This is a genomic window from Blautia faecis, from assembly GCF_020554845.1.
Lineage (GTDB): Bacteria > Bacillota > Clostridia > Lachnospirales > Lachnospiraceae > Blautia_A > Blautia_A faecis.
The window spans coordinates 57,672-112,585 of sequence record NZ_JAJCIA010000009.1 but is presented as its reverse complement, the minus strand read 5'-3'; the positions used below and the strand labels follow the sequence as shown (position 1 = coordinate 112,585).

Here is a 54,914-nt window from a genome sequence, read left to right as displayed (position 1 = left end):
CCACAAATTGTGACGCACATCTTGCAGAAAGCCTTTTTCAAACACGCTCTGGAGCGTGTTTGAAAATGAGTAACAGCAAAGAAAAAAAGAATACGGAAGGCAGAATTAATAATAGGAATGACTGCTTCAAAAGAGCTGCGCTCCATGCCTGGAAGCTGACTTTTTGTCACCCATTTACAGATGAAATAATCACTCTGGAAGCTCCCCTTCCAGATGATTTCTGCTGCTTTTTGAATGCAAACGAGGAGGAAAAAACATGACAGAAACACAGCAAACCATAAATAATGTTATCGCAAAAATGATCGCATATTCCGATGGAAACAAGCATGATATTGCCCATTTTCTGAAGGTATATACATATGCCAGAATGATTGGCGAGATGGAAAATTTAACCGAAAGAAAGCAGGAAATTCTGGAAATCGCAGCCGTGATCCACGACATTGCCTGCCCTGTATGCCGCGTAAAATATGGTAATACAAATGGCTCCAACCAGGAAAAAGAAAGTCCTGAGCTGGTAGAAAATTTCCTCAAGGATGTGGAAATTGATGATGAAATGAAAGAGAGAATCAACTATCTGGTTAGCCATCACCACACCTATACAAACGTAGACGGAATGGATTACCGCATTCTTCTGGAAGCTGATTTTCTTGTAAATGCAGATGAAAGTGAAATGTCTGAGAATGCTGTTGAAACAGCCAGAGAGCGCGTATTTGAGACCAATACAGGCAAAAAATTACTCACAAGTATCTATAAATTGCCTGCCAGGTAAAGCAATAGAAGGCGTTGAAAAAGAAAAAAATTGGGCTTGTAGTGAAGGATAAAAAAGGCTTTCACCTGTGACGGAGAAATTTATCAGTTATTTGAAGTGAAAGAAAATATGTTGAAATATTGGCGTGGCATTGGCTGCGCCTTTTTTTGTGTAAATGATAGAAATATATAAATTTGTTTTTAAAAATGGTATTGACAAAATTATATTATATATCATATAGTATTGTTAATTAAATAATATTGATGAATTATATAATATGATTGGAGTGATCAGATGGTATTTAACACAGGAGCTGCACTTTTGGACGCTATTGTTCTGGCGGTTGTGTCCAAGGAGCCGGAAGGTACTTACGGATACAAGATCACCCAGGATGTACGCGGAGTTCTGGATATTTCAGAATCCACACTTTATCCAGTGCTGCGCCGCCTGCAGAAGGATGACTGCCTGGAAGTCTACGATCAGGCATATGCCGGACGAAATCGCAGATATTATAAACTGACGGAGAAAGGGCAGGCACAGCTGAATTTGTACAAGATCGAGTGGAAGAATTATTCCACCAAGATAGGCAGTATGTTTGAGGACGCTGGCGGAAATGCGGACAGCGGTCACATGAGGGAGGAAAATTAACAGGTATGGACAGAGCGCAGTTTATGAAACAGCTAGAGAGGCTGCTGTCTGATATTTCGGAAGCAGAAAAGCAGGAGGCGCTGGCTTACTACAACAGTTATTTTGACGAAGCCGGTCCTGAGAATGAGGCTTCCGTGATCAGAGAGCTTGGAAGCCCCGGAAAAGTGGCTGCCATAATAAAGGCAGACCTTGACGAAAGCAATGAGGAATATGCACAGTATACAGAGAACGGATATGAGGACTTGAGGGAAAACAAGGCTTCTTATATGCCGGAGATTCACCAAAGAGATGGGGAACATGCAGGAAAAACAGATCGTACCCACAGGGGATATCGCCCGAAAGAGAAGGGAAGCAACAGCAGATTTATCCTGCTCCTAATTGCCCTGGTATTTCTTTCCCCATTTATCATTACAGCAGCCAGTGGCGTGTTCAGTATTTTACTGGTGGTGATCTTGTTTCCGTTTTTGGCGATTTTTGTATCCGGAGTTGTGGCGTTCACATTTATCGTAGCAGCTTGCGCCTGCATTAGTGTGGGTATTGGAACTTTGATTACCAATACTGCTGTGGGACTTCTGGTAATGGGAATCGGCTGTCTTTTGTTTGCATCAGGAATTCTGTTCTGCATTTTAACAGGATGGCTGGGCTCCACGATTTTCCCATGGATTCTTCGTAAGGTGACAGACTTTTTCCAGAAAATCGTATATCGGAATAAGAAGGAGGAGCAGGCATGAAAAAAGGAACAAAGGGAATGCTGATTGCAGCAGGTGCTTTCGCAGTGGCAGGAATTGGTTTCTGTATCGGTGGAATTTCTGTAGCAGCAGTGGAAACAGGCGGAAATGTGTTTGATCAGGCTGGACAGCTGCTTCAGGATAATGATTATCCGCTGGCTGGTCTGATCCATTGGGGAAACGCCCAATATCATTCTTCTGACATAGATTGGGATGCTTTAGATGGAAATACTGTGGATATGGATTTTGCCAGTGATCTGGAAATCAGTTTGAAGTATGATGAGCTCCTTATCCAGGAATACGATGGTGACAAGATTCGGGTAAATGTGGCAAATGATGCGAAGAACGATGTAGTGGTTAAGGAAACTTCCGGGAAAATCACGATTACAGATACCCGCAGTGGAAATGTAAAAAAGAAGAAACAGATAAAAGTCATTGTTCCTTCCGGGAAAGACTTTGATACGATAAGCCTGGGTGTTGACATGGGTACTATTGATCTGGAGTGCGATTTAAAGGTACAGGAGCTTTCGGTGGAAGTTGGCGCTGGAGAATTTAGCGGTTATGGAAATATCACAGCAGCGTATTGTGATCTTCAGGTTGGCGCCGGAACCATCGACATTGATCAGCTTGATATTCAGAAACTGAATGCGGACTGCAGTGCTGGTGAAATTGACATGGTAGTAACTGGAAAAGAGAAGGACTATAATTACGATCTTTCCTGTGGTATGGGTGAGATTAATTTGGAGGATTCTGAGTACAGTGGAATTGGCATTGAGAAAAATATTTCCAATGAAGGTGCCAGAAAAGATATGGTGCTGGAATGCGGAATGGGCGAGATTGATGTGGAGTTTACTGGGGAAAGCTAAATCTTGCAGAAAGCTCTTTTCAGACACGCTCTGGTGTAAAGTTATGTAATGGATAAAAAATAAGACAGAAATGTCAGATCGGAGGAATTAATTATGAGTAATAAGCGTTTATACAAATCAACCGTAAACTGTATGCTGTGCGGTGTGTGCGGAGGAATTGCCGAGTATTTCGATATTGACCCAACCCTGGTCCGCCTGGCCTGGGTAATCCTGACCTGCTTCGGCGGCGCAGGAATCTGGGCATATATTATTGCAGCGATTATTATTCCGAAAGCATAAGAAGAATCGCACAAGATCCACTGCCTGCGAAAACTTAGCTGCGAGGGCTTTCCCGGGCTGCTTAGTTATAGTTGACAGTCAGCTTGGCAGAATATTGCGACAGTTCGCTTGAAATATGCCATGTCAAATTGCATCCACTTTGAATAAATGTATTGTATTTTGTCCATACTCCCTATATACATGATACCAGTGTCAAAAGGTCAAAAAGCTGTTCGTGCTTGCACGATAAGGCTTTTGAGCTTGGGACACGCCAAATATGAGAAAGTAGCGATTTACGCAGTAAATCAGCGGATTTCGAATATTTGGAGGATTGCGGGAGCAGCGTAGCTGCGTAGCAATCCGGGTATCAAATGAGTGTCAAAAGACCTTTTGACACTCATATCATATACATCCAAACACTGTAAAAAGGAGCATAGACATATGAACAAAGACAAAGAAGTAGAAGCTTACAAATCCGGAAATCTTACCCCTGAAGAACAGACAAAATATGAAATTGCTCAGGAACTTGGCATTCTGGATAAAGTCTTAGAAGGGGGCTGGAAAAGCCTCTCCGCCAAAGAAACGGGCCGGATCGGTGGCATAATGGCGCGAAAGAAACCGAAAAAATAATAGTATATTATTTGCCCCTGCAACTTGCCATCAGGCTAGAGCGTGTTTGAAAAAGGCTCTAGGAGGGGCGGGAAAATGGGGGACGCGTAAGCGTCTCCTTTTCAGAAAAAATGGAGGAAAATTATGCGTATCCTGATTGCAGAAGACGAGGTAGAAATTGCCCGGGCACTGAAGGTTTTGCTGGAAAAAAACAAGTCCTGCAGGACAGTTTGAGAGAAAATATTCAAACTGTCCTTTTAAAATATATAAAAACTGGATATTTATAACAGTACAGTATTCCTGTATGCTTTCAGACAAATAAAAGGCAGTTGAAGAAATGGAAATCTGTTAAAACAGTGCCCCACAATTTTTCTGCACAATACATACAGGAGGAAATCAAAATGAGCCAGGAAAGATATGCATTAAATAAACAGCTTGCACAGATGTTAAAAGGTGGAGTGATCATGGACGTTACCACTCCGGAACAGGCAAAAATCGCAGAGGAGGCAGGTGCCTGTGCGGTTATGGCGCTGGAGAGGATTCCGGCAGATATTCGTGCAGCAGGCGGTGTTTCCAGGATGAGCGACCCAAAAATGATCAAAGGAATCCAGGAGGCAGTCTCTATTCCGGTTATGGCGAAATGTCGTATCGGACATTTTGTAGAAGCGCAGATCCTGGAAGCAATTGAGATTGATTATATTGATGAGAGCGAGGTACTTTCCCCGGCAGATGATGTTTACCATATTGACAAGCGTCAGTTTAAAGTACCATTTGTATGCGGAGCCAAAGATTTAGGAGAAGCTTTAAGGCGAATCGCAGAAGGCGCTTCCATGATCCGTACAAAAGGCGAACCAGGAACCGGCGATGTGGTACAGGCGGTGCGCCACATGCGCATGATGAACAGCGAAATCGGGAAAGTGGTTTCCATGCGTGAGGATGAGCTTTTTGAAGAAGCAAAGAACCTGCGTGTGCCATATGAGTTGGTTAAGTATGTACACAAAAAAGGAAGACTTCCGGTGGTAAACTTTGCAGCAGGCGGTGTTGCGACTCCTGCAGATGCGGCCCTTATGATGCAGCTTGGCGCAGAAGGTGTGTTTGTGGGCTCTGGTATTTTCAAATCCGGTGATCCGAAGAAGCGTGCAGCAGCTATTGTAAAAGCGGTCACCAACTATCAGGATTCCAAAATGCTTGCAGAGCTTTCCGAAGACCTTGGTGAAGCTATGGTCGGAATCAATGAGCAGGAAATCCAGCTTCTGATGGCAGAGAGGGGCAAATGAGATGAAAATCGGAATCCTTGCTGTGCAGGGAGCTTTTGCAGAACATAAGAGCAAACTGGAAAAACTGGGTGCCCGGTGCGTGGAGCTGCGGAAAAAAGAAGACCTGGATGGAGACTTTGAAGGACTGGTTTTGCCAGGCGGTGAGAGTACGGTACAGGGAAAACTCCTTCGGGAGCTGGAAATGTTTGAGCCTTTGAAAGAGAAAATCCAGGCTGGAATGCCGGTGCTTGCCACTTGTGCGGGGGTGATCCTTCTGGCTGACCACCTCTCTAATGACGGGCATGTGTATTTCGGAACCATGCCTGTGACAGTAAAAAGAAATGCCTACGGCAGACAGCTTGGCAGTTTTCACACCATCAGGGAAATGAAAGGAATCGGTCAGGTTCCCATGACATTCATTCGTGCCCCTTATATTGAGAAATGCGGAGAAGGCGCAGAAGTACTGGCTGAGGTGGATGGAAATATTGTAGCTGTAAAGTATAAAGAGCAGTATGGACTGGCATTTCATCCGGAACTGGATGAGGATGACAGGATACATGAGGCGTTTCTGAATAGTGTAAAGAAATATGCAAAGAAAAATTCCCCAAATACCTGGTTATAGAATGAACCTATAACCAGATATTATTTTTACATATTATACAGATAATCCCCAGTATGTTACTATGCATTCATCAACAAAAACAAAGCAACAGCAAAGAAAAACATCAAAAACAATAACAAAACTAACATTAACAAAAAATGATGAAAAATAGTAAACATACGGAGGAAAGAAAAATGGCAGATATCAGAGATTCTAAAAACTGGGGATTTGAAACAAAACAGTTACACATTGGACAGGAGAAAGCAGATCCAGTAACAGATGCAAGAGCTGTTCCAATCTACGCTTCTACATCTTATGTATTCCATAACTCACAGCATGCAGCTGACCGTTTCGGACTTCGCGATGCCGGAAATATTTATGGAAGACTTACCAACCCTACAGAGGATGTTTTCGAGCAGAGAATTGCTGCTCTTGAAGGCGGAGTTGCAGCGCTTGCAGTTGCTTCCGGTGCAGCAGCTATCAATTATACATTCCAGGCACTTGCAAAAACAGGTGAGCACATTGTAGCTTCCAAGACCATCTACGGCGGAACATACAACCTTCTGGCACATACTCTTCCGCAGACCAGCGGCATCACCGCAACATTTGTAGATCCGGATGCAGAAGGCTCTTTCGAAGCTGCAATCCAGGAAAACACAAAAGCAATCTTTATTGAGACCCTTGGAAATCCGAACTCCAACCTGATTGATATTGAAGAAGTTGCAAAAATTGCGCACAAACATAACATTCCTCTTGTAGTTGATTCTACATTTGCAACTCCTTACCTGGTTCGCCCGATTGAGTATGGTGCAGATATCGTCGTTCATTCCGCAACCAAATTCATCGGAGGCCATGGAACTGCAATCGGTGGCGTGATCGTAGACAGCGGCAACTTCGACTGGAAAGCATCCGGCAAATTCCCGTGGATTTCTGAGCCGAACCCAAGCTATCATGGAATTTCCTTTGCAGAGGCAACCGCTCCGGCAGCATTTGTAACTTATATTCGTGCAATCATCCTTCGTGATACAGGAGCTACCCTTTCTCCATTCCATGCATTTTTGTTCTTACAGGGACTGGAAACTCTTTCCTTAAGAGTGGAGCGTCACGTAAGCAACGCCCTGAAAATCGTAGATTACCTGTCTAAACATCCACAGGTAGAAGCTGTTCATCATCCATCACTGGAGAGTGAGCCAAGTCATTATCTTTATAAGAAATACCTTCCAAACGGCGGCGGTTCCATCTTTACATTTGAGATCAAGGGTGATGCACAGACCGCTCAGAAATTTATTGATAACCTTGCAATCTTCTCACTGCTTGCAAATGTTGCAGATGTAAAATCCCTTGTGATCCATCCTGCAACAACCACACACAGTCAGTGCACAGAGGAAGAGCTTCTTGACCAGGGAATCAAACCAAACACAATCCGTCTTTCCATCGGTATTGAGAAAGTAGACGACCTGATCGCAGTTCTGGATGCAGCATTTGAAGCAGTAAAATGATTAAAAAAGAGCTTCATTTATGTAAAAGGTACCATATCTCCTGAAATGGGAGATATGGTACCTTTTTTGGGGGCTGTAACAGTCGAATTCGGGCAAAATATACCGCAAAGCGGGGCGTGCAGATTGGGGGAATGATTTTTCAGACAGGCTCTGGCATCCGCGTAATGGTTACAGATTATCATAAAAATGTTTGTATTATTTATTCTTCTTTTTATACTTTATTAACATTTTATGTGCAGAATTGTCAAAATTTGTAGACAGAATTGTGCAAAGTATGGTAAAATATTGATGTATTAGGGGAAAAGGGAAGGTAGTGGTTTTGTGTGATAGATATCTCTAATTTTGACAGCCATATATTTGATGCTCTGTCTCAGACTTCAGATAATATGTACATTTATATAGCCGACCTGGAACGCGATTTTTCCAGATGGTCTAAGCCAAGTGTGGATTACTTCAATCTGCCGGGAGAATTTATAGAGAATACGGCGAAGGAATGGGTACAGCATATCCATCCTGCGGATCAGCATATTTTTCTGGAGGATATCGGTCGCATTTTTGAGGGGAAAAGCAACCGGCATAATTGTGAATACCGGGCTTTAAATAAATATGGGAAATATGTATGGGTAAGGTGCCAGGGAATTGTGGAGCGGAATGCGGATGGAAGCCTTGGCCTTTTTGTTGGCACGATGATGAATCTTGGTGTAAATGCCAAGTTTGACCAGCCCACTGGTTTATATACGTTTCATGAGCTGAAGAAGCAGCTTCCGGCATTTATCAGTCATGGAATGGAAGGTGCTGTTCTTCTTTTTGATGTGGACAGACTTCAGAGAATCAATGATATTCTTGGGTATCTTGTAGGAGATGAGGTGCTGCAGCGTCTGGGACAGAAATGTCAGAGTCTGGAGGGCGTTATTTCTTATCGGGGACCAGGAGGTAAATTCTATTGTATTACCACTGAGAAATCCGAGAATGCACTTGACCGGATCTACAAGGAAATGCAGAAGTTTTCAGTGGAAGTCCCCAGGGAGATGAATCTGGAGATCCAGTTGACGATTTCATGCGGAGTGGCCTTTTTTCCGCAGGATGCAGAGGATTTCGAGACTTTGCATGCAAATGTGGAATACGCCCTTGAGCAGGCAAAGAAAGTGGGACGTGGCAGCATTGCGCAGTTTTCCGGACAAATGCACAGAAAAACGGTGGAGAAATTCCGACTGCAGGAAGTGCTCCGTGAGTCTGTTGCCAATAATTGCAGAGGGTTTGCACTGGTATATCAGCCTCTGGTGAACGGAGAGACTCAGGATGTTTATGGTGCTGAGACTCTGATGCGTTTTTATCTGCCAGATGGAACCCTGGTTTCCCCAATGGAATTTATTCCGATCCTGGAGGAAGACGGAACCATCCGACAGGTGGGAGAGTGGCTTTTGAATAAGGCACTTGCCCAGGCGGCACTGTGGCGCATGGAGAATCCTGATTTTGTAATTTCCGTGAATGTTTCTTATATCCAGATACTTCAGGAAGGCTTCAGAGAAATGGTGACACGGATCGTGGAAGAATCTGGCACACCGGAGAAGCAGCTGATCCTGGAGCTTACAGAGAGCTGTAAAGTATCGGATCCCAATGGCCTTCGGGATGATTTTGAATATTTTAAAAATATGGGGATCAATATGGCACTGGATGATTTCGGCACGGAGTACTCTTCCATTGCATTGCTTCGCAAGCTGAAACCACAGTGGATCAAGATCGATCATACTTTTGTCCGTTCCATTCAGGATGATGAGATGGATCAGGCGATTCTGGAATATATTATGAATCTGAGTAAGCAGACCAGAATAAAGGTTTGTGTGGAAGGGGTGGAGAATAAGGAAATCCTTTCCGTTGTCCAGACTTATAAGCCGGAATTGCTTCAGGGATACTATTATTCCAGACCCTGTCCGGCGGAGGAATTTTCAAAGAAATATTTCAATGGAAAAGATAAGACAGGCAGCTACGGTTGTCTGAAAAAATAATTCTGATAAGTGCTTTTTTATACGCTCTAAGGGAAATACTAGTACATCGTTTTCGAAATAACTATACCACTCACTTGTCTGTGAATCCGATTGCACAGGTATAAAAGCCTCGGCGTAGCCCGCTACGCCTGCGTTTTTATACCTGCACACTCGAATCCACATCCTACGTGATTGGTATAGTTATTTACGAAGCGATGTACTAGTCTTTCGTCTATTGCAAGTGACCCCGATACAGATCGGTATAGCTTTAAACTGGAATTTGATCATTACATTAAAGGGCAGACCTGCTATGGTTTAGATAAGCTAATCCTGAATAATAATTATGCAGACGCTACCAATATGAAAGAAGCTGTAGAGGACAGTTTTATGCTGCGCAATTATGGCACAGAAGATGGAAATGAAGCATTACAAAAAACAGAGTCAGGTGGTGTATAATAAGAAAAACGGAGTTGAAAAGCCATGGTTAATCCGTTATAATTTTCATATATAAATACATGAAAAAAGTGTTTTTTCAGAAAATTGTATGTTGCTGGTCATGGGGTGGACAGCAACGACTATATGAAGGGGGATTTTTCTATGACGAAAATGAAGAAGATTTGCATACCTGTTCTTGCAGCTGCAGCCCTTGCATTTTCAGTTCCCGGAACTACGCAGGAGGCAGAGGCTTCCTGTAATACTTACCGTGTGAATGTTGTTACTGGATATCTGGCACTTCGGACAGATACATCCTATAATAGCGGTAATGAGATCGGAGAACTTTACAGTGGTGACCTGGTGGAAGTGATGGATTACACTGGAGCTACTGGTTACTGGTATGTATACTCTCCTAAGTATGACGATTTCGGATACGTGAATAATGATTATCTGGATTCTGTGACATCTTCCGTATCTTCCTATGATACAATGTGGACCGTAAGCGTTTCCACCGGATATCTGGCTCTTCGCAATGCACCGGAATATGATGCATCTAATGAAATCGGTGAGCTCTATTCGGGAGATACCGTCTGGGTTTCCGACAGTAGCAATTCTCAGTACTGGTATGTGTATTCCCCGAAACTGGACGGCTATGGATATGTGAACCAGGAGTACCTGTACAGAGAAGAGGGACTGGATACAGATTCCAGCTATTTTGGCGAAGTAAGAACGGTCAGTGTTGCCAAGGGCTATCTGGCACTTCGCAATATGAAGGCATATGATGCTTCCAATGAAATCGGGGAATTATATTCCGGCGATACCGTACAGCTTCTGGACACAAGTGATTCCCAGTACTGGTATGTGTATTCCCCGAAATATGATACCAATGGATTTGTAAACAAAGATTATCTGGTGGGTGGAAATGCATATGCTACCTTGTATGTAAAAGTGCCTACCGGATATCTGGCTCTTCGATCCGCTATGGGATATGATGCGGCAAATGAGATTGGTGAACTGAATACCGGTGATACTGTGGTAGTAATTGATTCCAGTTCAGATAAATACTGGTATGTATATTCTCCACGCCTTATGAAATACGGATATGCAGATTGTAATTATATATTCTGCAATTGATGAGCAGGAAAGAAAAACAGCCTCTGACTTTTTTACTGGGAAAGTCAGAGGCTGTTTTTGAAATAACTATAATTTTTATAACTGCACACTTGAATTCATATCCTACGCGATTGGTATAGTTGTTACTGTTTACTCCGTGACCAGTAACGTATAGTTATCTTTATAGAAATTTCATACTTTCTCTGATTGAACAAAAAAACCTGCAATGCTATACTAAAATTAAAATATATTTGAAAAACAGGAGTGTGATAAATTGCAGGGTACCACAGAAAACTATATTCACCTTGAAAAGGTTTCTAAGATTTATGGAACGAAAGAAGTAAAAATAATCGCAGTAGATGAGATCAGCTTTAACATAGCTAAAGGCGAGTTTGCCGTGATCGTAGGGCCCAGTGGTGCTGGCAAGACTACGGTTCTGAATATTCTGGGCGGAATGGATACTGCCACCAGCGGTCAGATCTGGGTAGATGGAAGGAATATAGCGAAATACAATAACCGCCAGCTCACCAGCTACCGCAGGGACGATATTGGATTTGTTTTTCAGTTTTATAATCTGGTTCCCAATCTGACAGCCTTGGAAAACGTAGAACTGGCAGGACAGATCTGTAAGAACCCCATGGATCCGAAAACTGTTTTGGAAGAGGTGGGTCTGAAACACAGACTTGGAAATTTTCCTGCCCAGTTATCAGGCGGTGAACAGCAGAGAGTTTCCATTGCAAGAGCTCTTGCCAAGAATCCGAAGATGCTCCTTTGCGATGAGCCAACAGGCGCTCTGGATTACCAGACTGGTAAGGCGATTCTCAAGCTTTTACAGGATATGTGCCGCCAGAAGGGGATGACAGTAGTGGTTATCACTCATAACTCTGCATTGACGCCTATGGCAGATCGCGTGATTAAAATAAAAAACGGCAAGGTGGCACAGATGACTTTGAATGCCCATCCAACCCCGGTAGAAGAAATTGAGTGGTAGGTGAGAGATGAAAGCATTAAGAAAAGAATTCTGGATGGAGATCCGAAAAAGCAAATCCAGGTTTATCTCCATTCTTCTGATCGTGGCTCTTGGAGTGGCCTTCTTTTCCGGTATTCAGGCTTCCTCGCCGGATATGCGCTATTCCGGAGATGCCTATTATGACGAAAGCAGCCTGATGGATATCAAGGTTGTGGGCACAATGGGCCTGACATCTGATGATGTTTCTTCCATAGAAAGTATAGATGGCATCGAGTCCGCAGAAGGTGCCTGGTCTACCGATGTGATGTGCGGGGAAGGCCAGAAGCAGAAGGTTCTTCACATTGAATCCATAAATGACACAGTGAATAAACTGGATGTGCAGGAGGGACGCCTTCCGGAAAAAAGTGGAGAGATTTTTCTGGATAGCACATTTGCTTCTTCCAATGAATATAAGGTAGGAGATAAGGTGGCTTTGCTTGAAGAAGGAGATTCCCTCGTTCTTGTGACCACAGAATATACGGTAGTGGGAACTGGAAGAAGTCCTCTTTATATTTCCTTTAATAGAGGAAATACCACCCTTGGAACTGGTGAAGTCAATGGATTTGGATATGTGCTCCCGGAAGATTTTGACCAGGAAATTTATACGCAGATTTATGTGACCGTTCATGGTGCAAAGGGCCTTACAAGTTATACAGACGGTTATGAGAATCTGATCGCCAAGATCAAAGACCGTGTTGAAAACATAGCAGATGATTGCTGTCAGATCCGCCTTGCATCTGTGAAGGCAGATGCACAGGAGGAAATCGATGATGCCCAGAAGAAGCTGGACGATGGGAAAAAAGAGGCAGATGAAAAACTCGCTGACGCAAAAGAAGAATTAGATAAAGGTGAAAAGGATTTAGAAGACGGAAGGCAAGAGTATGAAGATGGAAAATCCCAGTTAGAAGACGCAAAAACAGAGCTTGCCGATGGAAAAAAACAGCTGGAAGATGCGAAGACAGAGCTTGCTGATGGGAAAAACCAGTTAGAAGATGCGAAAGCGCAGCTTGCTGATGGAAAAAGTCAGCTGGAATCTGCCAAGAATCAGCTTTCCTCCAGCAAAAGCCAGCTCGACACGGCCAGAAGCCAGCTGGATGATGGATGGAGTCAGGTAAGTGCTGCAAAAGCCCAGCTTGCTGACGGACAGGCTCAGCTTGATTCTGCGCAGAAGCAGGTAACCAGTGGTCTGGCAGAATTAGAGGAAAATCAGAAGACTTTAGATGAAAATAAAGCGAAACTTGCAGATGGAAAAGCCCAGCTTGAGGCAGGCGAACAGCAGTTAGAAGCCGCAAAGCAGACTTTGACAACAAAGCAAAGTGAACTGGATCAGTCAAAAGCGGAGATCACTGCCGGACAGCAGCAGATCGAAAGTACCAGAACCCAGTTAAATGCCCAGAAGCAGCAGATTACAGATGGACTTTCCCAGGTATCAGCAGGAGAAGCACAGCTTCAGGATGGAATAAGTGCTTTGGAAAGTGCAAAAGCTCAGCTGACGGAGCTGCAGAGTCAGCTTGAGATAGTACGCGCAAGTTACAACGCAGCACTGGAAAATCCGGATGTTTCCCAGGAGGAAATAGATATTCTGGCAGCTCAGGTGTCTGCACTGGAAGAACAGGAGGCGGCGGTAAGCCAGCAGATTCAGGCAAGTGAAGCGCAGATTGAGAGTCAGCGGCAGCAGCTTGCAGCGACCAGAAGTGAGTTGGAAAGCGGGCTTGCAGCAGTCGAGGATGGACTTTCCCAGCTTTCTCAGAAAGAAAGCGAGCTGAATGCTGGACGGGAACAGATAACAGCAGGTCAGGCAGAGATTGACGCCGGATGGATTCAGATTCAGGAACAGGAGAATACTCTTGCTGCTTCGAAAGCTGAGATAGAGGCAGGGGAACAGGAACTGGAAAAAGGTCAGAAGCAGTTAAAGGCAGCAAAGAAAAAACTGAATAAAGCCCAGAAAGAAATTGATTCCAATGCAGAGACCCTGGCTGCCGGACAGGCGGAATTGGATGCCAATGTGGCAAAGCTGAATGACAGTGAAGCGCAGTATGCTTCCGGTCTGGAACAGTATAATTCCGGTGCCCGGCAAATCGCGGAAAATGAGGCAAAGCTTACTTCCGGAGAGCAAGAAATTGCAGAAAATGAGGCGAAGCTTGCCGATGGTGAGAAAGAAATCGCAGACAATGAGAAGAAGCTTGCAGACGGTGAAAAAGAGATTACAGACAATGAGAAAAAGCTTCAGGATGCGGTTAAAGACTTGAAAAAAGGTGAGAAAGACCTTGCAGATGGAAAGAAAGAGTACGAAGACGCCAAAAAAGATGCGGAGGATGAGATTGCCGAGAATCAGCAGAAGCTGGATGATGCGAAAAAGGAACTGGAAGATCTGGAAATGCCGGAGTGGATGGTCACAGATAGGGAGGAGCTTCCGGAATATACGGATTACGGTGATAATGCAGACCGTCTTCGAAACATCGGTCAGGTTTTCCCGGTCATCTTTTTCCTGGTAGCGGCATTGATCAGTCTTACCACTATGACTCGTATGGTGGAGGAGCAGCGAACCCAGATCGGTACCTTGAAGGCATTGGGATATAAGAAGTCTGCTATTGCAGCAAAATATATCTGTTATGCATTTTTTGCAACTCTTCTTGGCAGTGTGCTGGGAATGCTGATCGGAGAGAAAATCATTCCATACATTATTATAACTGCTTATGGGATTATGTATCACAATGTGGCAAATACCATTTCCATTGATTATCAGCCTGGCTTCGCATTGATCGCTTCCACAGCCTCTGTTGTATGTACAGTTGGAGCGACTCTTTTTGCAAGTGGAAAGGAGCTGCAGGAGACACCGGCCTCTCTTATGCGCCCACCGGCTCCGAAAGAGGGCAAGCGGGTATTGCTGGAGCGGCTCACATTTATATGGAAGCATTTAAGCTTTTCCTGGAAGTCCACAATTCGAAATCTTTTCCGTTACAAGAAGCGCCTGATCATGACGGTCTTTGGAATTGCAGGAAGCATGGGACTGATGCTGGTTGGCTTTGGGATTCAGGATTCCATCAGTGATATTGCCGCTATTCAGTACCGGGAGCTTCAGCATTATGACGGAATGGTGATTGAGGACAGCGATGCTACAGAGGAAGAACATGCAGAGCTGTTTGAATACATGAAGGAAAATGAGCAAATCGCCCATTGCAATCGGGTACAGATGACGAAGATCAGTGCTCCGAAAGGCAGCTCCAACATCAGTATTTATCTGTTTGTGCCAGAGAGACTGAGTGAGTTTGCAAGGGATGTAACCTTAAAGAACCGTATTACCGGGGAAACATATGAGCTTACCGACGAAGGTGCTGCTATTTCCGAGAAAACAGCATCCCTGCTGGGATTAAAGGTGGGGGATATGATTCCCCTGAAAAAGGGAGATAAGGAATATAAGGTGAGGGTGGCTGTGATCACAGAGAATTATATGAGCCATTACCTTTATATGACGCCCAGGGTTTATGAGCAGACGTTCGGGGAAATGCCGGAGTATGAGAACATTGTGTTTACTATGCAGGAAGACTGTAAGGATGATCTGGAAATGGCAGGAACCCGGATCCTTGCTAATCCTGGTGCTCTCAGCATCAGTTATACCAGTAGTCTGGCATCACAGGTTGACCGTATGCTGAGCACTCTGGATGCGGTGATCCTGGTGCTGATCGTTTCCGCAGGAATGCTGGCTTTTGTGGTATTGTATAATCTGAATAATATCAATATTACAGAAAGACAGAGGGAACTGGCAACTTTGAAGGTGCTTGGCTTCTATGACGGAGAGGTCTCCCAGTATGTGCTTCGGGAAAACGTGATCCTGACAGTGCTTGGAATTATGTTTGGAGCAGTGTTTGGAATTCTCATTCACAGGTATGTGATTACTACGGTTGAGGTAGATGCAGTTATGTTTGGACGAAATATTAAGCCGCTGAGCTTTTTATACAGTGGAATTCTGACAAGCATATTTTCCATTGTGGTGAATGGGGTGATGCATTTTAAGCTGAAAACCATTGATATGGTGGAATCCTTAAAGAGTGTGGAATAAAAAATATTGAGAAAACACTGTCTGAGCGGTGTAATTGTGAAATTTTGAAATTAGCTTGACAAGCCGGAAGAATGCAATTATAGTTATATCCATAAAAGTGGCGGCTTTTTCCGGCTATTTACAAGGAGATCAGACCGCTGCAGCGAAAAGCGTTGAAGAAGAGGAGTAAGTAAATGCCCTCCCAGAGAGAAATGTCCAGGGATAACTGTGGTGGAAGACATTTCGAGATCCGCATTCACTGAAGGTAGCTTCTGAGCCGGGAAACTGAACAGGCAGTGATATCTGCAGTAAGTTTTCACGCAATTCCAGCGTTACAGGAAAGAGATATGTGTACAACAGAGCGAAGACTGTAAATGAATTCAGGGAAACAGTACTTTGCATTTTGCACATAATGAAGGTGGTACCGCGTTAATTTCGCCCTTCACACAATTGTGTGAGGGGCTCTTTTTTTAGGAGGAAAATTATGAGCAAAGAACTTGCAAAGACCTACGATCCAAAAGGAATCGAGGAACGTCTTTACCAGAAATGGATGGACAACGGATATTTTCATGCAAAAGTAAACCCGGATAAGAAACCATTTACCATTGTTATGCCGCCGCCAAACGTAACCGGACAGCTGCATATGGGACATGCACTTGATGAAACTATGCAGGACATTCTCATCCGTTTCAAGAGAATGCAGGGCTACGAAGCACTGTGGCAGCCGGGAACTGACCATGCAGCTATTGCTACAGAGGTTAAGGTTACTGAGAAACTGAAAAAAGAAGGCATCGACAAGGCAGAAATCGGTCGTGAGAAATTCCTGGAATATGCCTGGGAGTGGAAAGAAGAGTACGGCGGAAAAATTATCAACCAGCTGAAGAAGCTTGGTGCTTCTGCAGACTGGGAGCGAGAACGCTTCACCATGGATGAGGGATGCTCCAAGGCTGTACAGGAAGTCTTCATCAAGTTATATGAAAAAGGCTACATCTACAAAGGTTCCCGTATCATCAACTGGTGTCCGGTATGCCAGACTTCCATTTCCGATGCAGAGGTTGAGCATGAGGATCAGGACGGATTTTTCTGGCACATCAATTACCCGGTTGTTGGAGAAGAAGGAAAATTCGTGGAAATTGCAACAACACGTCCGGAAACACTTCTTGGAGATACTGCAGTTGCAGTAAACCCGGATGATGACCGTTACAAAGACATTGTTGGCAAAATGCTGAAGCTTCCTCTCACAGACAGAGAGATCCCGGTTATTGCCGATGAGTATGTTGATAAAGAATTTGGTACCGGATGCGTAAAGATCACACCGGCACATGACCCTAACGATTTCGAGGTTGGAAAGAGACACAACCTTCCGGAAATTAACATCATGAATGATGATGCTACCATCAATGAGCTGGGTGGTAAATACGCCGGCATGGATCGTTACGAAGCAAGAAAAGCCATGGTAGAGGATCTGGACAAGCTTGGTCTTCTGGTAAAGGTTGTTCCGCACAATCACAGCGTTGGAACTCATGACCGCTGCCATGCAACTGTAGAGCCGATGATCAAGCCTCAGTGGTTTGTAAAGATGGACGAAATGGCCAAAGCTGCTATCAAGACTCTTGAGGATGGAGATCTGAAATTCGTCCCGGAGCGTTTTGACAAGACTTACCTTCACTGGCTGGAGAACATCCGTGACTGGTGTATTTCCCGTCAGCTGTGGTGGGGACACAGAATCCCGGCTTACTACTGCGATGAGTGCGGTGAGACTGTAGTTGCAAGAGAAATGCCGGAAAAATGTCCGAAATGCGGATGCACGCATCTTCATCAGGACGAGGATACGCTGGATACCTGGTTCAGCTCTGCTCTGTGGCCATTCTCCACACTTGGCTGGCCGGATAAGACACCGGAACTGGAGTACTTCTATCCAACAGATGTGCTGGTAACCGGATATGACATTATTTTCTTCTGGGTTATCCGTATGGTATTCTCTGCTCTTGAGCAGACTGGCAAGACACCGTTCCATCATGTACTGATCCATGGTCTGGTAAGAGATTCCCAGGGCCGCAAGATGAGTAAATCCCTTGGAAATGGTATTGACCCGCTGGAAGTAATCGACAAGTACGGCGCAGATGCTCTTCGTCTTACTCTGATGACTGGTAATGCACCTGGAAACGATATGCGTTTCTACTGGGAGCGTGTAGAATCCAGCCGTAACTTTGCAAATAAGATCTGGAATGCTTCTCGTTTCGTTCTTATGAATCTGGAAGGAAAGGATGTAACGGAGCCGGAGATTGGTTCTCTTTGCGCTGAGGACAAATGGATCCTTTCCAGACTGAACAATGTGATCAAAGAAGTAACCGACAATATGGAAAAATATGAGCTGGGTATTGCGGTTCAGAAGATCTATGATTTCCTGTGGGATGAGCTTTGCGACTGGTACATTGAGATCGCCAAGGTTCGTCTGTGGAAGGCAGAAGAGGATCCAAAGGCGGCAAACGAGGCTCTCTGGACACTTCGCACAGCGCTGACCCAGGGACTGAAGCTGCTTCATCCGTTTATGCCATTTATCACAGAGGAAATTTATTGCACACTGCTTCCGGAGGAAGAGTCCATAATGATCTCTGACTGGCCGGTATATAAGGACGAGTGGAATTCTCCTGAGGCTGAGCTTGCAATCGGAAGTTTCCAGGAAGTTGTCCGTGGCATCCGTAACACAAGAACCAGCATGAATGTTCCGCAGAACAGAAAAACACATCTGATCATTGTTGGAAAAGATGCTGCTATCTGTCAGATGTATGAGAACAGCAAGAAATCCTTTGCAAATCTTGCTTTTGCAAAAGAAATCCATGTTCAGCAGGATAAGACTGGTATCGGTGAGGATGCAGTTTCTGTTGTTGTTTCCAATGCAGTTGTTTATATGCCTCTGGAAGACCTTGTTGACAAGGAAAAAGAACTTGAGAGACTGACAAAGGAGCAGGAGAGACTGACTAAGGAAATCGCCCGCTGTGAGGGAATGCTGAATAATCCAAATTTCGTAAATAAGGCTCCTGCTGCCAAGGTTGATGCAGAGAAGGAGAAGCTTGCGAAGTACAAAGAGATGAAAGATAAGGTTGAAACACAGCTTGAGCAGCTTAAGAGATAAAAAGGAGATTTTGCATGAAGCTGAGCAAATTTTGCAATAAGATTTCCCTGATTCTCCAGGCACTCTGGTGCGCAGTGCTCTATTTCCTTATAGAGGCACTGTGCCGCCATTCTGTAGTGGAGGCCTGGGATTATATGACGGGAAAACCGTTGGTATTTGCTTATAATACGATGTTTATTTTTACTACAATGCTGATCGTTTATCTGTTTCACAGGCGGTGCTTTTGGAGAGTTGTGGTTTCCGTTTTCTGGCTGTTTCTGGGAATCGTAAACTGTATTCTTCTGATGAACCGTGTTACACCATTTACCGGACCGGATCTGCATATGCTGACGGATGGTATTGCGATCATGCAGAAATATCTGCCGTTTTATGGTGTGGTGATCGGATGTATTTTGATCGGAATTGTGGTGCTGGGGCTTTTGATCCTACTGGTCAAGGGACCGAAATATGAGCAGAAGATTAAGTACCGGTATGTGATTCCGCTGGTAATTGCTGGTTTTGTGGCTTTTGGAGGCGTGACACAGCTGGCTCTTGAAAAAAGGGTTTTGTCTAATTATTTTGGCAATATTGCGTTTGCTTATGAGGATTATGGTTATCCTTATTGTCTGGCGACTACTATTTTTAATACAGGCATCAGTGAGCCGAGGGATTATTCTGAGGATGAGATTAACCGGATCGAGAAGACAGAGTCCAATCTTCCAAAGACCAAGGAGGATGGAAAGAGACCGAATATTCTGTTCCTTCAGCTTGAGTCTTTCTTTGACCCGACACTGGTAAATTACCTGGATATTTCTGAAGATCCAATCCCGAACTTCAGGAAGCTGATGAAAGAGTATTCTTCCGGATATTACAAGGTTCCTTCTGTTGGAGCTGGTACGGCAAATACGGAATTTGAGACCATTACAGGTATGAGTCTTCACTATTTTGGACCAGGTGAATATCCTTATAAGAGTATTCTTAAGGAGACTACCTGCGAAAGTGTGCCCTATGTTCTGAAAAATCTGGGGTATTCTACACATGCGGTACATAATAATGAAGCCAACTTCTATGGAAGAAGGTCTGTTTTCCCCAATCTGGGATTTGACACCTTTACTTCTGAAGAGTATATGGCAGATGAGAACCTGCAGAATCCTCTTGGATGGGTAAAAGACAGTGTGTTGACGGATGAGATCATTAAGTGTCTGGATTCTACTGACAGTCCGGATTATGTGTATACCATTTCCGTGCAGGGACATGGTGATTATCCAAGCGAGCCCATTCTGGACAATCCTTCTATTACAGTTTCCGGTTCTCCTACGGATGAGCTGAATTGTAAATGGGAGTACTATGTGAATCAGATTCATGAGATGGATCAGTTTGTGAAAGAGTTAACAGATGCTTTGGCAGACTATCCGGAGGATGTGATCCTGGTTATGTATGGGGATCATCTGCCGACTATGGGACTGACTGTGGAGGATCTGAAAAATAAGTATCTTTTCCAGACGGAGTATGTAATCTGGGATAATATGGGACTTACCAAGAAGGATGAGAATCTGGCTTCTTATCAGATCGCAGCAGAGGTTCTGGACAGAGTTGGTATTCATGAGGGTACGATCATGAAATATCATCAGGCAAGAAGAAATACCAAGAATTATCAGGTCGATCTGGAGACACTGCAGTATGATGTGCTGTACGGTCAGCGATATGCTTATGGAGGAGAAAATCCTTTTGAGAGAACAAAGATGCGGATGGGACTTTATGATGTGACCTTAGATTCCATTCGGTTAGTGTCGGATACAGATTGGACTTATTATATCCAAGGCACGAATTTCACCCCGTCCAGTCAGGTGAAGCTGAATGGAGAGTGGTATGATACGGCATATGTAAGTCCGAACATGCTGGTGATCTCGGGTACGGAGCTGTCGGATTTTGACAGACTGGCAGTTGTACAGAGAAGTAACAGTTCGACGAGGAAGGCTCTTAGTAAGAGCTTTGACAGAGCGGTTTATGCATTGTATGATAGTCAGTGGAAGGTGAATTCCCGATAGGAACGTTTCCCGGCTGGGCACCTGGTCTCATCAGGTCTGCTCTGAGCGCGGTGTGCGGCCCAAAAAAATTAAAAACATCAGAATTTTGCTGAAACCGAAGAAAGGAGAGGACAAATTTGCTCCGCTGGAGCTCAGACTGTGTCCTCTCCTTTTTTAACCCCAAATTCTGCCGTATGAGATTTTTTCGGAACCTCTCTGATTTCTTCTGTGCGAGGTTTGTCGGATAAAAAGTTACGATTAGGGGTGGACTTCTGGTGTGACTATTATATAATGGTAGAGTAATGTAACGATTCAGAAGGCAGTATTCTGCCAGGCTTACTATGAGCATGAGAAGTTACGGACGAAATACGATAGATAAATGGTGGTTTAGATTATGAATTACGAGGAAGCGGTTGCTTATATTGAGGAGACTCCGAAGTTTACCAAAAAGAACAGTCTGGAGCATACGAAGGAATGTTTGAGGAGACTGGGGAATCCACAGGAGAAGTTTAAGGTGATACATGTTGCGGGAACGAATGGAAAGGGGAGTACCTGTGCGTTTCTCACATCTATTCTCAGGGAGGCAGGGTATTCCTGCGGTCTGTTTACGTCTCCCCATCTGGTGAAGATCAACGAGCGGTTTCAGATCAATGAGGTGAATATTGATGATGACACCTTTTTGAAAGCTTTTGAGAGAGTGAAAGTGCTGGCGGACGAGCTTGTGGCTGAAGGTAGTTACCATCCTACTTATTTTGAGATGCTGTTTCTTATGGGAATGGTGATCTTTGCAGAGGCAGGGGTGGACTATGTGACTTTGGAAACCGGGCTTGGCGGAAGGCTGGATGCGACTACAGCGGTAGAGAATCCTGTGGCTTGCGTGATCACATCTATCAGTCTGGATCATATGCAGTTTTTGGGAAATACGGTAAGAGAGATTGCAGGGGAGAAGGCTGGAATCATTGTTCCGGGAGTTCCTGTAATCTATGATGGAAATGACAAGGATGCGGCAGAAGTGATCGCTGCGAAGGCAAAGGAGCTTGGAAGTCCGGCTTATAAAGTAATTCAGGCTGGAGCAAAGGTACTGGGAAATAATAAAGATGGCATTGATTTTTCCCTGGAGGACGATTATTATGGGGATACCAGGTTCCATATTCCTTTTATTGCATGGTATCAGGTGATGAACGCATCTCTGGCGCTTACAACTATGGAAGTGCTGAAAGACAGGATTCCGGTGACCATGGAACAGCTGCAGGCAGGAATTGCAAATACCAGATGGCAGGGCAGAATGGAGACCATTTTGCCGGGCGTGATCGTGGATGGTGCACATAATGAGGATGGCGTGCGCAGGTTTGTGGAGACTGCAGAGCGGTTTCAGAAGGAGTATCCGCTGACACTTTTATTTTCTGCTGTGAATGATAAGGATTACCAGGATATGATCCATACAATTTGCAGCAGGATAAAATTCCGTAAAGTTGTGACCACAGAGGTTGGGGGATACCGTGAGGTGCCGTCTGCGGAGCTGGCAGAGATCTTTTGCAAAGAAGGCTGTAAGGATGTTGGAAACTCTGATAATATTGAAGAAGCTTTTCATATGGCGCACGAGGCCAAAGGAGAGGACGGAATGCTGTTCTGCGTGGGTTCTCTTTACCTGGTGGGAGAGATTAAGACACTCTTGTTGAAAAAGTAAATTGTCTGCAGAAAAAAGAAAACATGGGATTTCTGGTTGATTTTTCAGGAGTCTGTGGAGGAATTTTATGATCGATTACGAAGAGGAACTGAAGAAATTTGAGCCCTGTCTGGATGTGACAGACGCAGAAGAGGCTATTTACGATAGAGAGCTGACGGATATTCTGGACATTCTTCAGGAAATGCTCAGGGAGTCCAAAAGCGGACGCAGGATGAAATAGAATAGGAGATACTTAATGAACTGTATGAATTGCGGCGCGTTCCTGGCTGATAAGGATCTGGATTACTGTCCTCATTGCGGGTGCAACGTCCTGATCCAGAAAAAGGTGGAGTATCTATCCAAACTTTATTACAATCAGGGCTTGGAGAAGGCCAGTATCCGGGACCTTTCAGGAGCCGTTAACTGTCTGAAGCAGAGCCTTACCTTTAACAAGAGAAATATCCAGGCGAGAAATCTTCTGGGTCTTGTGTATTTTGAAATGGGAGAGGTGGTTGCTGCTCTTAGCGAGTGGGTGATCAGTAAGAATCTGCAGCCTACCCGGAATATTGCGAATGAATATATTAATCGTCTTCAGGCGAATTCGAATAAACTGGATGCTATTAATGAGACAATAAGAAAATATAATAATGCCCTGGCTCTTTGCAGGGAAGGCCATGAGGATATGGCTGCCATTCAGCTTCGCAAAATTCTGAACCAGAATACCAAGCTGATCAAAGGTTATCATCTGCTGGCGCTGATCTATATGAAGAATCATGACTGGGGCAAGGCAAGAAGAACCTTAAAAAAGGCGGCTCGTATTGACAAGACCAATACAACTACATTACGTTTTCTTCGTGAAGTAGATGAGAGAACCGGTGTAACGACCAGACTTGAGAAACAGAAAAAAGGACTTTTTGGTGCCAAGGGCAAGACAGAAGGTTCGGATGAGATTTCCAGAAGTACTGTGGTACAGCCGGCAGTTTACAGGGAAAATTCCAGAATTTCACTGTTTGTGACACTTATGGCGGGTGTGGCAGCAGGTGCGGCTGCATTTTGGTTTCTGGCAGTTCCGGCTATCAAGCAGGGGATTTACAGAGAAGCCAATCAACAGATTGTAAAGTACAGCGAGTCTCTGGTCAGCCAGGGTGCGGAGCTTTCCAAAGCCCAGGGTGAGGCGAAGGAATCCGGAGATGTGGCAGAGGAAATCACCCAGCAGCTTGATGCCGAGCAGAAGAAGAGCACCAGTTATCAGGCACTTCTGAATGCGTATGCAGCTTATACACAGAATGAGTATGATGCAGCTGCGTTGGAAATCCAGAAGGTTTATGAAGATCAGCTGGGAGATGATGTAATGGGAATTTATAATACCATCTGTTCAGCTACTGGTGTGTCTGGAATCACGGAAGACAGTAAGTCTGAGGGCAGCGAAGATTCCTCTGATTCCGAAAGCAATGATGGAACTGACAATACAACAGAAGGCTCTGAAACGGATTCCTCTGGTTATGACAGTTCTTACAATAATGCATCTGGTGACAGTGGGTATGATGAATCCGGATATTCTGATTACAGCGACGAAAACGGATATTATGATGAAAATGGTGATTTTCAGTATTATGAATAAAAATTTCTGAATTACAATAATGAGAAACCTCTGAACCGGGGATGTGCGGGATAGACCTGCACATCTCTTTTTCTTTTTCCTGTGCAGAGAGTCAAAATAGAGTAAAAAAGGGGGATTTTATTTATGAAACCTGTTTTTGAAACTACGGGAACCTGTCTGAATATTAAACTGCCTGAGGAACTGGATCATCCGGCTTCTGAGCTGATCCGGAGAGAATCAGACAGGATTATGGGAAAAATATATATCAGAACCATTTGTTTTGACTTTGGAAATACTGTTTTTATGGACAGTTCGGGCGTAGGTTTGATCATGGGGAGATACCGGGCTCTGGGGATGCGTTCTGGCTGCATGAAGGCCTGCCATGTAAGCGGATATATTGAAAAATTGCTGCGGCTTTCAGGTGTGAGTAAATTTCTGGAACTGGAAAGAACAGAAAATGAGATGCAGCTGGAAGGGAGGGGAGTCTGATGGGAAATTCCAACGAAATGACCATTATTTTTGACAGCCGTCCGGAGAATGAAGGGTTGGCAAGGGTAGCTGCTGCGGCATTTTGCACCCAGCTGAACCCCACACTGGAGGAAGTAGCAGATTTGAAAACGGCTGTGTCAGAGGCTGTAACCAACTGTATCATTCATGGCTATCAAGGCGAGGTACATAAGATACGGATGAAGTGTGTCAGAAAAGAGAGAACAATTTATCTGGATATTGAGGATGATGGCATAGGGATTGCAGATGTGGAAAAAGCAATGGAGCCCTTATATACGACCCGCGCTGATCAGGACAGGTCAGGAATGGGGTTTACTTTTATGGAAGCATTTATGGATGAGGTTAAAGTCACCTCACAGGTTGGAAAAGGAACCTGTGTGCATATGAGCAAAAAAATCGGTAATTGATCAGGAGGAAGCATGGATCACACTCTTGCTCTCATTGGGCGCATTCACCAGGGAGATAAAGAGGCAAGAGATACTTTGTTTTCGGAAAATATGGGACTGGTGTATAGTGTTGCCAGGCGTTTTCTGGGGAGAGGGGTGGAAATGGAGGACCTTTTTCAAATTGGAAGCATCGGGCTTTTGAAGGCTGTAGATCATTTCAATCCTGAATTTGATGTGAAGTTTTCTACTTATGCAGTACCAATGATCATTGGAGAGATTAAGCGGTTTCTTAGGGATGATGGAATTCTGAAGGTGAGCCGCTCCATAAAAGAGAATCAATATAAGATCTGTAAAATGAGGGAGGAACTGGAGAAAAAGTTAGGCCGTGAGCCGGATCTAAGAGAACTTTCAGATGCTATGGATATGCCGATGGAAGAATTGGCGATGACGCTGGAATCGGCTGCAGAGGTGGATTCTATTTACAAGATTGTGTATCAGGGAGATGGAACGGATTTGCAGCTTGTGGACAGGCTTCCGGAAAAAGAGGATCGCCATGAAAAGCTTTTGAATCGGATTTTTCTGGAGGAAATTCTGGAAAAATTGGAAAGAGAGGAGAAAAGACTGATTGTATTTCGGTATTTTCAGGATATGACACAGACAGAGGTTGCAAAAAAAATGGGAATGTCCCAGGTTCAGATTTCCAGGATGGAGAAAAGGATATTGAAGAAGCTGAGAGAAATCTCCCACAAATTGTGATGCACATTTTGCAGAGAGCCTTTTTCAAACACGCTCTGGAAAAGGAGAAAAAAGCAAAGTATTTTCTCATATTTTCCAGAGCATTATTGGGTGTTAGAATTTAATCTCTTTTCCTTCCAGACGCCACTGTCTGAACTCTGCAGAAGCAGAGAGAAGCAGGTCAGAAGATGAGTTAAGGGCTGTCTCAACTGAGTCCTGGATAACTCCGATAATAAAGCCTACGGCTACAACCTGCATGGAAATGTCGTCAGAAATTCCGAAAAGGGAGCAGGCCATAGGAATCAGAAGGAGGGATCCGCCGGCAACACCAGAAGCACCACATGCAGAAAGGGCTGCAAGAAGGCTGAGGATGATGGCAGTTGGGAAATCAACGTGGATTCCAAGGGTAAAAGCAGTTGCCATTGTCATAACGGTGATGGTGATAGCAGCTCCGTCCATGTTGATGGTTGCACCAAGAGGAATGGTTACGGAATAGGTGTCACGGTCGAGCCCCATCTCCTCACAGGCTTTCATATTTACTGGAATATTGGCAGCAGAACTTCTGGTGAAGAATGCGGTGATGGCACTTTTTTTCAGGCAGTGCAGAATCAGCGGATATGGATTCTTGCGGATACACCAGTAAACCAGAAGCGGGTTTGTTACAAAGTAGATGAAAAGCATGCTGCCTACCAACAGCAGCAGTAGTCTTCCATAGGTAGTGAAAATGTCTAATCCGTTGGTGGATACGGTGTTAAATACCAGACCGAAGATTCCGAAGGGTGCCAGGTTGATGATCCAGCTGACTACCAGGGATGTTCCGTCTGCAATGTCAGCAAGGACTTTTTTTGTGGTGTCATTTGCTGTACGAAGGGCAAGTCCAAGAAGAATGGCCCAGGTAAGGATACCTACATAGTTTGCATTCACCAGGGAAGATACCGGGTTGGCAACAATATTCAGAAGAAGGTTGCTGAGGACCTCCACAATACCCTGTGGGGCATTGGCGGCTGCGGCTGCATTGGTAAGTGTCAGCTGTACAGGGAAAATCATGCTGGCGAAAACGGCGATCACAGCTGCCAGTACAGTGCTGAACATGTAAAGGGCAACTACTGTTTTGATAACGCCGCCATGGGATTTTCCTGCGTTGCACAGTGAACTGAGAACCAGAAAGAATACCAGAAGGGGTGCGATAGCTTTCAGGGCACCTACAAATACATCACCAAGGATGGCAATGCTGGTTGCACCGGGGGCTGCAACTCCAAGGATGGCACCAAGAATCAGACCGACGACGATTCGTTTCACCAGTGCAATCCCGGTCCATTTGTTCCATAAATTTTTCATTTGTTTCTTTACCTCTTTCCCTCTTTAATTTGATAAAAGATTAATTAATTATATAGTATGCAGGGAGGATTCGCAATAAAATATATGATGAAATTAATGAAAATGAGAGACTTTTTTGAAAAAAAGAAAAAATAGAGAAAAAAATCCGGGTAAGGAGGAGCATAAAAACCTCTTACCCGGGTTTGCAAATTAAAAAAATTATTTAGCAGCAGCCTGTTTGCCAAACAGTGTATTCTTGTACTTGGAAAGTGCAGTGAGAAGTACCATTCCAAAGATTCCGCAGGAAATGATCTCTCCGGCACCTACCGTAAGCATCATAAGTGGAATCGGAAGATTGACGGAATAGCCGTAACGAAGTACGAATGGAACCAGAACTGCATTGGCTACGATTGGTGGAACTGGTGCCAGCCATTTGTTGCTGTTACGAAGTTTGTAAGTAAATACAGCTCCGATGAGGGTTGCGATGCTTCCGAATGCAATATCCAGAGGAATTGCACCGCCAAGCAGGTTGGCAAGGATGCAGCCTACAAAAAGACCAGGAATGGCAGCTGGTGTGAAGAATGGAAGAATGGTCAGGGCTTCGGAAATTCGAACCTGGATTTCTCCATAGCTAAACGGTGCAAACACCAGTGTCAGTACAACATAGACAGCCGCAATCAGCGCTGCCTGCACCAGAAACAGGGTACTCTTGTTTTTCATATTCATTTGTCTCCTTTAGTTTTGTTTTACGAGTGGAAGGTCACGAACACTCGATTCATTTTGCGCCGGGAATCGGCGGAAAAGCCGCTTAAGACCTTATTTTTACGGGCTTTTCAACGGGCATGAGTATAGCACATTTGGGAAAGGAATGCAAGGGGAAATGTGGTCGTACCCAATTTGTACCCCATTTTGCATAAGTGGTTGATTTATAGTAACGATAATATAAAAAAAGTGTCTTCGACACTTTTTTATCGGAAATTGATGGAGAATAGGCAGAAGCAATGAAATTAGGTATCGTAATTTACAGCCTTTTTTCAGGTATTCTCCTGCAAAATGTCGAAGGGCGTTAAATGCTGATAGCTAGGGCGTTTAGCGGACTTTTGGATAAGATGTAAGACTTTATAAATTTGCATAGTTTATAAAAAAATGGCCCACCAAATGGCCCACTAAAATAAGCAAAGAGTTCTGATACAAAATAACGTAGGGAACACTCGTGAGTTTGGAGTGTTCCTTGTTTTTGATTTAGATTAAAAGAGTTGTATTGTGACATTTTGAATTGTTTTTTTGTGTATATATTTTGCAAATCAAAAGAGCTTATGCTATACTACACAACAGAAAAAGCAAGATCTGTGGTGATAATATGGTTTACGATGTTATGGTTAGTTATTAGCATAGATCGAGAAATTTGTGAGGTGAAGGAAAAATGGCAGACATTAAATATGATATTGTAGAAGAAATCGGAGTTCTTTCTGAGAATGCTAAAGGGTGGAGAAAAGAAATTAATAGGATTTCCTGGAATGGAGCAACTCCAAAATACGATATCAGGGATTGGGCTCCGGAACATGAAAAGATGAGTAAGGGAATTACCCTATCACAGGAAGAAGTGGATGGTGCTAGAATATAAATAGTACAAGCCAAAATGAGAAATTCCAAATACACATAAGCATGATACAATAGAGGCATGCTGAAGGAGGATCTCATATGGCAAAGCAACATGACAAACAATTTAAACTTGATGCAGTCCAGTACTATCAGGATCACAAAGATCTCGGAGTACGTGGATGTGCAGAAAATCTTGGCATCGGATACAGCACATTAACAAAATGGCTGAAAGACTTCCGAGAATCAGGTGATATTCCTGTTCGTGGTTCTGGTAATTATGCATCTGATGAGCAGAAGGAAATTGCCCGTCTCAGACGTGAATTACGTGATGCCCAAGATGCACTTGATGTGTTAAAAAAGCAATCAACATTCTGGGAAAATGACGGAAGCCATTTATCTTGAAGTGTCTGAGAAGACGGAAGCTGCCAAAAAGGCTGGACGCCGGGTTTCCGTCTCCGGAATGTTGAAATTTTTAGGTGTCTCTCGCTCAGGATATCTTGCATGGATCCACCACGTACCTTCTGATACAGAAAAACGTCGTAAAGCTGTAAAAGCAAAAATACAGGATATTTATGATGATTCCAAGCAGAACTACGGTGCTCCGAAAATCACTGTAGAACTTCGAAAAACTGGTGAAGTCATTTCGGAAAGAACCGTTGGTACATATATGCGCCAAATGGGAATCCGTGCTCAGTGGAGCAAACCATGGACGATCACCACAAAAGATTCCGATTTCAGCACTGAATTACAAAATATCCTTGATGAGCAATTTAATCCTGATCGCCCGAATGCAGTCTGGTGTTCGGATATTACCTACATCTGGACAATAGATGGATTTGTCTATCTGACCAGTGTTATGGATTTATTTTCCAGAAAAATCATAGCCTGGACGCTTTCAGAAACACTGGAAGTATCTTGCGTGATTGATACTATAAACAAAGCCAAAGCTCGCCGAAATATCGATCAACCATTAATTATCCATTCGGATCGTGGCAGCCAATATGTTGCAAAGGAATATAAAAAAGCAACCGAAAATATGCAGCGCAGTTATTCGAAGAAAGCTTTTCCGTGGGATAATGCATGCATTGAATCTTTTCATTCTATTATCAAACGTGAATGGCTCAATCGCTTTAAAATTCGCGACTATAAGCAGGCATACCAGTTGATTTTTGAATATCTGGAAGCTTTCTACAATACGAAACGAATTCATAGCCATTGCAACTATATGTCGCCAAACGAATTCGAACGAGTGTCTGAAAGAACACACACTGAGGCTGAGCTTCTGGCAGGTTAAAATGGGGAGAAATTTCTCATTTTAACTTGTACTAAATCTTGACATAGGACCAGGAAGAATTATATGCAGTTTTGGGAAAAGCTCTTGGAAAATAATAATTGAAACTTTTGAAAATTCTATAAATAAAAAACACACTATAAAAAAATCACTATACTCATCAAGTGTAAGGAGTATAGTGATTTTTTTGTTAGCTAATGTATTTTATTTACTTTTGGGAAGAAACGTGAATTCATTGATAAATCAGTTGTGGGTGCTCTTCCGATGGAACATATCCCAACATAGCAGAAATCGTCTGTGCAGTTTTATGCAAAAGAGGGATTGTTCTGATAAGAAAATTTTCATCCATTCGTACAGTTAACGTGGAAATACTAATAGCTGCTACAGCTCTATTATCTGCATCTCGAATTACATCAGCAATACAGCCAATTCCCATTTCGTGCTCTTCATTATCAACGGCATATCCACGCTTACGAGTTTCTTCCAGCTCTTTTAGTAGTATGTGGAAATCTGTAATAGTGTTTGGAGTGAATTTTTGTATTTCTGAATTTTTCCAAATAGCTTCTACTTCTTCGGAAGACATGCATGCCATTAGGGCTTTTCCGAGTCCTGTATAATACATATAATTATAAGAACCTGTCCGGGAAGAAATTCTGAGGACATTTTCAGATGATACTTCTTTAAAAAGATATACTATGGTAGCTCCATCTGGAATTGCAAGGTGAACAGCTTCGCGACTTACGCGGCAAAGTTCTCGCAATGTATTTTTTGACAGATCTAACAAATCAAAACTGGGAACAGCACTGCTTCCAATTCGGTAGGTGCGTAAAGTCATACGATATGTACTGCCTTCTTGGTCTTTAATAACATATCCGCGATTAACCAAAGTTGTAAGTAGGCGATATATGGTTGATTTGTGAATACCGGTTTCAGCAGTGAGTGTGGCAATGGTAACTCCGTTTGGATATCTGGCCAGAGTTTCCATCACGTCTAATACACGATCTACAAGACGAACATTTGTTTGCTCCATAATTATTCTCCTAAACTATCTTCTTTATTAATTATATTAGCGGATATTTCGGTTAGTTTCAATAAGTAAAACAAAAATAATAGAATATTTATTTCTGAGTATAAAGAGAATTGTAAATAATACACAAAACAAGAGTGAGAGAACAATAGAAAGTTCACAAAAAAGTAATTAACTGTTGACAAATATAATCGGTAATAGTATATTATAGACAAGAAGTTCAAAGAATAAAACGTTGTTTTAAAGAATGAAACAAAAGATCAATATAAATAAATTATATAAAAGAATAACTTTGGACGAACTCTTATACTCAGAGGTGCAAAAATACTAAATATAAGAAATCTAGTAGATATGAAACCTTATTTTGTAGGAAGGAGGAGAAAAGCTTGCGAGACCAGATTATCCAACAGATAAAAGAAAATAAAATTATTGTTATCGTAAGAGGAATTTATGGAATAGACAGAGAGAAGCTGATTGAAGCTCTCTGGAAAGGTGGAATCCGTTTGGTAGAATTCACTTTTGATCAGAAGTCTCCGGAAAAATGGGAAGAAACATGTTGTAATATTTCAGAAACAGTGGCCCGTTATGGAGGCAAATTCTTGTGCGGAGCCGGAACTGTAATGACCCTCGAACAGCTTAAAATGGCGAAAACAGCCGGGGCAAATTATATTATTTCTCCGGATATGAATCCTCAAGTTATTCAGGAAACTGTAAAATTGGGAATGGTATCTATTCCCGGAGCTTTTTCTGCGACAGAGATTGCGGAAGCAGCGAAGAACGGTGCCGATTATGTAAAAGTGTTTCCAGCCGTGTCGTTAGGACCTGAATATTTGAAAGCTCTCAAAGGCCCCTTGAATTACATTCCACTTATGGTGGTAGGTGGTATCAGTTATAAAAATATTGATGCATATATGGAAGCTGGAGCAGCAGGAGCTGGAATTGGAGGAGAAATTGCAAACAAAAAATGGGTTGAATCCGGTGAGTTTGAAAAAATAACAGAAGCAGCGAGACTGACTATCGAAAAACTGCATGGAGGAACGCATGAGTAGAGTAGTGACATTTGGAGAAATTATGATGCGGCTGAATCCGGATGGATATATGGAATTGCTACAGGCTCCGTCCTTGAATATTTCATTTGCAGGCGGGGAAGCAAATGCAGCTGTATCCATTGCAAACTTTGGAATGGATGTGGATTTTGTAACTAAACTTCCGGAAAATGTATTAGGAAAAAGAGCTGCAATGGAATTACGAAAATATGGCGTAGAAGTAAATAAAATTGTTTACGGCGGTCCAAGACTTGGAACTTATTTTGTAGAAAAGGGCGTTTCCCAAAGACCGGTAAAGGTTTTGTATGACCGCCAGAATTCTTCAATTTCTCTGGCAAAAAGATCTGATTTTGACTGGGAAAAAATACTAGAAGGAGCCAGCTGGTTTCATTTCACAGGAATTACCCCCGCACTTGGAGGTGAATGCGTAGAAATCTGTAAAGATGCTTTGAAGGTATGTAAAAAGAAAAACATAACAGTTTGCTGTGATATCAATTACAGAGAAAAGTTGTGGACGAAAGAAGCAGCAGGAAAAGTAATGACAGAATTACTGAAATACGTTGATGTGTGCCTAATTAATGAAGGACAGGCAAAAGACGTATTAGGTATTCATGGAAAATATGAAGATGAAGGCACAGAGGAACATCGAAAAGAAAACTGCAGAAGCGTAGCTGAACAGGTGGCAGATAGGTTTGGTTGCAAAATAGTTGCAGCTACTTTGCGGACAAGCATTTCCGCTAGTGTAAATGGTTGGAGTGGTATGCTTTATACAAATGGAGAAGCTTATTATTCTGCTGATTATAAGTTTGAAATTGTTGATAGGCTGGGCGGTGGTGATTCTTTTGCAGGTGCGCTGATCTATTCTCTGGCTAGTGGGTATGATCCAAAGAAAACTATTGAATTTGCCACCGCGGCATCTTGCCTGAAGCATACCATTGAATATGATTACAATTTAAGTACGATAGAAGATGTAAACCTTCTGATTCAGAATGGAAACAAAGGATTTGTTCAAAGATAAAATAAGGAGATAGAAAAATGAAAATTACAGGTGTTGAGACTTTTCATGTAAAGCCAAGATGGATTTTTGTAAAAGTAACTACTGATGAAGGAATTATAGGTTGGGGAGAATGTGATCTGGAAGGATATAACCTTGTAACTGCAGCCGCTGTTGATTCATTGAAGGATATCATTATTGGACAGGATCCAAGAAATATTGAATATCTGTACAAAGTTATGTATGCAAGTGGCTTTTATCGTGCAGGAGGAGCAGTTTACAGCGCTATCAGTGGTATTGAACAGGCTCTCTGGGATATTAAAGGAAAATGGTTGAATGTTCCGGTATGGCAGTTGCTCGGTGGAAAATCCAGAGACAGAATTCGTATGTATGCACATATTTGCGGCAATATTGACTATACAGAAAGAGATGAGCAGGAGTGCAGAGATCTTCTAGTAGAAAATGCGAAGATAAAGGTAAAAAAAGGCTTCAAATCTTTAAAAACTCCTTTCCTTTGCCCATACCGCCACATTGAAACACCTGCCATGGTAACACGTTTTGTAGAACGAATTGCGAAAATCAGAGAAGCAATCGGTGATGATATTGATCTTGCAGTAGATTTTCATGGAAGAGTTTCTCCGGCTATGGCACCATGGCTTTGTAGGGAATTAGAGCCATATGGTTTAATGTTTATTGAAGAACCGGTGCTTCCAGAAAATGTAGATGTTATGGCAAAAATTGCAAGAATGACTACAATTCCAATTGCAACAGGTGAACGTAAATTTACAACTTTTGAATACCGGGAAGTATTGGAAAAACAGGCAGCAACAGTATTGCAGCCGGATGTGTGTCACGCAGGCGGTATTTCGCAGGTGATGAAAATTGCAGCAATGGGAGAAAATTATTATTGCTCTCTTGCCCCTCACAATCCATTGGGACCGCTGGCTTTGGCAGCGTGCTTACAGATTGATACCGTTATACCAAACTTTACTGCACAGGAACATCCAACTATGGAAGAGGGCTGGGATCTCGGAGCAGTTTATCTTAAGAAACCTTTTGAAATTGTGGATGGTTATATTGAGATTCCACAGGGACCTGGATTAGGAGTGGAAGTTGATGAAGATGGTATAAAAGAAAATTCCTATGATGGAAGATGGGGAACCCCGACAGCATTTTTCAAAGATGACAATTCCTTTGCGCAGTGGTAAGGAGGAGAAAATCGTTGGGTACAAATAAGAGAAACAGGTTTGATGTTTCACCATATCTTTTTATATCACCAGTATTTATTTTGCTGGCATTGCTGGTTGTGTATCCCATTGCCTATGCATTTTATTTAAGCGTTATGGACACAAACCTTACCACGAAATGGGAGTTTGTAGGTTTGTCTAATTACATATCTCTGTTAAAAGACGGAAGTATGATAAACAGTCTGAAAGTAACATTTTTATTTACCATTGTAGTGGTACTGGGACATCTGGCAGTGGGAACGATTCTGGCACTTGCTATGAATAAGAAAAAGCCGGGAGTTACAGTTCTTCGAACTATTTTAATTATTCCGTGGCTTTTACCAGATGTAGTAGTGGCGCTTCTGTATAAATGGATTTTTAATGCAAATTATGGCGTATTTAATACTATTTTAATCCGCCTTGGGATTTTGCAGAAAAATCAGGCGTGGTTAAGCACTGGAAGTGCATTTGTAATTCTTGCCATTGTTTGCATATGGAAAGGATATGCACTGATCATGGTTAATGTAATGGCTGGTTTGCAAAGTGTTCCAGAAGATATTTACGAGGCTGCAAAGCTGGATGGAGCAAAGCCGGTTCAGACTTTCTTTAAAATTACATTACCGATGATCAGACCTGTTATTTCAACAGCGGTCATTCTGGATACAGTGTGGTGGTTCAAACATTACACTATTATTAAATTGCTTACAGATGGTGGCCCAGGAAGTTCCACTTCCACAGTCAGTATTTCCATATATAAAGAAGCGTTTACATTCCATAATTATGGAACTGCAGCAGCAGGAGCTGGTATTGTCTTTGTTATTTGCTGGCTGATTAGTAAAGTGATGAGGAGGGTAATGGATTGTGATGAGTAAAGGAAATTATTCTCTATCAAAAAACCAGAGAAGAGGAAATATTGTATCTTATGCAGTTCTTATTATCGGGGCACTGCTGGTAATACTTCCTATTTTATGGATGTTTATTACTGCATTAAAAGATGACTTGGAAATTTACCAGATGAATGGAAGAATCTTGCCAGAGGCAATTACAGCCACATCTTTTATACGAATCTGGAAAGATTATGATTTTGTATTGTACTTCAGAAACAGTTTAGGTGTTACTCTTGTTGCAGTATTGATTTCGCTGGTAGCGTCCACACTGACAGGATATGGTGCAACAAGATTTAATTTCAGAGGGAAAAATACATTTCTTTCCTTTATTTTAATGACACAGATGTTTCCATCTATTATGCTTCTGGTTCCGTTTTATAAAATATTAAGTGTTTATGGGTTGAATAACTCACTGGTGGGATTGTGTATCGTATATGTTTCCTTTACTATTCCATTTTGTTCCTGGATGATGGTTGGATATTTCAGAACAATTCCAACAGAAATTGATGAATCTGCGGCAATTGATGGGGCTTCTCATTTACAGACATTCTGGAAGATTGCACTTCCGTTGGTAAAACCAGGATTAGTATCTTCTGCAATCTATGCATTTATTACTTGTTGGAATGAATATATGTTTGCAGCAATCCTTCTGGTAAATGACAAGCTGAAAACAGCAGCAGTAGCCATTGCGGAAATGAATGGTTATTACAAGATTGCATGGAATGACATGATGGCAGCTTCGCTGGTTGCATCTGTACCGCTTATTATAGCTTTTGTATTTATGCAGAAAAGCTTTATCAGTGGACTTACTGCCGGTGCTGTGAAGTAAATATGATAAAATGGGAAATGACTTATCAGATGTTAAAGTGTTAATGATTTAAATATTAAAATTTTTGAGATGGGTATTTAAAAATGTAACAAAAAAAATATATAAAACATGTAGGAGGAAAAACACATGAAGAAAAAAATGGCACTTGCACTTAGTTTAGCTATGGCGGCAACAACCCTTGCACCTGCAGCAGTAAGCGCTGCAGATGAGCAGGTAACACTGACCATAATGTCCAGTATTCAAACTGAGGACGAAGGAAAATTGGAATCTGCGATTGCAGATGCTTACATGGAGCAGAATCCAAATGTAAAAATTGAGTTCATATCTGTTGCAAACAATGATTTGGATGCACAGATTACCACAATGGCAGCTTCTGATGATCTTCCGGATGCATTCTATATGAACTGTGCATTTATGTCTACTGCACTGGATATGGGAATTGTTGCTGATTCCAGCAAGTATATTTCTGATGAATACAAAGCAGATGTTTTACCAGAAGTTCTTGATTATGCAACTGTAGACGGAAACTTAATGTTTATTCCGTGGTTCCAGATTCCTGTTGCACTGATTTACAGAACAGACTGGTTAGAGCAGGCTGGCATTGATAAAATTGAAACAATGGATGATTTCCGTGAAGCTGCAAAAGCATTTACAGATATTTCCGGAAATTATGGTTTTTCGATGGTAGGCACCAGAAATGGTTCCGGTGAGGCAAGATTCTCTGTTTACGACAAAGCTTATGGTGTAAACGAAGTTTACCAGAATGATAGCGGAGAGTGGGAATCTGATTTAACCTCTGACAATTTCAAAACCGCACTTGAATCTTTTGTAAATCTTGATTTGGAAGATGGAACTGTCCCGGCTGGAGCATCTGAGACAGCTTACCAGGATGCAGTTACTTATTTTGCAAATGAGCAGACCGGTCTTATTATTTCTGGAAGTAATGCAGTTGGAGCAATTTTGAACAGAAATCCTGAACTTGCAGGAAAACTTGGCAGTATTGCAATTCCAGCAGGTACAACAGAAGATGGACGTCATGTAACAAATCTTCAGGTTTCAGGTTATGCAATCACAAGCACCTGTGAGCATCCAGAAGAAATGGCAGCTTATCTTGAGTTTGCAGCAAGCTATGATAATGCAGTAAGCTTTGGTTCCCAGACAGGACGTATTCCTGTAACAGAAAGTGCTCTTGCTGACGAGGCATTCTCAGGTGACGAGTACACAGGCTTCAAAGATTGCATGCAGTACTCTATTCCATATTCCACATTCCCGGGATATGCAGAAGTACAGGATATCATGGGTGAGGCATACAACTCCATGCTTACAGGAACTTCATTAGAAGATGCGATGGCAACTGTTGATTCAAGAATAACAGATCTGCTGGCAGAGTATAACAAATAAAGATTAAAATAGAGGGGCATCACCGGTAAGCTTTATCATGCGACCTGGTGGTGCTCTTTTTATAAGGGATAAAAAATGAATGAAAAGATTGCAGAAGCGATTAACATCTTAGGCTTTTTTTGCGGAAAAAGAGATATAACAGAATTATCAACAAAATGCCTGAAGGATAAATATGGAATAGAACAGGTCGATGTTATGGTATTATTTGGTGGAAGTATTCTTTGTGGAGGAGATATTCTGGCACAAGCAATGAGAAACCAGATTGCAAAGAAATATATTATTGTAGGGGGTGCTGGTCATACCACAGAAACGTTGCGACAACTGGTCCACAGGGAATATCCTCAGATTGTCACAGAAAATCTTCCAGAAGCAGAGGTGTTTTCCTGCTATTTAAAAGAAGTTTATCAATTAGAAGCCGATGCCCTGGAAACCCGGTCGTCCAATTGTGGAAATAATATTGCCAATCTGATTGCATTACTAGAAGAAAAGAATATAACCTGGAAGAGTATTATTCTGTGTCAGGATGCAACTATGCAACACCGCATGGAAGCAGGGCTTCATAAATATGCATCAGAAAAACTTATTATCAATTATGCATCTTATCAAGCGAAAGTTTGCTATCAGGAAGCTGAATTGCAGTATCAGATTCAAATACATGGAATGTGGAAAATTGACAGATACATAAATCTGCTTATGGGAGAAATTCCCCGTCTTACAGACAATGCGGAAGGCTATGGACCAAATGGTAAAAAATTTATTTGCCATGTGGATATTCCAGAAAATGTTCGGGAGGCATTTGAATTATTGAAAACAGTTTATGGAGAAGAAACAAGAGCTGCAAATCCTTTGTATGCGTGAGAAAATGGAGACAGAGAAAACGCTTAGATAGAACAGGATGTGTAACCGCATATGGGCTAACCTTAATGTTAGATTACTGCACCAGTAATCGTGTTACTTGTTAAGTTAATTGACCGCCGTGTACCGGACAGTACGCATGGTGGTGGGAGAGGTCAGGGAAGCATTGTTAGGCAATTTACCATGGTCGGATTTAAGGGGAAAAATAGAATATGCTATCAACTTATCTACAGATATAAGTCGTATTTTTAAATATGAAAGAGAGCATACAGATGAAAAAAATAATAGTTTATATGAAATATTTATAAACAAGGCACGTACGCATCGAAACTGGTTATCCCATATGTTTGAGAGCAAAGCTCCACAACATTTTTCAGGGGCTGAAATAGATCTAGCAGTTCGTAAACTTAAATTTTTATTCAGAATACTGCTGTTACATGATATTAATGCAGAAATAGAAGATGGAGAGGTTGACAGAGTTTGCAGAAATATTGATAAATGGTATGAAAAGAATACATTATCATGATTAATGATTAAGAGGAAAGTCAAACCTATGGCTTTCCTCTTAGTCAAAAATGATATGGTATCAATTAAGCTTTCTCCCACCCCAATATTTAGTGGCGTTAAATTTCTTTTATAATGTCAGCAAATCTATCGAGAGTGTATGCACCGTCCATATCGAGTTCTTTGTTGTTAAAAACCATAAAGTAGCGATAAATGCGTCCCGCCTGTTCCTGCCATTTTCTGCCGAGTTCCAGCTTAGATTTGCTGTCATCTCCATCAAGATAATCACCTTTGGCTTCAACCAGAATAAATTTCCCGGATTTCATCATTACCATAAAATCTGGATAATGATTGAGATAGCCGTTTATGTAGAAGTCCTTTCGTTCAATAATTCTGTGCCACCAGCGGATGTTATCTGTGCCAACAATGATATCAATTACTTTTCGTTCGAAGTCATTCATGTCATCTTTTTCAGCTTCATAGAGAGAATAAGGGATTGAGTCGATCGTGGAAGATGGAGTGATTACAGGTTTGAGAGCATATGAATCACGGCATACGATTTTTCCGCTGTCCAGCCATTTTTTAAACTGCTTATTACGGTATGTATTTTCAAGAGTTTCAATTTTTTTCTGTATTTTTCTTGCGTATACAGGGATGGCGGTTTCCATAGTAGCCAACTCATTTTCAGTCATACCATTAACAACCCTGCGCACATAGTTTTCTATGTCAGATGTAGCATATCGGTTATTTTTATTAATTTGTGCAGCAATTAAGGATGTACATTGACGTAGTCTGTTTTCTGGAGGCAGGCTTTCCAGATATTTTCGGATGTATGTAATATCAGGCTTGGAGATACGTTTGTATTTTGGAACGGCTTCCCCCTGTTCTTGAATATCAACTTGATACATTTCTCCAGTTGCCAGTTCAAAACTAATCTGGGCATCCTGCCCGGACAGTGAGAACCCCTCAGATAGGTTTTCAGGCTCCAAAAACTCATATGTACTGCCAAATAAGTCTGGTTCACCTTTGATATAAAATTGCGGTATTCTTAAATTTTTAACTTCTTCCAGATATTGACTTTGCATTGTATTTTGATTTAACATTTCTCCAAGCTCACCTCCTGTGAAGAAGCTATCTTTGGTGGCATTTATCTCTGCTGTATATTTTTCAGACTGGGCCGTGGCCGCAGTAATCATGGAGGTAAGAGTAGTGTGCATTTCCCCAGGATTTGCAGCTGCCTTTTCGGATGTTCCTGTTGCAAAGAGAAACTGTTGAACTTCCGCTGGATTTACATCGTCAAAGCAATCGGCTTTTTCAGTTTGAAGCAGTTCTGGTGAAAATGTTTCCTGAACTGGTTCGGGCTGTTCTGGTGTCTCCTGAGGAGGCAAATCCTCTGCAATACGGTAGTCTTTCCGGCTGAAACCGGATTTATTCAACCCCACAATAATGCTGTCCAGAGTAGAATGAAAATCGTTCGAGCAGGTTAGTACATACGAGGTGTTTAAAAGCGGTGCTGTATGTTGCTTTGCATATGGCTGACGTAGGATTCTACCGAGAATCTGTTCAACATCTACTTTGGAGGTTTTGTTAGCAAGAGAAGCAAGGATGTATGCAAATGGGCAATCCCAGCCTTCTTTGAGCGCATTAACAGTAATGATATATCGAATTTCACAGTTTGGACTAAGCAAATCGATATTTCCAAGATCATCTACTTTTGAAGTTTTAACAGCAATTTGTTCCTTTGGAATGCCCATCTCAACTAAAAGTTCTCTGATTTTATCGAAGGTATCGCTTTCTTCATTGATTTTTGGCTGTGCCTGAAATAGCACAATTGGACGTATATATTTTCCACCAGAAAGCTGTTCGGCGTTGGCTTGTTTTTCCAGATTACCGCGAAGCTGAATTGCGTCCTGAATAACCGCCTGTCTGCTGTTTCTGTTGAATACAACAACAGGCAGTTTAACCATATTTTCTTTTTTTAGTTCCCTGGCATCCACATAGGAGATGATATTACTGGTGCTACGAGGTGTTGCTGTCAATTCCAATATAAAAGATGGATTTAGGTTATTGAGCATTTCGGCACTAAGAGTAGATCCTGCATTGTGGCTTTCATCAACTACAGTTACAGGAGAGAGGAATCGCAGAATCTGAATTAGTGCAGTATCCGGGGTATCCGCAAGTAATACGGATTCGTCATCGAATTGTTCAGCAAAGCGGAAAAGATTTCCGTTTTCCTGATAGACTTTGCGGACATCTTTTTTTCTACTGTCAATACGCAGAGAGGAATAGCTCAATACACAGATTGTCAGCATTTCACGGACACTATCTGGGGAAAAATTTTGTCCGTTCAGCAGCATTTCTTTAGTATAAACACCTACACGTCCTGCAAAATCCATGTCTAAACGCTGGCGGTATGGATGGTTTACATCTGATAAAGTACGGAGTGTCTGGGTAAGAATTGAATCGGATGGCACGAGCCATACAACTACTTTTGGTTTGTTGACTGGAAAATGTTCAAATATTGTTTTTACGGCAGAACAGGCTATAAAAGTTTTACCGCCGCCTGTAGGAACTTTTATGCACACATGAGGTGTGTTTTCTATTTTATTCTGATAGTATGGAACACCGTTAAATCCAACAGGAATATCTTTATTCCCCCAGTATTTTTTCCAACCCTTTATAATATCATTTTCACAATCTACTGCATCAATAAAAGAGGATAAATCCTGTAAAACAGTTTCTTGATAAGTTTTTAATTTCATTTATCCATCTCTCCTTTACATTTTTTTGATGTCGCGTGGTATTTTTTTGAATGAAATATGCCATTTTTCTAGTTCACGTTGACTGAGTGTACAAAGATCAGCATAAATTACATATTCATCTGCTTTTGTTTGTATTGTGTGTAAGAAATCTCTGTTCAGTGTGGTAGTGTTTCCTTTTTCATAATTAAAATAATAAGCGACATCCATATGTGTGCCCATATAGCAAGGCTCTTCAGTGTGGAGTGGCTCAAGCTTTTGCTGGGTTTCTGTAAAATATACATATTTGCGAATGTCATCAAGACCAATGGAAGCATTCAGTGCTTCTCCATCAAAGATGGATTCACCAAGTTCATAGTAGCTAAAATTTCCACCCGTGCCTTCAGTAGCATTTTTTTCGGTTCCATAGCCATTTATTACACGTTTTACTCGCTCAGCGGTGATGGTATCAGCATAATTACCCATTTCCACCAGAATGAATTTGCGGTTACCACCGTCTATTTTGTTCATGTTTAGAACAGCATGAGCAGTAGTGCCAGAGCCTGCAAAGGAGTCGAGAATAATGGAATTAGAGTCTTGTTGCGAAATTCTTAACATATACTCGATTAACCTTACTGGTTTAGCATAGTTGAAATTTAATTGCAAATTCTTTAATTCAGCTGCGCTTTGTCGATTTTCATATTCTGTAATTAAATTTGAGGGAACTACTCCTTTTTGTTGTTGCTCACTCAGCCAAAGTTTGTTATAGATATTCCATGTACTTTTATTGCCATTTTGATCTACTAATCCAGAAGTTGAAGTCTTTTTAAATACAATATTTCCAGCTTCAAGCTCTTTTTTATATCGTGGGTAAATCCATTTCCAAACTTTATCAGTTTTTAATGGTGTTACTATTAATCCTTCTTCAAGTTTGTTAGGAAGACTATTCCCAGGAGGGATTGCAAATGTTCCATCTGGACATTGTATATAATATCTTTGATTAGCACGAGCTTCAAGACTGGATTTAAACAGCCTCTCTTCACCGTACAATTCTCCTTTTCTGGAACCTTCTTGTTGTGTAAATTTATAGAAGGTTTTAATTTGTTTTTGAGTCATGACAGCTCTAAAGTATGGTAAAACATTAATATTCTTTGCATATGCTAGAATATAGTCAAGGCTAGGTGTATAATAATGCCCTTTTGCACCGCCTGATTTCATTTGTCTACTAAAGTCAGTTATATAATTTCTTGCACTAAAAATTTCATCGCATATCAATTTTAGATTTGAATGTTCGTCTTCACCTATATTTATAAAGATAACTCCATCTTCAGCTAGTAATTTTTGTAATAATCTTAGTCGCGGATACATCATGCATAGCCACTTATCATGACGACTCAGATCTTCACCTTGTTTGCCAACCGTTTCACCGAGCCATTTTTTTATTTGTGGATCATTCACATTATCATTATAAACCCATCCTTCTTCTCCAGTATTGTAAGGCGGATCAATATAGATACATTTTATGAGTCCCTCATATTGAGGCAGAAGACTTTTTAGCGCAAGCAGATTATCTCCATGGATAATCATATTTTCACTGCCATTATCTTCTTCATGTTGTCCGTTTTCGTCAAAACTATATTTGCGGTCAAGAACACAGTAAGGTACATCCAAATGATGATTTACTACTTTGCTCTTGCCAATCCAGTCTAATGTTGGCATGGTAGAATGCTCCTTTATTATTTATTCGGCATTGGAGGTGCTTTTATTAAGATCAATCGAGAGGGTATAGGCACTATTTTGCACCAATGTTTTTTGAGCAGAACACCGTTGATATTCACTCATGATTACCTGTGTTGCTGCGTTTATGCCATAAGGATCCAGTGCCAGGAATTTGCGGAAGGTATCATACAGTTCATCTTCAACCGTCCATGCCGAAAGCTTTTTCTTTTCGTCAGTTATTAAGGTATTATGAGCAGTTTCTTTTGATTTACCAGTCAAATAGTCATAAGATACATTTAACAAAGAAAGCAATGCTTCCAGAGTTTCAAATTCCGGATTCCGTTTTCCTGTTTCCCACATTGCTACAGAACCCTTTGAAACATTTAGGGCCTTTGCAAGAGAAACTTGAGTATATCCACAAGCTTTTCTTGCCTTTTTTAGTCTTTCACCGTTCATATTATTACCTCCATGTGAGAATAATAACAGTAATTGTGAGAAAAATCAATGAACTCTATGAAAATATATTGAATTACTGTATTATATGTGAGATTAAGAACCAATACTTGCAATAAAAATGGAGACGTTGCAATATATAATCTAACAATAAGTTGTAATTTTTGAAATTTCAAATACTATGCGTTAATTATTGTCCAGCTGATCTACTTGCAGGACATCTGTGTCCATCAACAGATCTATTGTTTCACCCTGGACATATTTTAACGGATTTGGGAATACTTCTTCACTGCAATATTTTGCTTTTTTCTCTGAGAGAGTTATTGGAGAAATGTCAAGTTCATTAAAATAAGGCATGACAGCGGAAAGCATATCTGGATCAAGGTTATTTTTTTGTGAATCAAGTCCATGTCTTTTTTTGATTGCACATAATACATTTAACATTTTACGTTTTACTCTCTTTGAGTAACGGCTGTTCGCAATTTGTTCATGGGTATCGTTATACAGTAGAAAATCACCAGTACCGTACATTCGCTTCAGAAGTTTGCATATCGTTTCACGAGGACGTATATTTGAGCCGTCTAATAGTTCTGACTCTGTACAATGACATTTCTTTTTATCGCTTAACAGTTTTGGACGTCGTTCACGTAATTCTATTCGGAGCTGTCCAAGGGCATTGTTGAGTTCTTGTTGATCGTCCAAGTAACCTTGAGCATGTTTAATCTGTAACTGAGGATATTTCAAATATATTGAAAGCTCATAGCTTTTACAACTGATTGTAATGGCGAAGGCTTCTGGAGTATTTCTTTTCTGTTTCTGATTGTATCGTTTTTCAATATTGAAACGGTGAGGTATTTTTGCTTGTTTGAGTAAATATAGATATACTTCGGCAGTTTTTTGATCGTTGGGGCAGAAGGCTTGTATCTGGCATTTACAAGCGTTCATGAGGTAATGCTCCATGATGCGGAAAGTGTGGAGCCTGAAGAACTGAAAACAATTCTGGAGGCTACTATAGAAGAAGCAACTCCGGAAGAGGATGTGCTTACCAGACATATTTATCATTATGATCTGAAATCAGACCAGATTGAGATGATGGCGGCATAGTGTTGTGAATTAGTTTCTGGCTGGTGATTTTGGGATGACCGGGATCACCAGCAGGTACTGTCAGAACGAAACGGTATCAAATCTAACTGTCGTTAGATCTGGAACGGTATATACCGTGGCAAAGCTAGTGGAATGGGTTACTTTTGATACTTTTTTTGATAACGTCAGTTTTGATACAGATGTAGCACTGAGGTTTATAAAATTTTCAGATTTAGGTAATTTCTTTTCATGGAAATACCGTATGGATTATGATATATTAAATATAGAAGAAACGGATATAGGAGGTGTCGAAAACGGCTGAGAAAAACAACATAAAACCGGATACCATACTAAAGACATTTTGGCGGGATAATGATCATTTCGCAGATTTATTTAATGCAGCGTTATTTGATGGAGAACAGGTACTGAACCCTGCTGATCTCATGGAAGTAGATACAGATGTTTCCTCCATGGTGAAATTTAACAACCATGCAGAGACGGTTCAGAAAGTCCTGGACGTGGTGAAGAAAACAGCCTATGGCGTGGATTTTGTAATCTGGGGGCTGGAGAACCAGAGTAAAATCCACTATGCAATGCCTTTACGGCATATGATCGGGGATTCCCTTTCGTATCTGAAGGAATACAACGAAATCGCAGCCAGGAACAAGGCTGAGAAAGGGTGTGAGTCTTCTGACGAATTCCTTTCCAACTTAAAGAGGACAGACAGGCTCCATCCAGTGATAAGCCTGTGCGTATATTATGGGGAAAAAGAATGGGACGGACCGTTCTGTCTGGCAGATATGCTGGAAATCCCGGAAAGACTGAAACCTTTGGTATCCGACTATAAAATGAACTTGCTTCAGTTAAGGAAAAGCGGATCACTGCGGTTTCATAATGCAGATGTGGATACCGTATTTGATGTAAGCCGTTCTATTTATGAAAAGGATTTTCAGAAGATCAATACTGTGTATAAAGAAAAGGCAATCCCTGCAGAACTCGGAGTCGTGATCGGAGCAATCACAGAATCCCAGAGACTGATTAACCATGCTTTGCAATCAGAGAAAAAAGGAGGGCAGATTTATATGTGTGGTGCATTAGAGGAATTGGTAAACGAGGGCGTTCAGCGCGGCAGACAGGAAGGAAGAATCGAAGGTCTCCAGGAAGGAATTCTGAAAGGACAACTGGAGGGAATCCATGCCAATATTCGTACTTGCAAAACGTTTAAGATCAGCAAATCAGACACAATCAAGAACGTTGCGAAAGAATTTTCACTGTCAGAGGACGAGGCAAGAGATTACGTGGAGAAATACTGGTAGGAATCAAATATAATCAGAAGTGTATGTGGAGCAGAATCTATAATGGTTCTGCTCCAATTTTGTTTATAGCAGAAAGGAAATAATAAAATGAAAGTCTATGGGTATTGCAGGATTTCTACATCCAAGCAGTCAATGGAGCGGCAGATCAGAAATATTAAGCTGGCATATCCAGACGCAGTTATTGTAAAAGAAACATACACAGGAACGATAATACAGGGACGAAAAGAATTTGAAAAGCTGCTCAAAATAGTTTCTACTGATGATACGCTGGTCTTTGATTCAGTATCTCGTATGAGCCGTACTGCACAGGAAGGGTACGAAATGTACCAGAAACTATATAACCAAGGCGTATCCCTGGTATTTTTGAAAGAACCTCATATACCCATATTTGCAGTGCCGTTTATACAACTTTTCCTGTAATACAGCAAAAGTTTTTAGGGTTGTTATTCCTTCTGAATCATAGTAATCTATAGATATCTTATGAAGAGAACCGCATTTGTCGGTTTGCAGGTCAGGAGGAAAAATATGCCAGATATCAGAATACAAAAATACAAAAATCCCATTATTTCTGGTTACAATCCAGATCCGTCGATTTGCAGAGTCGGGGATGATTTTTATCTTGTAAATTCAACTTTTGAATTCTATCCCGGAGTGCCGGTTTACCACAGTAAGAATCTTGTGAACTGGGAACTGATCAATTACTGTCTGAGAGATAAAGAGCAGCTTTATCTGGACGGTGTTCGGCCGTCAGGCGGAATTTATGCGCCGATGCTCTGTTACCATAACGGTGAGTTTTTTATGACCACTACCAATGTGTCACATAAGGGACATTTGATTGTACATACCAGCGATATTTATGGGAAATGGTCAAAGCCGGTATGGATTGATCAGGGAGGGATTGATCCTACTTTGCTGTTTGATGGTGAAGATGTTTACTTCGCCTCTACTTCCAGAGATAAAGATGACAGGGATGGAATTTTTATGTGTAAAATCAATCCATACACAGGAGAAAAGCTGTCCGAAAGTGTATGTATCAGTCATGGATGCGGCGGAATCTGTCCGGAGGGACCTCATATTTACAAGCTGAATGGAAAATATTATTTGCTTCTTGCAGAGGGTGGCACAGAATATGGACATATGGTTACCATGCAAAGAGCAGATTCTCCATTTGGACCGTATGAGGCGTGTCCCCATAATCCGATTCTCAGTCACCGGGATAATCCGGATGGCTCTATTTCCTGCACTGGACATGCTGATCTGGAAGTAGATCAGAATGGAAACTGGTGGCTGGTTTGTCTGGGAATCCGGCCTTCTTGCACTCCGCAGCGAGGTCTGAAACTTCATCATCTTGGAAGAGAGACCTTTTTAAGCCCTGTAATCTGGGATAAAGAGGGTTGGCCGGTTGTTGGAAACGATGGCAGAATCGCTTTGGAAATGAAGGGACCACTTCCAGGCGACCAGGTGCAGCCGATATGCCGGGATTTTACAGATGATTTTTCGGAAGAGAAATTCAGCCTGCATTATAACTGGGTTCGAACTCCACATATGGAAAATTATGTGCGTGATACCGCTGCCAGACGGCTTATTTTGAAAGGAACAAGCGTAACTTTAAATGACACGGATACTCCGACATGGGTCGGAATCAGGCAGAAGGAATTTGATGTTGAGGCAGATGTTGTGGTGAGTCTGAAAGAAAATTTTTCAGATGCCTGTCCGGTTTCCCAAGACAGCAACGTCAAAGGTCTAAATAAAAGAGTGGGACTGGGTACATTCTACAATCAATTTTATCATTATGAAATTTACTTAACCAGAGAGGACGGACAGTACAAGGTTTGTCTTTCCAGGCATATTCATGATATGTTTGCAAGAACAGCTGAGAAGGTAGTATCCTCTGGGGAAAATATTCATTTTCGTATTATCGGTAATCCTCTGGAATATGATTTCTGGTACAGCGAAGATGGAAAATACTATGAGAAGCTGGGCAGCGGTTCTACTGCAGGGCTGGCTACAGAAGGAACTATGTACATGAGTTTTACCGGAACTTATATCGGAATGTTCTCAGAAAATGCGGAAGGGCATTTTAGAAATTTTTCAGTGAAGATAAATAAAAATTAATTGCTGAATAATCAAGGTTAACGGAACCCCCTGCCGGGCGGGATCGCACTGCGGCGCAAATATAAATGTGGCCGGAGGCGATCCGCTGCAGGCAGAGAATCCTGTAAATTGTGACGTACATCTTACAGAAATCCTTTTCAAACAAAGACTGTGGGAAAAAGTCTGTAAATAAGATTCTTCTATGATATGCAAGGGTGATGAGCCTGAAAATTAGGCTTTTCACTCTTCAAACACGCTTTAATCAGATCGTGAAGCGCTCTCTTGAAGCTGATAAATTGTGCCAAATCTGACTGGCAAAATGCATGGGGAAATCGAAAGATTACTTTTCCGCATCTGCAAGATTTTTCTTCAATTCGATCATTTTGTCACGCAGCTCTGCTGCCTGTTCGAAGTTCAAGTCTGCAGCAGCCTGGCGCATCTGTTTTTCCAACTGGGAGATTAGGTTCTTCAGCTCTTTTTTGCTCATGGATTCCGGATCCTTCTTCAGCTTCACTTCAGTTTCAGCAACTGCCTTGGAAACTGCAATCAGATCACGGACTGCCTTCTTAATAGTAGTAGGAGTAATTCCATGTTCCTTATTATAGGCTTCCTGGAGTTCCCTGCGACGGTTGGTTTCCTCAATGGCATTTCTCATGGAATCCGTCATCACGTCTGCATACATGATAACGTGTCCTTCGCTGTTTCGGGCAGCACGGCCAATGGTCTGGATCAGGGAAGTCTCAGAACGAAGGAAGCCCTCCTTGTCTGCATCCAGAATAGCAACCAGAGTGATCTCAGGAATATCAAGTCCTTCTCGCAGAAGGTTAATGCCTACAAGCACATCAAATACATCCAGACGCATGTCGCGGATGATTTCTGCACGCTCCAGGGTATCAATATCCGAATGAAGATAACGGACACGGATTCCCACATCTTTCATATACTGGGTAAGATCCTCGGCCATTCGTTTGGTGAGAGTTGTGATCAGCACTTTGTTTTTTCTGGAGGTTTCTTTCGTTATTTCAGAAATCAGGTCGTCTATCTGTCCCTCTACAGGGCGCACCTCCACTTTCGGATCCAGAAGACCGGTAGGACGGATGATCTGCTCGGCGCGGAGAAGCTCATGGTCGTATTCATAATCTCCCGGGGTAGCAGATACAAACAAAACCTGGTCCAGTTTATTCTCAAATTCTTCAAAGCTCAGAGGGCGGTTATCCTTAGCAGAGGGCAGACGGAAACCATAGTCTACCAATGTCTGTTTACGGTTCTGGTCGCCAGCATACATAGCGCCAACCTGTGGGACTGTCTTGTGCGACTCATCAATAATAAGAAGAAAATCATCCCCGAAATAATCCAGCAGAGTATAAGGTGGCTGCCCTGGCTCCAGTCCGGAAAGATGACGGGAATAGTTCTCAATACCGGAGCAGAAGCCGGTTTCTTTCATCATTTCAATATCAAAGTTGGTACGCTCGGAGATACGCTGGGCTTCCAGAAGCTTGTCTTCGCTTTTAAAGTAGTCTACCCGTTCTTTTAATTCCTCTTCAATGGCAATGGCTGCTTTCTGAATCTGCTCCGCTGGTACTACATAATGGGAAGCAGGGAAAATACCGATGTGCGCAAGCTGACATTTGATTTCTCCGGTGAGCACATCAATCTCAGAGATACGGTCAATCTCATCTCCGAAAAACTCCACTCTGACAGCGGTATCTGAGCTGTTAGCCGGAAAAATCTCCAGAGTGTCGCCACGGACGCGGAAGGTACTTCGGTGGAAGTCCATTTCATTTCGGGTGTACTGAATGTCGATCAGCTCCCGGATAACCTCATCACGATCCTTAGTCATGCCAGGACGCAGGGAAATCATCATGTCCTGAAATTCCTGAGGAGAACCCAATCCATAGATACAGGACACAGAAGAGATGATAATAACATCTTTTCGCTCTGACATGGCGGCAGTGGCAGAAAGACGGAGCTTGTCAATTTCATCATTGATCGCAGAGTCCTTGGCAATATAAGTGTCAGAAGAAGGCACATATGCTTCTGGCTGGTAATAATCGTAATAGGAAACAAAATACTCCACCGCATTCTCCGGGAAGAATTCCTTAAACTCACCGTATAACTGTGCTGCCAGAGTTTTATTATGGGCCAGGATCAGAGTAGGCTTATTCAGCGCCTGAATAACGTTTGCCATAGTAAAAGTTTTACCAGAGCCGGTGACACCAAGCAGCGTCTCAAACTGATTTCCCTCTTTAAATCCCTTTACCAGTTTCTCAATAGCCTGTGGCTGATCGCCGGTTGGTTTATACTCGGAATGTAATTCAAAATGATCCATATGAGTCCTTTCTTTTATAAAATCAAACACGCTTTAACTGTTTTCAGTATAGCATCCTTTTTTATAAAAGTACAGCAGAATCGAATATTTGTTCTGCCCTCTGAAATGTCAGAAGCATTCCAAAACTTTAATTGACAGACATACCTATAGTGCGTTATCTTAAAAAAGAAAAGCGTGATTGTTCACGACCTGACCAGTAACACGCTTCGCGATGCGCAGAAATCATGCAGAATTATTAGGAGTGCCGGAAATGGAAGAAAAACAAAAGAATAAAAGATATGTGCTGAGGAAGCTTTTTTTTGCCTCGTTATATCTTAGTACGTTTACTTTTGGCGGCGGATATGTAATCGTTACTTTATTGAAAGAGAAATTTGTGGATCAATATCACTGGATCGATGAGGAAGAAATGCTGGATCTGGTGGCAATCGCACAGTCATCTCCAGGAGCAATTGCAGTAAACGGAGCAATTGTGGTGGGATACAAGCTTGGGGGAATACCGGGAATGCTGCTGTCGGTTCTGGGGGCTATTATTCCGCCAATGGTGATCCTGTCCCTGATTTCCTTGTTTTATGATGCATTCTGCTCTAATTATTATATAGCAGCTCTTTTGAAAGGCATGACTGCCGGCGTAGGTGCTGTGATCATTTCTGTGGTATACGACATGGGGAAAAACGTGGCGAAATCAAATGACTGGGTAAATGTGGTTATTATGGTCATCAGTTTTTGTGTAAGCTATTTTCTGAAGGTAAACATTATTTATATAATACTTATTGTGGCTGTATTTGGATTTGCGCGTACACTTGTGAAGGAGGGCAGCAAAAAATGATTTATCTTCAGCTCTTTTTCAGCTTCCTTCAGATTGGTGCATTAAGCTTTGGAGGTGGATATGCAGCAATGCCTCTTATACAGGAACAGGTAGTGACTATGCATGGCTGGATTTCCATGGAAACTTTTTCGAATCTTGTGACCATTGCAGAGATGACTCCTGGTCCTATTGCAGTAAACTCCGCAACCTTTGTAGGAACCAGGATTGCTGGTCCTGGTGGCGCAGTGGTGGCTACTCTTGGCTGTATTTTACCCTCCTGTATAATTGTAACCCTGCTGGCATATATTTACACGAAATACCGGAAAATGTCCCTTCTCCAGGGAACTCTTACATCCCTTCGCCCGGCGGTTGTGGCCATGATCGCCAAGGCAGGAGTTACCATTTTAGTATCATCTTTTTTTATAAATGGTGCAGTGGAACTGTTTCGGGAAAACATATGCATTCGAATGGTGGTGTTCTTTACTGCCGCACTGGTGCTTTTAAGAAAATTTAAAATGAATCCTATTCTGGTGATGGTTTTGTGCGGTGTGGCAAATATGGTGTTTTGCGCGGCTGCCGGAAGCTGACTGGAAAAGATATGCCAGCTGACTTTCGTATATGGTGCTGCCGCAGGTAGGCTGCACCTGTGTTTAGAAGAAAAAATAAGGGGGATAACAGATTGAACATATGTGTATATGGCGCTTCAAGTGCACTGCTTAAAAACATTTATTATGAAAAAACAGAAGAGCTTGGAAGAGCAATGGGAAAAAGAGGTCACGGTCTGGTGTTTGGCGGCGGAGCTACCGGAATGATGGGAGCAGCAGCCAGAGGCGTGGCAGCAGAAAATGGTTACATACTTGGAATTGCTCCCCGATTTTTTGACCAGCCTGGAGTTCTGTATGAGAAATGCACGGAATTTATTTTCACAGAGAATATGAGAGAGCGCAAAAAACTTCTGGAAGAAAAATCAGATGCTACGATCGTAGCACCTGGCGGAATTGGTACCTACGAGGAATTTTTTGAGATTTTTACCTTGAAAAGCCTGAAACGTATTGACCGCCCAATTGTGCTGTATAACATTGACGGATATTATGACAAGATGAAAGCATTGCTGGAGTACACAGCAGAAGAGAAATTCATGGATTTTTCCGTGCTGGATCTGGTAGTCTTTCTGGATGAGCCGACAGCAGTTCTTGACTATCTGGAAAATTATAAAAAATAGAGGCTGCTATTCAGCAGGGGCTGTTTTGCGAAACATATAACTGTGAAGGTGCTGAACAGTTACAAAACGGACATGTCGCCTATGGGCGGTATTCCTATATAGGAAAGAAGATGCCAGGGAAAATTTTCTCAAGGCATCTTTTTCATTTATGCGGCAGCAAACATAAGACTGCGTTGGCAGATACCTGATAGTATCCTTGCTGCCCAAAAAAAGTATTGCAGTAAGGAGAATTTAGCCAGAATGGTAAAGTATAGGGTAAAAACTATCAAAAAAGATGAAAAAAATTTGTAAAAAATATTGACAAAAGGAATACTGAGGTGTATCTTAAGAACATAGATGTTAGCACTCCTAAATAATGAGTGCTAACAAAAGGAATTCGAAGAAGCCAGACGGAAATCAGAATCAGGTTTGACCGTCTGCTTTTCAGGAAGGAGCAGATATTTCATGGATGAAGTATTAGATGAGCGCAAACGGAAAATACTGAAAGCAATCATCAAAACTTATATGGAAACAGGTGAGCCTGTAGGCTCCAGAACTATTTCCAAGTATCCGGATCTGAATGTCAGCTCTGCTACTATCCGAAATGAGATGTCCGACCTGACGGATATGGGCTACATCGTACAGCCCCACACCTCAGCCGGAAGAATTCCATCAGATAAAGGCTATCGCCTTTATGTAGATGAGCTTACCAGGGAGAAGGAAGCCGAGATCGCAGAAATCCGTGATCTGATGATTGAGAAATCAGATAAGATGGATAAGGTGCTCAGGCAGGTGGCGAAGGTTCTTGCCACGGATACCAATTATGCGGCTATGGTTGCGGTTCCCCAGTATAAGGGAAGCACCCTGAAGTTCATTCAGCTTTCACGAGTCAATGAGCGGCAGCTGATTGCCGTAGTTGTATGTGAGGGTAATGTCATTCGGAACCAGATCATTAATATTGATGAGGAGATGGATGACCAGACGATCCTGAAGTTGAATCTTCTTCTTAACACGAACCTGAACGGCGTACCCATCCAGGATATTAATCTGGGCATGATTGCCAGATTAAAAGAACAGGCGGGTAGCCACAGCGGTGTGGTTGCAGATGTGCTGGACGCAGTTGCAGCTACAATTCACGTGGACGAAGAAGATATGAAAGTATATACGTCGGGAGCGACCAACATATTTAAGTATCCAGAGCTTGCAGATACATCCAGAGCCAGTGAGCTGATTTCTACTTTCGAGGATAAGCAGGAACTTGCGGATATGGTCCGTGAGGAAATGGGAGACTCGGAGAACACAGGAGTTCAGATATACATCGGGGATGAAGTTCCGGTACGTACCATGAAAGACTGCAGTGTGGTCACAGCTACTTATGAGCTGGGAGATGGAATGCGTGGAACTATTGGAATCATCGGTCCCAAGCGAATGGATTACGAGAATGTAGTGGACAGCTTAAAGAAATTAAAAGTCCAGCTTGACGAAATGGTAAATAAGAAAACCTAGAAAGGCGGTTGAAAGCGTGTCAGAAGAAATGAATAAAGAAGCCGAAGTACAGGAAGAAGCAGTTGACATTCCGGTAACAGACGGAAGCGAAGAAGAGGCAGCAGATACAGCCCAGACAGCAGAAGAGGAGACTTCCGAGGAACCTGCACAGACAGAAGAAACTGAGCAGTCAGATCAGGAAAACGAATCTCAGAAGGAACCGGAAACCAAGACAAAAACTTCTTTCTTCGGTAAGAAGAAAAAAGAGAAAGATAAATTTGAACAGCAGGTCGAGGAGCTTACAGACAGACTGAAGCGCAGCATGGCTGAATTCGATAACTACCGTAAAAGAACGGAGAAGGAGAAATCCAGCATGTACATCATCGGCGCCAGGGACATCGTTGAAAAAATGCTTCCGATCGTGGATAACTTCGAAAGAGGTCTTGCACAGGCACCGGAGGATGATTCATTTGCAGAAGGCATGAAGATGATCTACAGGCAGATGATGACAGCTTTTGATGAGATGGGTGTGAAGCCAATCGAAGCTGTAGGTAAGGAATTTGATCCGAATCTGCATAATGCAGTGATGCATGTGGAGGACGAATCCGTTGGCGAGAACATCGTCGTAGAGGAATTCCAGAAGGGATATACTTACAAGGATTTCGTTGTAAGACACAGTATGGTAAAAGTTGCTAATTAACAGAAAGCAGCTTGGAGAATTAAACTTCATCGACATTTTCTAAAAACAAAGTATAAATGTTACTGTTCGTGTAATGGACAGCAACCATGAATTTTTAAACAGGAGGAAAATTATCATGGGAAAAATCATTGGTATTGATTTAGGTACAACAAACAGCTGTGTAGCTGTTATGGAAGGTGGAC

54 protein-coding genes, 3 pseudogenes and 1 other annotated feature (1 of these 58 only partly in view) are annotated in these 54,914 nt (G+C 42.1%); of the genes and pseudogenes, 48 read left to right on the top strand and 9 right to left on the bottom strand.

Annotated elements, in window-relative coordinates; translation table 11 throughout:
* The 11 genes and pseudogenes from LIZ66_RS19895 to LIZ66_RS06700 form a co-directional block, all read left to right on the top strand.
* Window positions 1–62: pseudogene (locus tag LIZ66_RS19895) on the top strand (DUF6783 domain-containing protein); the annotation flags it as partial.
* Window positions 63–65: 3 nt separating this feature from the next.
* The gene (locus LIZ66_RS06745; protein WP_226837703.1) at window positions 66–260 is read left to right on the top strand and encodes an RluA family pseudouridine synthase; all 195 of its coding nucleotides are present in this window, start codon (window positions 66–68) and stop codon (window positions 258–260) included.
* A complete protein-coding gene (locus LIZ66_RS06740) occupies window positions 257–769 on the top strand; it encodes an HD domain-containing protein (protein ID WP_148461244.1) in 513 nt (170 codons plus the stop codon). The genes LIZ66_RS06745 and LIZ66_RS06740 overlap by 4 nt, the downstream gene beginning before the upstream one ends.
* A gap of 273 nt (window positions 770–1,042) precedes the next feature.
* A complete protein-coding gene (locus tag LIZ66_RS06735; RefSeq protein WP_226837702.1) occupies window positions 1,043–1,396 on the top strand; it encodes a PadR family transcriptional regulator in 354 nt (117 codons plus the stop codon).
* Between the two features lie 5 nt (window positions 1,397–1,401).
* Window positions 1,402–2,127 (top strand): DUF1700 domain-containing protein, encoded by a 726-nt coding sequence (locus LIZ66_RS06730; protein ID WP_227200691.1) that lies wholly within the window; start codon window positions 1,402–1,404, stop codon window positions 2,125–2,127.
* A complete protein-coding gene (locus tag LIZ66_RS06725; protein WP_227200690.1) occupies window positions 2,124–2,990 on the top strand; it encodes a DUF4097 family beta strand repeat-containing protein in 867 nt (288 codons plus the stop codon). Before LIZ66_RS06730 ends, LIZ66_RS06725 begins: the two co-directional genes overlap by 4 nt.
* Window positions 2,991–3,083: 93 nt before the next feature.
* Window positions 3,084–3,269, top strand: coding sequence for a PspC domain-containing protein (locus tag LIZ66_RS06720; protein ID WP_021924744.1), 186 nt, complete (start codon window positions 3,084–3,086; stop codon window positions 3,267–3,269).
* A gap of 420 nt (window positions 3,270–3,689) precedes the next feature.
* A complete protein-coding gene (locus LIZ66_RS06715; RefSeq protein ID WP_118583262.1) occupies window positions 3,690–3,878 on the top strand; it encodes an alpha/beta-type small acid-soluble spore protein in 189 nt (62 codons plus the stop codon).
* 380 nt (window positions 3,879–4,258) lie between these two features.
* Window positions 4,259–5,134 (top strand): pyridoxal 5'-phosphate synthase lyase subunit PdxS, encoded by an 876-nt coding sequence (gene pdxS, locus LIZ66_RS06710; protein ID WP_226837699.1) that lies wholly within the window; start codon window positions 4,259–4,261, stop codon window positions 5,132–5,134.
* 1 nt (window position 5,135) lies between these two features.
* Entirely contained in the window at window positions 5,136–5,735 is a 600-nt protein-coding gene (gene pdxT, locus LIZ66_RS06705; protein WP_226837698.1) for a pyridoxal 5'-phosphate synthase glutaminase subunit PdxT, read from the top strand.
* A gap of 173 nt (window positions 5,736–5,908) precedes the next feature.
* On the top strand, window positions 5,909–7,213 hold the full coding sequence (locus LIZ66_RS06700) for an O-acetylhomoserine aminocarboxypropyltransferase/cysteine synthase family protein (protein WP_226837697.1): 1,305 nt from the start codon (window positions 5,909–5,911) through the stop codon (window positions 7,211–7,213).
* Window positions 7,214–7,230: 17 nt separating this feature from the next.
* Here LIZ66_RS06700 and LIZ66_RS19890 read toward each other — a convergent pair whose 3' ends face one another.
* A complete protein-coding gene (locus LIZ66_RS19890; protein WP_408611510.1) occupies window positions 7,231–7,356 on the bottom strand; it encodes a DUF6783 domain-containing protein in 126 nt (41 codons plus the stop codon).
* Between LIZ66_RS19890 and LIZ66_RS19885 the strand changes: the two are divergent.
* From LIZ66_RS19885 to LIZ66_RS19880, 15 genes and pseudogenes are all read left to right on the top strand, one after another.
* A pseudogene (locus tag LIZ66_RS19885) lies at window positions 7,297–7,470 on the top strand (DUF6783 domain-containing protein); the annotation flags it as partial. The gene LIZ66_RS19890 and the pseudogene LIZ66_RS19885 sit on opposite strands and share 60 nt — an antisense overlap.
* Window positions 7,471–7,536: 66 nt before the next feature.
* The gene (locus tag LIZ66_RS06695) at window positions 7,537–9,219 is read left to right on the top strand and encodes a bifunctional diguanylate cyclase/phosphodiesterase (protein ID WP_226837696.1); all 1,683 of its coding nucleotides are present in this window, start codon (window positions 7,537–7,539) and stop codon (window positions 9,217–9,219) included.
* Window positions 9,220–9,432: 213 nt separating this feature from the next.
* Window positions 9,433–9,654, top strand: coding sequence for a CotH kinase family protein (locus tag LIZ66_RS06690; RefSeq protein ID WP_308768394.1), 222 nt, complete (start codon window positions 9,433–9,435; stop codon window positions 9,652–9,654).
* A 141-nt stretch (window positions 9,655–9,795) separates the two neighbouring features.
* Window positions 9,796–10,767 carry a hypothetical protein gene (locus LIZ66_RS06685; protein ID WP_195477035.1) on the top strand — a complete coding sequence of 324 codons (972 nt, stop codon included), beginning with the start codon at window positions 9,796–9,798 and terminating at the stop codon, window positions 10,765–10,767.
* Between the two features lie 253 nt (window positions 10,768–11,020).
* Window positions 11,021–11,737, top strand: coding sequence for an ABC transporter ATP-binding protein (locus LIZ66_RS06680; RefSeq protein ID WP_264467157.1), 717 nt, complete (start codon window positions 11,021–11,023; stop codon window positions 11,735–11,737).
* 7 nt (window positions 11,738–11,744) lie between these two features.
* A complete protein-coding gene (locus tag LIZ66_RS06675) occupies window positions 11,745–15,815 on the top strand; it encodes an ABC transporter permease (protein WP_226837695.1) in 4,071 nt (1,356 codons plus the stop codon).
* Window positions 15,816–15,958: 143 nt separating this feature from the next.
* Window positions 15,959–16,240, top strand: a binding site (T-box leader).
* A gap of 38 nt (window positions 16,241–16,278) precedes the next feature.
* Entirely contained in the window at window positions 16,279–18,930 is a 2,652-nt protein-coding gene (locus LIZ66_RS06670; RefSeq protein WP_118583247.1) for a valine--tRNA ligase, read from the top strand.
* A gap of 14 nt (window positions 18,931–18,944) precedes the next feature.
* The gene (locus LIZ66_RS06665; protein WP_173718784.1) at window positions 18,945–20,957 is read left to right on the top strand and encodes an LTA synthase family protein; all 2,013 of its coding nucleotides are present in this window, start codon (window positions 18,945–18,947) and stop codon (window positions 20,955–20,957) included.
* Between the two features lie 373 nt (window positions 20,958–21,330).
* Complete coding sequence (locus LIZ66_RS06660) at window positions 21,331–22,623, top strand: bifunctional folylpolyglutamate synthase/dihydrofolate synthase (RefSeq protein WP_173735234.1); 1,293 nt, start codon at window positions 21,331–21,333, stop codon at window positions 22,621–22,623.
* A 67-nt stretch (window positions 22,624–22,690) separates the two neighbouring features.
* Entirely contained in the window at window positions 22,691–22,843 is a 153-nt protein-coding gene (locus tag LIZ66_RS06655) for a hypothetical protein (RefSeq protein WP_021925740.1), read from the top strand.
* Window positions 22,844–22,858: 15 nt separating this feature from the next.
* The gene (locus LIZ66_RS06650) at window positions 22,859–24,223 is read left to right on the top strand and encodes a tetratricopeptide repeat protein (protein ID WP_173769593.1); all 1,365 of its coding nucleotides are present in this window, start codon (window positions 22,859–22,861) and stop codon (window positions 24,221–24,223) included.
* Window positions 24,224–24,346: 123 nt separating this feature from the next.
* Window positions 24,347–24,691: an STAS domain-containing protein gene (locus tag LIZ66_RS06645; RefSeq protein WP_148461256.1), complete on the top strand. Its 345-nt coding sequence runs from the start codon at window positions 24,347–24,349 to the stop codon at window positions 24,689–24,691.
* The gene (gene spoIIAB, locus LIZ66_RS06640; protein WP_118583239.1) at window positions 24,691–25,116 is read left to right on the top strand and encodes an anti-sigma F factor; all 426 of its coding nucleotides are present in this window, start codon (window positions 24,691–24,693) and stop codon (window positions 25,114–25,116) included. The genes LIZ66_RS06645 and spoIIAB overlap by 1 nt, the downstream gene beginning before the upstream one ends.
* Window positions 25,117–25,128: 12 nt before the next feature.
* A complete protein-coding gene (locus LIZ66_RS06635) occupies window positions 25,129–25,851 on the top strand; it encodes a SigB/SigF/SigG family RNA polymerase sigma factor (RefSeq protein WP_227200689.1) in 723 nt (240 codons plus the stop codon).
* A gap of 13 nt (window positions 25,852–25,864) precedes the next feature.
* Window positions 25,865–25,948: pseudogene (locus tag LIZ66_RS19880) on the top strand (hypothetical protein); the annotation flags it as partial.
* Here LIZ66_RS19880 and sstT read toward each other — a convergent pair.
* Both sstT and LIZ66_RS06625 read right to left on the bottom strand, forming a co-directional pair.
* On the bottom strand, window positions 25,945–27,168 hold the full coding sequence (gene sstT / locus LIZ66_RS06630) for a serine/threonine transporter SstT (RefSeq protein WP_227200688.1): 1,224 nt from the start codon (window positions 27,166–27,168) through the stop codon (window positions 25,945–25,947). The pseudogene LIZ66_RS19880 and the gene sstT sit on opposite strands and share 4 nt — an antisense overlap.
* Window positions 27,169–27,366: 198 nt before the next feature.
* Window positions 27,367–27,867 (bottom strand): QueT transporter family protein, encoded by a 501-nt coding sequence (locus LIZ66_RS06625; RefSeq protein ID WP_148461260.1) that lies wholly within the window; start codon window positions 27,865–27,867, stop codon window positions 27,367–27,369.
* Window positions 27,868–28,570: 703 nt separating this feature from the next.
* On the opposite strand from LIZ66_RS06625, the gene LIZ66_RS06620 reads away from it, so the two are divergent.
* The 3 genes from LIZ66_RS06620 (at window position 28,571) to LIZ66_RS06610 (ending at window position 30,043) form a co-directional block, all read left to right on the top strand.
* Entirely contained in the window at window positions 28,571–28,771 is a 201-nt protein-coding gene (locus LIZ66_RS06620; protein WP_226837691.1) for a YdbC family protein, read from the top strand.
* A 77-nt stretch (window positions 28,772–28,848) separates the two neighbouring features.
* Window positions 28,849–29,151 carry a transposase gene (locus LIZ66_RS06615; protein WP_226837690.1) on the top strand — a complete coding sequence of 101 codons (303 nt, stop codon included), beginning with the start codon at window positions 28,849–28,851 and terminating at the stop codon, window positions 29,149–29,151.
* Window positions 29,129–30,043, top strand: a complete 915-nt coding sequence (locus LIZ66_RS06610) for an IS3 family transposase (protein WP_226837689.1) — start codon at window positions 29,129–29,131, stop codon at window positions 30,041–30,043. Before LIZ66_RS06615 ends, LIZ66_RS06610 begins: the two co-directional genes overlap by 23 nt.
* 229 nt (window positions 30,044–30,272) lie before the next feature.
* Here LIZ66_RS06610 and LIZ66_RS06605 read toward each other — a convergent pair whose 3' ends face one another.
* Complete coding sequence (locus tag LIZ66_RS06605; protein ID WP_215661097.1) at window positions 30,273–31,070, bottom strand: IclR family transcriptional regulator; 798 nt, start codon at window positions 31,068–31,070, stop codon at window positions 30,273–30,275.
* A 383-nt stretch (window positions 31,071–31,453) separates the two neighbouring features.
* On the opposite strand from LIZ66_RS06605, the gene LIZ66_RS06600 reads away from it, so the two are divergent.
* The 8 genes from LIZ66_RS06600 to LIZ66_RS06565 all read left to right on the top strand — a co-directional run bounded on the left by LIZ66_RS06600 (window position 31,454) and on the right by LIZ66_RS06565 (window position 38,831).
* The gene (locus LIZ66_RS06600) at window positions 31,454–32,116 is read left to right on the top strand and encodes a bifunctional 4-hydroxy-2-oxoglutarate aldolase/2-dehydro-3-deoxy-phosphogluconate aldolase (protein ID WP_173769598.1); all 663 of its coding nucleotides are present in this window, start codon (window positions 31,454–31,456) and stop codon (window positions 32,114–32,116) included.
* Window positions 32,109–33,131: a sugar kinase gene (locus tag LIZ66_RS06595; protein WP_173769599.1), complete on the top strand. Its 1,023-nt coding sequence runs from the start codon at window positions 32,109–32,111 to the stop codon at window positions 33,129–33,131. Before LIZ66_RS06600 ends, LIZ66_RS06595 begins: the two co-directional genes overlap by 8 nt.
* 17 nt (window positions 33,132–33,148) lie before the next feature.
* Window positions 33,149–34,315, top strand: a complete 1,167-nt coding sequence (gene dgoD, locus LIZ66_RS06590) for a galactonate dehydratase (protein WP_173769600.1) — start codon at window positions 33,149–33,151, stop codon at window positions 34,313–34,315.
* Window positions 34,316–34,329: 14 nt separating this feature from the next.
* Window positions 34,330–35,205, top strand: a complete 876-nt coding sequence (locus tag LIZ66_RS06585) for a carbohydrate ABC transporter permease (protein ID WP_226837688.1) — start codon at window positions 34,330–34,332, stop codon at window positions 35,203–35,205.
* The gene (locus tag LIZ66_RS06580; RefSeq protein ID WP_173769810.1) at window positions 35,198–36,049 is read left to right on the top strand and encodes a carbohydrate ABC transporter permease; all 852 of its coding nucleotides are present in this window, start codon (window positions 35,198–35,200) and stop codon (window positions 36,047–36,049) included. Before LIZ66_RS06585 ends, LIZ66_RS06580 begins: the two co-directional genes overlap by 8 nt.
* Window positions 36,050–36,175: 126 nt before the next feature.
* Window positions 36,176–37,450, top strand: a complete 1,275-nt coding sequence (locus LIZ66_RS06575; protein WP_226837687.1) for an ABC transporter substrate-binding protein — start codon at window positions 36,176–36,178, stop codon at window positions 37,448–37,450.
* Between the two features lie 75 nt (window positions 37,451–37,525).
* A complete protein-coding gene (locus LIZ66_RS06570; RefSeq protein WP_226837686.1) occupies window positions 37,526–38,308 on the top strand; it encodes an ElyC/SanA/YdcF family protein in 783 nt (260 codons plus the stop codon).
* Window positions 38,309–38,444: 136 nt separating this feature from the next.
* Entirely contained in the window at window positions 38,445–38,831 is a 387-nt protein-coding gene (locus LIZ66_RS06565; protein ID WP_173769813.1) for a HEPN domain-containing protein, read from the top strand.
* A gap of 97 nt (window positions 38,832–38,928) precedes the next feature.
* Here LIZ66_RS06565 and LIZ66_RS06560 read toward each other — a convergent pair whose 3' ends face one another.
* The 4 genes from LIZ66_RS06560 to LIZ66_RS06545 form a co-directional block, all read right to left on the bottom strand.
* Window positions 38,929–41,571, bottom strand: a complete 2,643-nt coding sequence (locus LIZ66_RS06560) for a DEAD/DEAH box helicase (protein ID WP_195991453.1) — start codon at window positions 41,569–41,571, stop codon at window positions 38,929–38,931.
* A 15-nt stretch (window positions 41,572–41,586) separates the two neighbouring features.
* Window positions 41,587–43,266 (bottom strand): site-specific DNA-methyltransferase, encoded by a 1,680-nt coding sequence (locus tag LIZ66_RS06555; protein ID WP_173769815.1) that lies wholly within the window; start codon window positions 43,264–43,266, stop codon window positions 41,587–41,589.
* A gap of 21 nt (window positions 43,267–43,287) precedes the next feature.
* Window positions 43,288–43,722, bottom strand: coding sequence for a helix-turn-helix domain-containing protein (locus LIZ66_RS06550; RefSeq protein ID WP_173769816.1), 435 nt, complete (start codon window positions 43,720–43,722; stop codon window positions 43,288–43,290).
* Between the two features lie 183 nt (window positions 43,723–43,905).
* Entirely contained in the window at window positions 43,906–44,664 is a 759-nt protein-coding gene (locus tag LIZ66_RS06545) for a hypothetical protein (RefSeq protein ID WP_227200687.1), read from the bottom strand.
* Here LIZ66_RS06545 and LIZ66_RS06540 point away from each other — a divergent pair.
* The 5 genes from LIZ66_RS06540 to LIZ66_RS06520 all read left to right on the top strand — a co-directional run bounded on the left by LIZ66_RS06540 (window position 44,638) and on the right by LIZ66_RS06520 (window position 48,233).
* On the top strand, window positions 44,638–44,823 hold the full coding sequence (locus LIZ66_RS06540; RefSeq protein WP_237963434.1) for a DUF5688 family protein: 186 nt from the start codon (window positions 44,638–44,640) through the stop codon (window positions 44,821–44,823). The genes LIZ66_RS06545 and LIZ66_RS06540 overlap by 27 nt on opposite strands.
* 115 nt (window positions 44,824–44,938) lie before the next feature.
* A complete protein-coding gene (locus LIZ66_RS06535) occupies window positions 44,939–45,124 on the top strand; it encodes a hypothetical protein (RefSeq protein WP_173769819.1) in 186 nt (61 codons plus the stop codon).
* The gene (locus LIZ66_RS06530; protein WP_173769820.1) at window positions 45,108–46,118 is read left to right on the top strand and encodes an Rpn family recombination-promoting nuclease/putative transposase; all 1,011 of its coding nucleotides are present in this window, start codon (window positions 45,108–45,110) and stop codon (window positions 46,116–46,118) included. The genes LIZ66_RS06535 and LIZ66_RS06530 overlap by 17 nt, the downstream gene beginning before the upstream one ends.
* Window positions 46,119–46,205: 87 nt before the next feature.
* Window positions 46,206–46,538, top strand: a complete 333-nt coding sequence (locus LIZ66_RS06525; protein WP_330386288.1) for a recombinase family protein — start codon at window positions 46,206–46,208, stop codon at window positions 46,536–46,538.
* Window positions 46,539–46,643: 105 nt separating this feature from the next.
* Window positions 46,644–48,233: a glycoside hydrolase family 43 protein gene (locus LIZ66_RS06520; RefSeq protein ID WP_226837684.1), complete on the top strand. Its 1,590-nt coding sequence runs from the start codon at window positions 46,644–46,646 to the stop codon at window positions 48,231–48,233.
* 319 nt (window positions 48,234–48,552) lie between these two features.
* On the opposite strand, the gene uvrB is transcribed toward LIZ66_RS06520, so the two are convergent.
* Window positions 48,553–50,541 (bottom strand): excinuclease ABC subunit UvrB, encoded by a 1,989-nt coding sequence (uvrB, locus tag LIZ66_RS06515; protein ID WP_226837683.1) that lies wholly within the window; start codon window positions 50,539–50,541, stop codon window positions 48,553–48,555.
* Window positions 50,542–50,791: 250 nt separating this feature from the next.
* On the opposite strand from uvrB, the gene LIZ66_RS06510 reads away from it, so the two are divergent.
* The 6 genes from LIZ66_RS06510 to dnaK all read left to right on the top strand — a co-directional run.
* On the top strand, window positions 50,792–51,367 hold the full coding sequence (locus LIZ66_RS06510) for a chromate transporter (RefSeq protein WP_187564997.1): 576 nt from the start codon (window positions 50,792–50,794) through the stop codon (window positions 51,365–51,367).
* Complete coding sequence (locus tag LIZ66_RS06505) at window positions 51,364–51,933, top strand: chromate transporter (protein WP_173769825.1); 570 nt, start codon at window positions 51,364–51,366, stop codon at window positions 51,931–51,933. The genes LIZ66_RS06510 and LIZ66_RS06505 overlap by 4 nt, the downstream gene beginning before the upstream one ends.
* 92 nt (window positions 51,934–52,025) lie before the next feature.
* Window positions 52,026–52,568 carry an LOG family protein gene (locus LIZ66_RS06500; protein ID WP_118578562.1) on the top strand — a complete coding sequence of 181 codons (543 nt, stop codon included), beginning with the start codon at window positions 52,026–52,028 and terminating at the stop codon, window positions 52,566–52,568.
* A gap of 444 nt (window positions 52,569–53,012) precedes the next feature.
* Entirely contained in the window at window positions 53,013–54,053 is a 1,041-nt protein-coding gene (hrcA, locus tag LIZ66_RS06495) for a heat-inducible transcriptional repressor HrcA (protein ID WP_187564996.1), read from the top strand.
* Window positions 54,054–54,081: 28 nt separating this feature from the next.
* Window positions 54,082–54,732 carry a nucleotide exchange factor GrpE gene (grpE, locus tag LIZ66_RS06490; RefSeq protein ID WP_264294270.1) on the top strand — a complete coding sequence of 217 codons (651 nt, stop codon included), beginning with the start codon at window positions 54,082–54,084 and terminating at the stop codon, window positions 54,730–54,732.
* A gap of 115 nt (window positions 54,733–54,847) precedes the next feature.
* Window positions 54,848–54,914 carry the start of a molecular chaperone DnaK gene (gene dnaK / locus LIZ66_RS06485; protein WP_226837681.1) on the top strand. 1,817 nt of this gene lie beyond the right edge of the window, so 67 of the gene's 1,884 nt are visible here — the first part of the coding sequence; it begins with the start codon at window positions 54,848–54,850; the stop codon falls past the right edge of the window.

Bases quoted from the DNA above. Each gene is read 5' to 3' on its own strand.
- LIZ66_RS06670 (WP_118583247.1), top strand. From the start codon at position 16,279: ATGAGCAAAGAACTTGCAAAGACCTACGATCCAAAAGGAATCGAGGAA.
- LIZ66_RS06645 (WP_148461256.1), top strand. From the start codon at position 24,347: ATGAAACCTGTTTTTGAAACTACGGGAACCTGTCTGAATATTAAACTG.
- LIZ66_RS06575 (WP_226837687.1), top strand. From the start codon at position 36,176: ATGAAGAAAAAAATGGCACTTGCACTTAGTTTAGCTATGGCGGCAACA.
- LIZ66_RS06725 (WP_227200690.1), top strand. From the start codon at position 2,124: ATGAAAAAAGGAACAAAGGGAATGCTGATTGCAGCAGGTGCTTTCGCA.
- LIZ66_RS06635 (WP_227200689.1), top strand. From the start codon at position 25,129: ATGGATCACACTCTTGCTCTCATTGGGCGCATTCACCAGGGAGATAAA.
- LIZ66_RS06730 (WP_227200691.1), top strand. From the start codon at position 1,402: ATGGACAGAGCGCAGTTTATGAAACAGCTAGAGAGGCTGCTGTCTGAT.
- LIZ66_RS06520 (WP_226837684.1), top strand. From the start codon at position 46,644: ATGCCAGATATCAGAATACAAAAATACAAAAATCCCATTATTTCTGGT.
- LIZ66_RS06510 (WP_187564997.1), top strand. From the start codon at position 50,792: ATGGAAGAAAAACAAAAGAATAAAAGATATGTGCTGAGGAAGCTTTTT.
- sstT (WP_227200688.1), bottom strand. From the start codon at position 27,168: ATGAAAAATTTATGGAACAAATGGACCGGGATTGCACTGGTGAAACGA.
- LIZ66_RS06555 (WP_173769815.1), bottom strand. From the start codon at position 43,266: ATGCCAACATTAGACTGGATTGGCAAGAGCAAAGTAGTAAATCATCAT.
- pdxS (WP_226837699.1), top strand. From the start codon at position 4,259: ATGAGCCAGGAAAGATATGCATTAAATAAACAGCTTGCACAGATGTTA.
- LIZ66_RS06720 (WP_021924744.1), top strand. From the start codon at position 3,084: ATGAGTAATAAGCGTTTATACAAATCAACCGTAAACTGTATGCTGTGC.
- dgoD (WP_173769600.1), top strand. From the start codon at position 33,149: ATGAAAATTACAGGTGTTGAGACTTTTCATGTAAAGCCAAGATGGATT.
- LIZ66_RS06580 (WP_173769810.1), top strand. From the start codon at position 35,198: ATGAGTAAAGGAAATTATTCTCTATCAAAAAACCAGAGAAGAGGAAAT.
- grpE (WP_264294270.1), top strand. From the start codon at position 54,082: ATGAATAAAGAAGCCGAAGTACAGGAAGAAGCAGTTGACATTCCGGTA.
- spoIIAB (WP_118583239.1), top strand. From the start codon at position 24,691: ATGGGAAATTCCAACGAAATGACCATTATTTTTGACAGCCGTCCGGAG.
- LIZ66_RS06700 (WP_226837697.1), top strand. From the start codon at position 5,909: ATGGCAGATATCAGAGATTCTAAAAACTGGGGATTTGAAACAAAACAG.
- LIZ66_RS06735 (WP_226837702.1), top strand. From the start codon at position 1,043: ATGGTATTTAACACAGGAGCTGCACTTTTGGACGCTATTGTTCTGGCG.
- pdxT (WP_226837698.1), top strand. From the start codon at position 5,136: ATGAAAATCGGAATCCTTGCTGTGCAGGGAGCTTTTGCAGAACATAAG.
- LIZ66_RS06605 (WP_215661097.1), bottom strand. From the start codon at position 31,070: ATGGAGCAAACAAATGTTCGTCTTGTAGATCGTGTATTAGACGTGATG.
- LIZ66_RS06615 (WP_226837690.1), top strand. From the start codon at position 28,849: ATGGCAAAGCAACATGACAAACAATTTAAACTTGATGCAGTCCAGTAC.
- LIZ66_RS06665 (WP_173718784.1), top strand. From the start codon at position 18,945: ATGAAGCTGAGCAAATTTTGCAATAAGATTTCCCTGATTCTCCAGGCA.
- LIZ66_RS06545 (WP_227200687.1), bottom strand. From the start codon at position 44,664: ATGAACGCTTGTAAATGCCAGATACAAGCCTTCTGCCCCAACGATCAA.
- LIZ66_RS06715 (WP_118583262.1), top strand. From the start codon at position 3,690: ATGAACAAAGACAAAGAAGTAGAAGCTTACAAATCCGGAAATCTTACC.
- hrcA (WP_187564996.1), top strand. From the start codon at position 53,013: ATGGATGAAGTATTAGATGAGCGCAAACGGAAAATACTGAAAGCAATC.
- LIZ66_RS06745 (WP_226837703.1), top strand. From the start codon at position 66: ATGAGTAACAGCAAAGAAAAAAAGAATACGGAAGGCAGAATTAATAAT.
- LIZ66_RS06550 (WP_173769816.1), bottom strand. From the start codon at position 43,722: ATGAACGGTGAAAGACTAAAAAAGGCAAGAAAAGCTTGTGGATATACT.
- LIZ66_RS06620 (WP_226837691.1), top strand. From the start codon at position 28,571: ATGGCAGACATTAAATATGATATTGTAGAAGAAATCGGAGTTCTTTCT.
- LIZ66_RS06740 (WP_148461244.1), top strand. From the start codon at position 257: ATGACAGAAACACAGCAAACCATAAATAATGTTATCGCAAAAATGATC.
- LIZ66_RS06560 (WP_195991453.1), bottom strand. From the start codon at position 41,571: ATGAAATTAAAAACTTATCAAGAAACTGTTTTACAGGATTTATCCTCT.
- LIZ66_RS06565 (WP_173769813.1), top strand. From the start codon at position 38,445: ATGGTGGTGGGAGAGGTCAGGGAAGCATTGTTAGGCAATTTACCATGG.
- LIZ66_RS06525 (WP_330386288.1), top strand. From the start codon at position 46,206: ATGAAAGTCTATGGGTATTGCAGGATTTCTACATCCAAGCAGTCAATG.
- LIZ66_RS06685 (WP_195477035.1), top strand. From the start codon at position 9,796: ATGACGAAAATGAAGAAGATTTGCATACCTGTTCTTGCAGCTGCAGCC.
- LIZ66_RS06655 (WP_021925740.1), top strand. From the start codon at position 22,691: ATGATCGATTACGAAGAGGAACTGAAGAAATTTGAGCCCTGTCTGGAT.
- LIZ66_RS06675 (WP_226837695.1), top strand. From the start codon at position 11,745: ATGAAAGCATTAAGAAAAGAATTCTGGATGGAGATCCGAAAAAGCAAA.
- LIZ66_RS06625 (WP_148461260.1), bottom strand. From the start codon at position 27,867: ATGAAAAACAAGAGTACCCTGTTTCTGGTGCAGGCAGCGCTGATTGCG.
- uvrB (WP_226837683.1), bottom strand. From the start codon at position 50,541: ATGGATCATTTTGAATTACATTCCGAGTATAAACCAACCGGCGATCAG.
- LIZ66_RS06570 (WP_226837686.1), top strand. From the start codon at position 37,526: ATGAATGAAAAGATTGCAGAAGCGATTAACATCTTAGGCTTTTTTTGC.
- LIZ66_RS06650 (WP_173769593.1), top strand. From the start codon at position 22,859: ATGAACTGTATGAATTGCGGCGCGTTCCTGGCTGATAAGGATCTGGAT.
- LIZ66_RS06505 (WP_173769825.1), top strand. From the start codon at position 51,364: ATGATTTATCTTCAGCTCTTTTTCAGCTTCCTTCAGATTGGTGCATTA.
- LIZ66_RS06610 (WP_226837689.1), top strand. From the start codon at position 29,129: ATGACGGAAGCCATTTATCTTGAAGTGTCTGAGAAGACGGAAGCTGCC.
- LIZ66_RS06595 (WP_173769599.1), top strand. From the start codon at position 32,109: ATGAGTAGAGTAGTGACATTTGGAGAAATTATGATGCGGCTGAATCCG.
- LIZ66_RS06660 (WP_173735234.1), top strand. From the start codon at position 21,331: ATGAATTACGAGGAAGCGGTTGCTTATATTGAGGAGACTCCGAAGTTT.